Source organism: Streptomyces sp. NPDC088746 (genome assembly GCF_044751065.1).
Lineage (GTDB): Bacteria > Actinomycetota > Actinomycetes > Streptomycetales > Streptomycetaceae > Streptomyces.
In genome coordinates, this window is the sequence record NZ_JBIVLA010000001.1 from 223,743 (window position 1) to 281,268 (window position 57,526).

The 57,526-nt window shown below is 70.8% G+C and carries 44 protein-coding genes and 1 tRNA gene (2 of these 45 only partly in view); 21 read left to right on the forward strand and 24 right to left on the reverse strand.

Going from position 1 to position 57,526, the window contains the following annotated elements:
* Positions 1 to 137 carry the end of a hypothetical protein gene (locus ACIP63_RS01075; RefSeq protein WP_401510242.1) on the forward strand. Its footprint begins 172 nt before the window's first position, so only the last 137 of its 309 coding nucleotides appear in the window; its start codon lies off the left edge, out of view; its stop codon occupies positions 135 to 137.
* Between the two features lie 10 nt (positions 138 to 147).
* Here the strand turns inward: ACIP63_RS01075 and ACIP63_RS01080 are convergent, their stop codons facing one another.
* The 3 genes from ACIP63_RS01080 to ACIP63_RS01090 form a co-directional block, all read right to left on the reverse strand.
* Positions 148 to 1,419 (reverse strand): SWIM zinc finger family protein, encoded by a 1,272-nt coding sequence (locus tag ACIP63_RS01080; RefSeq protein ID WP_401510244.1) that lies wholly within the window; start codon positions 1,417 to 1,419, stop codon positions 148 to 150.
* The gene (locus tag ACIP63_RS01085; protein ID WP_401510246.1) at positions 1,416 to 4,322 is read right to left on the reverse strand and encodes an SNF2-related protein; all 2,907 of its coding nucleotides are present in this window, start codon (positions 4,320 to 4,322) and stop codon (positions 1,416 to 1,418) included. Before ACIP63_RS01085 ends, ACIP63_RS01080 begins: the two co-directional genes overlap by 4 nt.
* 122 nt (positions 4,323 to 4,444) lie before the next feature.
* Positions 4,445 to 5,464: an SPFH domain-containing protein gene (locus ACIP63_RS01090; protein ID WP_401510248.1), complete on the reverse strand. Its 1,020-nt coding sequence runs from the start codon at positions 5,462 to 5,464 to the stop codon at positions 4,445 to 4,447.
* 218 nt (positions 5,465 to 5,682) lie between these two features.
* Between ACIP63_RS01090 and ACIP63_RS01095 the strand changes: the two genes are divergently transcribed.
* Positions 5,683 to 6,039 carry a hypothetical protein gene (locus ACIP63_RS01095; protein ID WP_401510250.1) on the forward strand — a complete coding sequence of 119 codons (357 nt, stop codon included), beginning with the start codon at positions 5,683 to 5,685 and terminating at the stop codon, positions 6,037 to 6,039.
* Here the strand turns inward: ACIP63_RS01095 and ACIP63_RS01100 are convergent.
* Complete coding sequence (locus tag ACIP63_RS01100) at positions 6,021 to 6,494, reverse strand: DoxX family protein (RefSeq protein WP_401510252.1); 474 nt, start codon at positions 6,492 to 6,494, stop codon at positions 6,021 to 6,023. The genes ACIP63_RS01095 and ACIP63_RS01100 overlap by 19 nt on opposite strands.
* Before the next feature lie 147 nt (positions 6,495 to 6,641).
* A complete protein-coding gene (locus tag ACIP63_RS01105; protein WP_401510254.1) occupies positions 6,642 to 7,346 on the reverse strand; it encodes a class I SAM-dependent methyltransferase in 705 nt (234 codons plus the stop codon).
* 114 nt (positions 7,347 to 7,460) lie between these two features.
* Between ACIP63_RS01105 and ACIP63_RS01110 the strand changes: the two genes are divergently transcribed.
* Entirely contained in the window at positions 7,461 to 7,739 is a 279-nt protein-coding gene (locus tag ACIP63_RS01110) for a DUF6343 family protein (protein ID WP_401510255.1), read from the forward strand.
* 17 nt (positions 7,740 to 7,756) lie between these two features.
* On the opposite strand, the gene ACIP63_RS01115 is transcribed toward ACIP63_RS01110, so the two are convergent.
* From ACIP63_RS01115 to ACIP63_RS01130, 4 genes are all read right to left on the reverse strand, one after another.
* Positions 7,757 to 8,125 (reverse strand): tetratricopeptide repeat protein, encoded by a 369-nt coding sequence (locus ACIP63_RS01115; protein WP_362938786.1) that lies wholly within the window; start codon positions 8,123 to 8,125, stop codon positions 7,757 to 7,759.
* A 71-nt stretch (positions 8,126 to 8,196) separates the two neighbouring features.
* On the reverse strand, positions 8,197 to 8,799 hold the full coding sequence (coaE, locus tag ACIP63_RS01120; RefSeq protein ID WP_401510257.1) for a dephospho-CoA kinase: 603 nt from the start codon (positions 8,797 to 8,799) through the stop codon (positions 8,197 to 8,199).
* 42 nt (positions 8,800 to 8,841) lie between these two features.
* Positions 8,842 to 9,780 (reverse strand): PAC2 family protein, encoded by a 939-nt coding sequence (locus ACIP63_RS01125; RefSeq protein WP_401510259.1) that lies wholly within the window; start codon positions 9,778 to 9,780, stop codon positions 8,842 to 8,844.
* Between the two features lie 81 nt (positions 9,781 to 9,861).
* The gene (locus ACIP63_RS01130; RefSeq protein ID WP_401512221.1) at positions 9,862 to 11,385 is read right to left on the reverse strand and encodes a flavin monoamine oxidase family protein; all 1,524 of its coding nucleotides are present in this window, start codon (positions 11,383 to 11,385) and stop codon (positions 9,862 to 9,864) included.
* Positions 11,386 to 11,727: 342 nt separating this feature from the next.
* On the opposite strand from ACIP63_RS01130, the gene ACIP63_RS01135 reads away from it, so the two are divergent.
* Positions 11,728 to 12,690 carry a right-handed parallel beta-helix repeat-containing protein gene (locus ACIP63_RS01135; protein WP_401510261.1) on the forward strand — a complete coding sequence of 321 codons (963 nt, stop codon included), beginning with the start codon at positions 11,728 to 11,730 and terminating at the stop codon, positions 12,688 to 12,690.
* A gap of 124 nt (positions 12,691 to 12,814) precedes the next feature.
* Here the strand turns inward: ACIP63_RS01135 and rpsA are convergent, their stop codons facing one another.
* Complete coding sequence (gene rpsA / locus ACIP63_RS01140) at positions 12,815 to 14,329, reverse strand: 30S ribosomal protein S1 (protein ID WP_104789902.1); 1,515 nt, start codon at positions 14,327 to 14,329, stop codon at positions 12,815 to 12,817.
* Between the two features lie 401 nt (positions 14,330 to 14,730).
* Between rpsA and ACIP63_RS01145 the strand changes: the two genes are divergently transcribed.
* Positions 14,731 to 15,558, forward strand: a complete 828-nt coding sequence (locus ACIP63_RS01145) for a class I SAM-dependent methyltransferase (RefSeq protein WP_401510263.1) — start codon at positions 14,731 to 14,733, stop codon at positions 15,556 to 15,558.
* A gap of 45 nt (positions 15,559 to 15,603) precedes the next feature.
* Positions 15,604 to 18,105: an ATP-dependent helicase HrpB gene (gene hrpB / locus ACIP63_RS01150; RefSeq protein WP_401510265.1), complete on the forward strand. Its 2,502-nt coding sequence runs from the start codon at positions 15,604 to 15,606 to the stop codon at positions 18,103 to 18,105.
* 53 nt (positions 18,106 to 18,158) lie between these two features.
* Here the strand turns inward: hrpB and ACIP63_RS01155 are convergent, their stop codons facing one another.
* On the reverse strand, positions 18,159 to 19,844 hold the full coding sequence (locus ACIP63_RS01155) for a lytic transglycosylase domain-containing protein (protein WP_401510267.1): 1,686 nt from the start codon (positions 19,842 to 19,844) through the stop codon (positions 18,159 to 18,161).
* Between the two features lie 185 nt (positions 19,845 to 20,029).
* Between ACIP63_RS01155 and ACIP63_RS01160 the strand changes: the two genes are divergently transcribed.
* The gene (locus ACIP63_RS01160) at positions 20,030 to 20,923 is read left to right on the forward strand and encodes a DUF4184 family protein (RefSeq protein ID WP_401510269.1); all 894 of its coding nucleotides are present in this window, start codon (positions 20,030 to 20,032) and stop codon (positions 20,921 to 20,923) included.
* 21 nt (positions 20,924 to 20,944) lie between these two features.
* Here ACIP63_RS01160 and polA read toward each other — a convergent pair whose 3' ends face one another.
* Positions 20,945 to 23,656 (reverse strand): DNA polymerase I, encoded by a 2,712-nt coding sequence (gene polA, locus ACIP63_RS01165; protein WP_401510272.1) that lies wholly within the window; start codon positions 23,654 to 23,656, stop codon positions 20,945 to 20,947.
* A gap of 252 nt (positions 23,657 to 23,908) precedes the next feature.
* Here polA and ACIP63_RS01170 point away from each other — a divergent pair, with 252 nt between their 5' ends.
* From ACIP63_RS01170 to ACIP63_RS01200, 7 genes are all read left to right on the forward strand, one after another.
* The gene (locus tag ACIP63_RS01170) at positions 23,909 to 26,179 is read left to right on the forward strand and encodes an FdhF/YdeP family oxidoreductase (RefSeq protein WP_401510274.1); all 2,271 of its coding nucleotides are present in this window, start codon (positions 23,909 to 23,911) and stop codon (positions 26,177 to 26,179) included.
* Positions 26,180 to 26,262: 83 nt separating this feature from the next.
* Complete coding sequence (locus ACIP63_RS01175; RefSeq protein ID WP_401510275.1) at positions 26,263 to 26,733, forward strand: PaaI family thioesterase; 471 nt, start codon at positions 26,263 to 26,265, stop codon at positions 26,731 to 26,733.
* A 609-nt stretch (positions 26,734 to 27,342) separates the two neighbouring features.
* A complete protein-coding gene (locus tag ACIP63_RS01180; RefSeq protein ID WP_401512223.1) occupies positions 27,343 to 28,551 on the forward strand; it encodes a branched-chain amino acid ABC transporter substrate-binding protein in 1,209 nt (402 codons plus the stop codon).
* Between the two features lie 182 nt (positions 28,552 to 28,733).
* Entirely contained in the window at positions 28,734 to 29,663 is a 930-nt protein-coding gene (locus ACIP63_RS01185; RefSeq protein ID WP_362941926.1) for a branched-chain amino acid ABC transporter permease, read from the forward strand.
* 5 nt (positions 29,664 to 29,668) lie between these two features.
* Positions 29,669 to 31,462 (forward strand): branched-chain amino acid ABC transporter permease, encoded by a 1,794-nt coding sequence (locus ACIP63_RS01190; RefSeq protein WP_401510277.1) that lies wholly within the window; start codon positions 29,669 to 29,671, stop codon positions 31,460 to 31,462.
* 5 nt (positions 31,463 to 31,467) lie between these two features.
* Positions 31,468 to 32,355 carry an ABC transporter ATP-binding protein gene (locus tag ACIP63_RS01195; protein WP_401510279.1) on the forward strand — a complete coding sequence of 296 codons (888 nt, stop codon included), beginning with the start codon at positions 31,468 to 31,470 and terminating at the stop codon, positions 32,353 to 32,355.
* Complete coding sequence (locus ACIP63_RS01200) at positions 32,352 to 33,068, forward strand: ABC transporter ATP-binding protein (RefSeq protein ID WP_401510281.1); 717 nt, start codon at positions 32,352 to 32,354, stop codon at positions 33,066 to 33,068. Before ACIP63_RS01195 ends, ACIP63_RS01200 begins: the two co-directional genes overlap by 4 nt.
* A gap of 72 nt (positions 33,069 to 33,140) precedes the next feature.
* Here the strand turns inward: ACIP63_RS01200 and ACIP63_RS01205 are convergent, their stop codons facing one another.
* Complete coding sequence (locus tag ACIP63_RS01205; protein WP_104789892.1) at positions 33,141 to 33,797, reverse strand: ANTAR domain-containing response regulator; 657 nt, start codon at positions 33,795 to 33,797, stop codon at positions 33,141 to 33,143.
* 99 nt (positions 33,798 to 33,896) lie between these two features.
* Here ACIP63_RS01205 and ACIP63_RS01210 point away from each other — a divergent pair.
* A tRNA-Leu gene (locus ACIP63_RS01210) sits at positions 33,897 to 33,971 on the forward strand.
* A 109-nt stretch (positions 33,972 to 34,080) separates the two neighbouring features.
* On the forward strand, positions 34,081 to 34,857 hold the full coding sequence (locus ACIP63_RS01215) for a helix-turn-helix domain-containing protein (protein ID WP_401510283.1): 777 nt from the start codon (positions 34,081 to 34,083) through the stop codon (positions 34,855 to 34,857).
* 6 nt (positions 34,858 to 34,863) lie between these two features.
* Here ACIP63_RS01215 and pyk read toward each other — a convergent pair whose 3' ends face one another.
* Entirely contained in the window at positions 34,864 to 36,300 is a 1,437-nt protein-coding gene (gene pyk, locus ACIP63_RS01220; protein ID WP_401510285.1) for a pyruvate kinase, read from the reverse strand.
* Between the two features lie 259 nt (positions 36,301 to 36,559).
* Between pyk and ACIP63_RS01225 the strand changes: the two genes are divergently transcribed.
* On the forward strand, positions 36,560 to 38,371 hold the full coding sequence (locus tag ACIP63_RS01225) for a bifunctional metallophosphatase/5'-nucleotidase (RefSeq protein WP_401510287.1): 1,812 nt from the start codon (positions 36,560 to 36,562) through the stop codon (positions 38,369 to 38,371).
* 60 nt (positions 38,372 to 38,431) lie between these two features.
* On the opposite strand, the gene ACIP63_RS01230 is transcribed toward ACIP63_RS01225, so the two are convergent.
* The 5 genes from ACIP63_RS01230 to ACIP63_RS01250 form a co-directional block, all read right to left on the reverse strand.
* On the reverse strand, positions 38,432 to 39,886 hold the full coding sequence (locus tag ACIP63_RS01230) for a lysine N(6)-hydroxylase/L-ornithine N(5)-oxygenase family protein (RefSeq protein WP_401510289.1): 1,455 nt from the start codon (positions 39,884 to 39,886) through the stop codon (positions 38,432 to 38,434).
* The gene (locus tag ACIP63_RS01235; protein WP_401510291.1) at positions 39,883 to 41,283 is read right to left on the reverse strand and encodes a pyridoxal phosphate-dependent decarboxylase family protein; all 1,401 of its coding nucleotides are present in this window, start codon (positions 41,281 to 41,283) and stop codon (positions 39,883 to 39,885) included. The genes ACIP63_RS01230 and ACIP63_RS01235 overlap by 4 nt, the downstream gene beginning before the upstream one ends.
* A gap of 260 nt (positions 41,284 to 41,543) precedes the next feature.
* Entirely contained in the window at positions 41,544 to 44,153 is a 2,610-nt protein-coding gene (gene pepN, locus ACIP63_RS01240) for an aminopeptidase N (RefSeq protein WP_401510292.1), read from the reverse strand.
* Between the two features lie 283 nt (positions 44,154 to 44,436).
* Positions 44,437 to 44,760 (reverse strand): chorismate mutase, encoded by a 324-nt coding sequence (locus ACIP63_RS01245; protein WP_401510294.1) that lies wholly within the window; start codon positions 44,758 to 44,760, stop codon positions 44,437 to 44,439.
* Positions 44,761 to 44,886: 126 nt separating this feature from the next.
* On the reverse strand, positions 44,887 to 45,663 hold the full coding sequence (locus ACIP63_RS01250) for a S1 family peptidase (protein WP_401510296.1): 777 nt from the start codon (positions 45,661 to 45,663) through the stop codon (positions 44,887 to 44,889).
* A 255-nt stretch (positions 45,664 to 45,918) separates the two neighbouring features.
* Between ACIP63_RS01250 and ACIP63_RS01255 the strand changes: the two genes are divergently transcribed.
* Both ACIP63_RS01255 and ACIP63_RS01260 read left to right on the forward strand, forming a co-directional pair.
* Positions 45,919 to 46,830 (forward strand): hypothetical protein, encoded by a 912-nt coding sequence (locus ACIP63_RS01255; RefSeq protein ID WP_401510298.1) that lies wholly within the window; start codon positions 45,919 to 45,921, stop codon positions 46,828 to 46,830.
* Positions 46,831 to 46,868: 38 nt separating this feature from the next.
* A complete protein-coding gene (locus ACIP63_RS01260) occupies positions 46,869 to 47,939 on the forward strand; it encodes an ankyrin repeat domain-containing protein (protein ID WP_401510300.1) in 1,071 nt (356 codons plus the stop codon).
* A gap of 51 nt (positions 47,940 to 47,990) precedes the next feature.
* Here the strand turns inward: ACIP63_RS01260 and ACIP63_RS01265 are convergent, their stop codons facing one another.
* The 3 genes from ACIP63_RS01265 to ACIP63_RS01275 all read right to left on the reverse strand — a co-directional run bounded on the left by ACIP63_RS01265 (position 47,991) and on the right by ACIP63_RS01275 (position 51,159).
* Positions 47,991 to 49,715, reverse strand: coding sequence for a DEAD/DEAH box helicase (locus ACIP63_RS01265; RefSeq protein WP_401510302.1), 1,725 nt, complete (start codon positions 49,713 to 49,715; stop codon positions 47,991 to 47,993).
* Positions 49,716 to 49,912: 197 nt separating this feature from the next.
* The gene (locus ACIP63_RS01270) at positions 49,913 to 50,116 is read right to left on the reverse strand and encodes a cold-shock protein (protein WP_015607926.1); all 204 of its coding nucleotides are present in this window, start codon (positions 50,114 to 50,116) and stop codon (positions 49,913 to 49,915) included.
* Positions 50,117 to 50,616: 500 nt separating this feature from the next.
* Positions 50,617 to 51,159 (reverse strand): pyridoxamine 5'-phosphate oxidase family protein, encoded by a 543-nt coding sequence (locus tag ACIP63_RS01275; protein WP_401510303.1) that lies wholly within the window; start codon positions 51,157 to 51,159, stop codon positions 50,617 to 50,619.
* A 185-nt stretch (positions 51,160 to 51,344) separates the two neighbouring features.
* On the opposite strand from ACIP63_RS01275, the gene ACIP63_RS01280 reads away from it, so the two are divergent.
* Both ACIP63_RS01280 and ACIP63_RS01285 read left to right on the forward strand, forming a co-directional pair.
* Positions 51,345 to 52,259, forward strand: coding sequence for a rhomboid family intramembrane serine protease (locus ACIP63_RS01280; RefSeq protein WP_401510305.1), 915 nt, complete (start codon positions 51,345 to 51,347; stop codon positions 52,257 to 52,259).
* A 124-nt stretch (positions 52,260 to 52,383) separates the two neighbouring features.
* The gene (locus tag ACIP63_RS01285; RefSeq protein WP_401510307.1) at positions 52,384 to 53,640 is read left to right on the forward strand and encodes an SLC13 family permease; all 1,257 of its coding nucleotides are present in this window, start codon (positions 52,384 to 52,386) and stop codon (positions 53,638 to 53,640) included.
* Positions 53,641 to 53,751: 111 nt separating this feature from the next.
* Here the strand turns inward: ACIP63_RS01285 and ACIP63_RS01290 are convergent, their stop codons facing one another.
* Together ACIP63_RS01290 and gltB are read right to left on the reverse strand one after the other, a co-directional pair.
* A complete protein-coding gene (locus tag ACIP63_RS01290; protein WP_401510309.1) occupies positions 53,752 to 55,212 on the reverse strand; it encodes a glutamate synthase subunit beta in 1,461 nt (486 codons plus the stop codon).
* Positions 55,205 to 57,526, reverse strand: partial view of a glutamate synthase large subunit gene (gltB, locus tag ACIP63_RS01295; protein ID WP_401510311.1) — the 3' portion only. The gene runs 2,238 nt beyond the window's last position; the window shows 2,322 of its 4,560 coding nt (coding positions 2,239–4,560); its start codon lies off the right edge, out of view; it ends in the stop codon at positions 55,205 to 55,207. The genes ACIP63_RS01290 and gltB overlap by 8 nt, the downstream gene beginning before the upstream one ends.

Sequence of the window (57,526 nt, forward strand, 5' to 3'; positions counted from 1 at the left end):
AGCATCTGGCCTCCGCCCACGACGCCTCCCGCGGACGGACCGATCAGGAGAACGAGTCCTTCCGCAAGGCGCGTTGGGTGATGCTTCCGCTGTGCGCGGTCCTGATCATCGTGCTGCTGGTGTTCCTGCAGAGCTGACGGCCCCGCATCAGCCGCGCAGGGCCGTGAGGGCGGCGACCGGGTCGGGGTCCGGCGTCGCGCGGGGCCACCAGTCGTCCTCGCCCGGCTCGGATTCGTAGCCGTACCAGCGGCTGTCGTGGCCGAAGCGGAGCTGGAGGGTGCCGCCGGCGTTGGTCAGGTGGTTGCGCCAGGGCTGGAAGCGCGGGTGGTCGGCCGCGGCGAGGGCGGGGCGTGCCCGGTCGAACGGGCCGGCCGGCGGGTCCCACGGGGTCTCCAGGACCTCCAGCCCCTCCGCGCCGCCCTGCCGCCACGCGGCGACGGCCCGTGCCAGGTCCGTCGTGCTGCGGCCGGTGGCGAAGGCCAGCTCGCGATAGAGGGCCCGGGTCGTGGCGGTGAGCCCGGCGGTGGGGCGGGAGGCGGCGATCCGGACGGCGTCCTGCCAGGTGCTGAGCCCGGCGAGCGGGTCCTCCCCGGTGGTGAGCATCGTATGGGCGCGGGCCGCCGCGTCCGTGGCGAGGTGATCGAGGCCGAGCGGGTCAGGCGCGCCGGGCAGCTCCGGGTAGGACGGCGGCTCACCGGGGTGGGGCGGCACGGGCAGGGGTGCGGGCAGCGGCGGCAGGAAGCGGTCGGCGAGGGCTTCCTCGGCCGCGACCGAGGGCATGGCGGGGGTCTCGGGCCGTTCGCGCGCGGAGTGCTCGGCGTTGCGCCGGCCCAGCTCTTCGAGGAGCTCGCGCTCCCCCCTCCCGCGCATCAGCAGGAGGACGAACGGGTCGCTGTCCAGCAGCCGTGCCGTCTGGAAGCAGAGCGCCGCCACGTGCTTGCAGGGCCAGCCGCGGTCAGGGCACGAGCAGTCCGGGTCGAGATCACCGGCGGCGGGCAGCAGCCGGATACCGGTCTCGCCCGCCGTGTCGACCAGGGAGTGCGGCATCTCCTTGTCCAGGAGCGCGGACAGATGTCCGGGCCGGGCCGCGACGGCGTCCAGGAAGGTGTCCCAGTCGGACGCCGAGAGCGTACGCAGGCGGAGCTCCGCGCGGTAGGGGCGGGGGCGGCTGCCGTGGACATAGGCGATGACCCGGCCCGGGGTGACGGTGACCGCGGCGACGTGGCCTCCGTCGGCGTACGCACGGCCGCGGGCGAGCCGGCCCTCGTCCATCGACAGGGACTGCAGGGCGTCCACCCAGGCGCGGCCCCACCAGCTGTCCGCGAAGGACCCTTCGGAGGCGCGGGCGGGCACCGCTTCGAAGGTGCGCCGCAGATCGTCGGGGCCCGGGCGGGCCGCGGGGCTCCCACCGGGGCTCATGACGTCCTCCGGAGCGAGACGAGGTCGGCCAGGTCACGGTCGCTGAGCTCGGTGAGGGCGGCCTCGCCGGAGCCGAGCACCGCGTCGGCGAGGGCCCGCTTGGACTCCAGCAGCTCGCTGATGCGGTCCTCGACCGTGCCCTCGGCGATCAGCCGGTGCACCTGCACGGGCTGGGTCTGGCCGATGCGGTACGCGCGGTCGGTGGCCTGCTCCTCGACCGCCGGGTTCCACCAGCGGTCGTAGTGGATGACGTGGGCGGCCCGGGTGAGGTTGAGTCCGGTGCCCGCCGCCTTGAGGGAGAGCAGGAAGACGGGGACCTCGCCGGACTGGAAGCTGTCCACCATCCGCTCCCGCTCCGGCACCGGTGTGCCGCCGTGCAGCAGCTGGGAGGGGATCGCGCGGGATGCCAGGTGGGCGGCGAGGAGCCTGGCCATCGACACGTACTGGGTGAAGATCAGGACGGAACCGTCCTCGGAGAGGATGGTGTCGAGGAGCTCGTCGAGCAGGGCGAGCTTGCCGGAGCGCCCTGTGAGCCGGGTCGGCTCCTCCTTCAGATACTGCGCGGGGTGGTTGCAGATCTGCTTGAGCGAGCCCAGGAGCTTCATGATCAGGCCGCGGCGGGCAATGCCCTCCGACTGCTCGATGAACGCCATCGTCTCGCGGACGGCCGCCTCGTAGAGCGTGGCCTGTTCCCGGGTGAGGAAGACGGGGTGGTCGGTCTCGGTCTTGGGCGGAAGCTCGGGCGCGATGCCCGGGTCGGACTTCTTGCGGCGCAGCAGGAAGGGCCGGACCAGTCGGGAGAGCCGCTCGACGGCCTCGTCGTTGCCCAGGCCGGCGGCGGTGCCGGTGTTCTCGACGATCCTGGCGTGCCGGGAGCGGAAGGCCTTGAGCGGGCCGAGCAGGCCCGGGGTGGTCCAGTCGAGCAGCGCCCACAGCTCGGAGAGGTTGTTCTCGACGGGGGTGCCGGTCAGGGCGACACGGGCCGGGGCGGGGATGGTGCGCAGTGCCCTGGCGGTCGAGGAGTGCGGATTCTTCACGTGCTGCGCCTCGTCGGCGACGACCAGCCCCCAGGTGTGCGCGGCGAGCTGCTCCGCGCTGGAGCGCATCGTGCCGTACGTCGTGAGGACGAAGCCGCCGTCGGAGCCGCCGAGGGTGCGGTCGGTGCCGTGGAAGCGGCCCACGGGGACGCCGGGTGCGAAGCGGTTGATCTCACGGTGCCAGTTGCCGAGGAGGGAGGCGGGGCAGACCACCAGCGTGGGCGCGGCATGCGCGCGGTGCAGATGCAGCGCGATGACGGTGATCGTCTTGCCGAGGCCCATGTCGTCGGCGAGACAGCCGCCCAGGCCGAGGGAGGTCATGCGGTCCAGCCAGGCCAGGCCGCGGAGCTGGTAGTCCCGGAGGGTGGCGTCGAGACCGGGCGGCGCCGGGAGGGTGGCGTCCTCGTCCAGGATGCGCGTGCGGAGCGCGGCGAGGGCGCCGGCCGGCACGGCCTCGACCTCTTCGCCGTCGACCTCGGCGGTGCCCGTGAGGGCGACGGCGAGCGCGTCCACCGGGTCCAGGAGACCGAGCTCCCGCTTACGTGCCTTACGGACGAGCGCGGGATCCACGACGACCCATTGGTCGCGCAGCCGCACCACCGGCCGGTGCGCCTCGGCCAGGGTGTCCATCTCGGCCTCGGTGAGCCGGTCATCGCCCAGGGAGAGCTGCCAGTCGAACGCGAAGAGCTGCTCGGCGTCGAAGAAGGAGGTGCCGTCGGTGGCGGACCCCGGCGCGGGGCGGACGACGGCCGCCGCCGTGAGCGAGCGGGCGAGCTCCCGGGGCCAGTGGACCGCCACCCCTGCCGCCGCGAGCCGTGCTCCGGCCGCGCCGATCAGCTCGTGGAGCTCGTCCTCGGTGACGGCGAGGACGTCGGGGACGGGCTGGTCCAGCAGCCTCTCCAGCGGTGGCCAGACGCGGGCGGCGCGGCGCAGCGCGAGCACGGCGTCGATCCGGGCCCGCGGTCCGAAGGGCTCCCCCGCCCCGCCGCTCCACAGCGTGGCCGCGTCGGTGACGTACGTCGGATCGGCCAGGCTGTGCACCTGGGTGATGGCGGCGGCGGCGTGGCGCGTGCCGGCCGGGGTGCGGGGCGTCTCCTCGTCCCCGGCGTCCGCCCGGGCGTCCTCGCCGGAGGAGTCGAAGAGGTCGTACGCGGAGAGGTCGAGCCGGAGCGAGACGCGCACCCCCGCGTCGAGGCCGGCGGCCACCTCGACGGCCCAGGCGCGGGCGTCCGGCAGGTGCTGTCCTCCGGGGGCGGCGAACGGCGCACCCATGGCGTGGGCGGCGGCGGGCGTCCGGGGCAGGGTGTCGGCGACGGAGTCGAGGAAGGCGCCGAGCAGCGCACGGGGCTCGGGGACGCGCGAGGGCGTCCCGTCCAGCGGGACTGCGTGGCCCTCGGGCGGCATCGAGGCGGCGACGGCCCTGAGATGGGCGATGTCCTCCGCGTCGCGCGGTCCTGCCCGCCAGGCGTCGTGGTCGTCGGCGGTCAGTCCGGGCAGGAGCCTGCCGCGCGCCACGAGGGTGAGGGCGTGCAGAGCCGCCGCTCCCCACGCGCGGGTGGCGGGATGGGCCGTGGCGCGGTGCCTGGCGCGCGCGAGCAGGGGCACCGCGTCCCCGACGGGAAGCACGACGGCGGGCACGGTGCGGGTCCGGGCTCCGTCCGTGCCGTGCCGGACGGCGACCGTGAGCTCGGTGACGGCGCACGCGGGCCCGCCGGCGGGCGGCACCGCGTCGGGCTCCGGGAGGCCGACGGCTTCTTCGGGGTCCCAGAAGGCGATCCGGCCGTCGCGGGGCAGCGCTGCCGGCAGGAAGACCGCCGCGCACCGCAGCAGCCGGTCGATGGTGACGTCCTGCGCCTGCCGCGTCATGTCCACCGTCCCCTCCCGCCTCGGTCCGCTCGCACTTCTCCTGTCTTCGCGAGTCTAGGCGGGGGGTGTGACAGCGCCCGCCCCGGCCGTGTCTCCCCAGGTGGGACGGGCGGACAACCGTGTCAGTGACGGGTGAAGGGCCTGGTCCGGGAGCGGCCGGGCGGCTCCTCCGGATCGAGCTCCGGGAGCGCCTCCGGGTCGAACTCCGGCACCCCGTCCGGCTCCGCGGCCCCGTCGGTGAGGGGGGCGTCCGGGAGCGGCCGGTCCGTGAACGTCTGCTCCGTGACCGAAGGATCCATGACGGGCGCCTTCGCGGTGGACGGCTCCTCGGGCTGTTCCGGGTCCGGCTGCCCGGCACCCACGGGCGGCCGCGGCTCCTGCCCCTGCTGTGCCCGTTCCAGGAAGCGGAGGAGCTCCACCGGGAAGGGCAGGACCAGCGTGGAGTTCTTCTCGGCCGCGACCGCGACCACCGTCTGCAGCAGCCGCAGTTGCAGAGCCGCCGGCTGGGTCGACATCTGCTGCGCCGCCTGGGCGAGCTTCTTCGAGGCCTGCAGCTCCGCGTCGGCGTTGATGACCCTCGCGCGCCGCTCACGGTCGGCCTCGGCCTGCCGGGCCATGGACCGCTTCATCGTCTCGGGCAGCGACACGTCCTTGATCTCGACCCGGTCGATCTGCACACCCCAGCCCACCGCGGGGCTGTCGATCATCAGTTCAAGACCCTGGTTCAGCTTCTCGCGGTCGGACAGCAGATCGTCCAGGTCGCTCTTACCGATGATCGACCGGAGGGAGGTCTGCGCCATCTGGGAGACCGCGAACCGGTAGTCCTCCACCTGGATCACCGCGCTCGCCGGGTCCACGACCTTGAAGTAGATGACCGCGTCCACCCGCACCGTGACGTTGTCGCGCGTGATCCCGTCCTGGGCGGGCACGGGCATCGTCACGATCTGCATGTTCACCTTACGGAGCCGGTCGACGCCCGGGACGATCATGGTGAAGCCCGGAGGGCGCACCGCGTCGTGGAGCCGGCCGAGCCGGAGCACGACACCCCGTTCGTACTGCTTGACCACCCGGGCCGCGGCCATGCCGTAGAGCAGGCCGCCCGCGAGCACGGCCACCAGTACGACCAACAGAACCTGGACCATCACGGCCCCCTGACTCCGGGATGCGTCACCGCACCCACCCATCACGCCCTATTAACACGATATGCCCGGTACGCACACTTTCGAACCCCCGTCCGGGTGCCAGTGGCCCCGGCCGGCCGCGCACCGGATGCCGGCGCCCCGGGGACCGGGCAGGGTGGCAGCGCCAGCACGTCTCTGTGACGTACCGATGAGCCGGACGAGCAGACGAGGATTCGCCCATGTCCGTCACCGCGCCCCCCACCGTTCTCCGCCGACGTACCGGCATCGCCGCCGGTGCGGTCCTGATCGCCCTGGCCGCCACGGGCTGTTCCGGCCTCGGGCGCACGGCGGTGGGGCCGGTGTCCTACACCACCGAGAAGGACGAGGTCGTCACCGTGCACAGCCCTTCGGTGAAGGGCTGTCACACGATGGACCCGGCCGGTTCGGGGAAGGTCGACAACCGGACCATGGTCGACATGGTTCTCTACACCACCCGCGACTGCTCCGGCCGGGGGACCGCCTACGTGGCCACCACGTTCTCCGACACCAACGCCGCGCGCGCCCTGCCCTGGCGCAGCTACAGCTTCGTCCACTGACCGGCGCGGGCCGTCCGCCCCTGGCCGCGGAGCAGCGCGAACAGCTCCCGGGTCCGCTCCCGGCGGTCCCGGGCGATGAGGACGACCAGGACGATGAGCAGCGCGGGCATGACCGCGTTCGGGGGGTCGAGCAGCGTCAGCTGGACGACGGACGCACCGGCCAGCAGCCCGACGAGGGCGATGGCGGCCACTCCCGCGAGGAGCGGGATCAGCAGGGCCAGCGCGCCCGCCAGCTCCAGACCCCCGATCGCGTACATCGCCCCGCTGCCCCAGCCCATCCTGTCGAAGGACTCGACGGCCGACGCGTGGGCGACGAGCTTGGCCACCGCGCTGAAGCCCAGGAACAGCGCGAGAACGACACGGGCCCCGGTCAGGGCGGCGGAGGCCACGCGGCGGCGCGGCGCGGAGGGGGCATTCGGCGCGGCGAGCGAGGCGGCGGCGACGGCTTCGGGCATGGAGGTCTCCTCGGAGGGCGTGGTGGGTGCGTGACGTGCGCCGGCACGCGGTGCGGCTCCTGCCGCCGTGCTTCCCGGCGCTTACGGAGAGGTAGACCGCACCGGTCTCCGGAACTCATCGCCCCACGGCCCCCGATGTGCCTTCTTTCAGGGCTGCCGGGGCCGCGCCAGCACCCAGACGCCGTCCGGGGTGAGGTAGCGGCCGACGACGAGCCCGGCCTCCTCCAGATGCGCCTCGAACCGCTCCACGGACAGCTCCCGCGACCGGAAGGTCTGCGTCCACCGGGCGTCCTCGAAGACGTACTCCACGCGCACCTCGTGCACCCCGTCGCCGACGGGGTCCGACGAGAGGATCCGGATGGTGCAGCCCGCGGCCCGGTCCTCCCTCTCCCGGGGCACATCGGAGTGGTAGTCGGCGCCTTCCCGCTGGATGAGCACGACGCCGTCGTCCTTCACATACCTGCGACAGGTCCCGAGGAGCCCTTCCCTGACCCGGTCATCGCTCGTGTGCACCAGGAACGACCCGAGCACCACGGCGTCGAACCGTTCCTCGCCGAGGTCGAGCGTCTCGATGGGGCCCTGGACCGTGCGTGCTCCGTGCACGTGCTCCAGCATCTGCGCGGACTCGTCCACCGCTGTCACGTCGAAGCCCAGGGCGACCAGGGGGTGCGTCACCCGGCCGGCCCCGCATCCCAGTTCGAGCACGCTCGCTCCCGGCCGCAGCGCCGAGGCGATCACCTCGGGTTCGCTGCCGACGGACATGCGGGCGTACAGCTCGACCGCACAGCCGTCCGGTGTGATCGCGCCCGGCCCCGTCCCTGTGTGTCCCTCACGTACCAGTTGTCCGCTCATACCCGCCGGAACGTACGGGCGCGGGGCCGCGTTCCCCGTCGCGCGCCGCGGACGGCGGCCGCCGGGCTTCCGTCCGCCGCGCCGCGGGGTCATCCTGGAGAGGAGGCGATGCAGATGCGTACCGGAAGTGAACCGTCCACCGCACGGAGCCCCCTGCGGATGCGGCTCTGGCTGAGTCTCTGGGGCATGATCTGGGCCGCCGGAGGCCTGGCGGCCTTCGTGGCGACGGAACGCGTCGGCTGGGCGACGGCCTGCGGTGTGCTGCTGATGGTGACGGTCACGGACTTCTGCGTCGTCGTCCGCCATATGCGGCAGGGCCCGCACTACCAGCCGGGCAGGGACGTCCCTCCGTACGAACCCGACCGGGGCGGGCGGGGCCGGTACGGCCGCTGAGTCCCGTCCCGGCACCGTCAGGAGGGTTCGTCGAAGCGGGCCGCCCGCAGGTACTCCGGATTCGGGTCGAGCGCGGCGGCCAGCCGGAAGTGGCGGGTGGCCTGTTCGGGCCGGCCGGCGCGCTGGAAGGTGCGGGCCAGGGCGAAGTGCGCGAAGGCGTTGTCCGGCTCACGCTCCAGGACCAGCTCGAACTCCAGCTCGGCCGGGCGCAGTTGCGCGGCGGCGAAGAAGGCCCGGGCGCGCAGCAGCCGGGCAGCGGTGTTCTCCGGGTGGGCCGCTATCACCGAGTCGAGCAGCTTGACCGCACCCCTCGGGTCACGCGCCGCGAGCAGCTGCTCCGCCGCGCGGAAGTCGATCACATGCGTTTCCGGGTTGCTCTCGGGCACGGCCGTATCCTTCCCCTTGCCTGGCGCTCTTCAACATCCGGCGGGGTGCGCGTATTCCGCCGTACGCCGGGTCAGCCGGCGGCGGCCCGTGCGGTGAGCTCCGACCAGACCCCGCGGACCTGGGGTTCCAGATCGTCCAGGGGGCCGTCGTTGTCGACGACGATGTCGGCGACGGCCAGCCGCTCCTCGCGCGTGGCCTGCGCCGCCATGCGGGCGCGGGCGTCGGACTCCGTCATCCCGCGCAGCCGTACGAGCCGGTCGAGCTGGGTGCCGGGCGCGGCGTCGACGACCACGACGAGGTCGTAGACCGGGGCGAGGCCGTTCTCCGTGAGCAGCGGGACGTCGTGGACGACGACCGCGCCGGGCCCGGCGGCCCGTTCCAGCTCGGCGGAGCGGGCCCCGACGAGGGGGTGGACGATGGCGTTGAGCGTGGCCAGGCGTGCGGGGTCGGCGAAGACGATCGACCCGAGCGCCGGCCGGTGCAGGGCTCCGTCGGCGCCGAGGATTCCGGGACCGAAGGCCTCGACGACGGCCGTGAGCCCGGGAGTCCCGGGCTCGACGACCTCGCGGGCGATCCGGTCGGCGTCGATCAGTACGGCTCCGTAGCGTGCGAGCAGCCGTGACACTTCACTCTTGCCGGCGCCGATCCCGCCGGTCAGGCCCACTTTCAGCATGTGCCGACCCTAGCCTCCGGCCGGGGAGCGGCCGGAGGCCCCTCAGGAATCGCCCTCACGTTCCGCGAGGAAGCGTTCGAATTCGCGGCCGATCTCGTCCGCCGACGGGAGGTCGGCCGGCTCCGCGACGAGGTTGCCCCGGGTCTCGGAACCCGCGATCGCGTCGTACTGGTGCTCCAGCCCTTCGACGAGCGTGACGAGCTCCTCGTCACCCTGGCCGACCTGCCGGTCGATCTCCGTCTGGGTGCGGTGCGCCTCCGTGCGCAGCGTGTGCGCGACGCTCGGCAGGACCAGCCCGGTCGCCGCGGTGACCGCTTCCAGGGCGGTGAGCGCGGCGTCCGGGTAGGCGGACCGGGCGACGTAGTGCGGCACATGGGCCGCTACGCCGAGGACGTCGTGCCCGGCCTCCATCAGCCGGTACTCCACGAGCGCCTCGGCGGAGCCGGGTACCTGCGCCTCGTCGAAGGGGCTGCGGTGTCCGGGCATCAGGTCGGTGCGGTTGCCGTGCGGGGTGAGGCCGACGGGGCGGGTGTGCGGAACGCCCATGGGGATGCCGTGGAAGCTGACGGCGAGGCGCACGCCGAGCCGCTCCACGATCTGCTCCACGGCGGCGGCGAACCTCTCCCACTCGACGTCGGGCTCCGGCCCGGAGAGCAGCAGGAACGGGGCGCCCGTGGCGTCCTGGACGACCTTCACGTCCAGGGTGGGTGCCTCGAACGCCGTGTACCGGTCACGCCTGAAGGTCAGCAGCGGGCGGCGTGCCCGGTAGTCGACGAGCCGGTCGTGGTCGAAGCGGGCCACGGTCTGGTGGGGCAGCGTCTCGAGCAGGCCGTCGACGATCTGCTCGCCGGTCTCGCCCGCGTCGATGTAGCCGTCGAAGTGGTAGAGCATGACCAGGCCGGCCGACTCCTGGGCGAGCGCCATGTCGACGACGGCCAGGCCCTTGGGCTCCCATTCGTACAAACTCTGCGGATCAGGCACGGTTACCGCTCCTCCTCGTGTTCCTCGACAAGAACACCCCGCCCGGCCACGGCATTCCCGTCCGCGCCCCCGTCCTCACCGTTACGCGAGGACCCGGCTGTGCAGCGCCGTGACCGCCTTCCGTGCCGAGGTGAACGCCCCGTGCTGCCAGGCGTCGGTGTGGCTGAGGTAGTCACCGGCGAAGTACACGTGCCCGGCGGGGCTGTTGAGCGGCGCGAAGGCGGGAGCGTCGGGCCCGCCGGACAGGGAGTGCCAGGAGGCTTCGAGGTACGGGGTCTGGCGCCAGTGGTGGGAGAACGACGTGGCGAGTTCCGTGCGGTACTTGTCGCCGTGGATCTTCACGCCCTGGGCGACCGCCCGCGCTTCCCTCTCGCGCGGAGCGAGGGCGGCGTAGGCGTCGGCGTTCGCACCGGTGTTGTAGTAGCCGATGATGGTGCCGCGTTCGCCGAGGTGCCCGTAGGACGGGTACCAGATGTGGGAGAGGTCCATGTCCGTCTCGGTGATGCCCCCGAAGATCCGGTGGTCGCTCTCCCACCAGCGGCTCCTGTACTCCAGCCCGATCTTGCCGGCCGAGGACGGCTTGCAGGACTCCAGGGCGCTCTGGACCGCCGGGCCGAGGTTGTGGGACGTCTTGGCCAGGATGTTGGGCGGGAGCGCGGCGATGCAGTAGTCCGCCTCGATGCGGCGAGTGCGGCCCGCCTGGGTGTAGGTGACGGAGACGCCGTGCGCCGTGTCCGTGATGCCGGTGACGGCCGCTCCGGTCCGGACACGCCGCTCGCCCACCGCCCGGGTGAGCGCCGCGGGTATCCGGTCCATGCCGCCCACCGGCTGGAACATCAGCATCGCCTGGTCGTACTCGAATTCGAAGGAGAAGTAGCGCCCGACGCCGCTGGCGAAGACCTCGGACGCGGTGGGGACGGGTCCGAGTTCCTCACCCGGGGTCCCGGCGGCGGCCGGGTCGACGCGGTAGCCGCGCCGGGAGCTGCCGGTGTAGTCGAGCGTGTCGCCGATGTCGCCGAAGTCCTTGAGGAACTCCAGGAGCCGTTCCTGGTCGTCGGCGGTGATCTGCCGGTCGAGGGCGCCCTTGTCTCCGGCCTTGGCGAGGAGTTCGGCGACGTAGCCGTACATGTCGGCCTTGGCGGTGCGGTAGCGCACCGGCCCCTTCATGCCGGCCTTCTCGTTGAAGAGGTAGGCGTTGGCGTTCTCGTTGGTGAACACCTCGACGGGGACGCCGAGTTCCCGGCAGTAGTCGAGGGTGACCATCCACTGCGGGATGCGGCCGGGCCCGGCGTTCATGTACTGGCCGTCGCTGAAGCGGGCGGTCTGCCTGTTGCCGTGGGTGTCGGTCGTCGTGTCGCCGCCCCGGACGGTGAAGTTGCGCCCGCCGGTGCGTCCGCGGGCCTCCAGGACCGTACAGTCGTAGCCGGCTTTGCCCAGCTCGTACGCGGCGGCGAGGCCGGCGATGCCCCCGCCGACGACCACGACCTTGGCGGCGGCCTTCCCCTTCAGCGAGAAGTCGCCCGGGCTCGGTGCCCGGAAGGCGGGTTCGCGGCCCGCCGCGGCCGCGGTGGGCGCGAGTCCGAGAGCGCCCATCGTGGCGAACATGGCACCGGCGCCGCCGGTGAGGCCCACGTTGCGCAGAAAGCTTCGGCGGCTGGCGCCTGCCGCCACGGGAGAGTCCTGCGAGACGCGTGAGGTGCTCGACGTGTGTGTCATTCCCTGGCTCCCCTGGTGATCCGGACGTTGCGCGGATCCTGGCAAGCGCTTGTTACGGCCCGTCAGCTACTCGTGTATCTCACACGTTTCTTCCGCCCCTCAGTATCGGGGGGCATTGGTCCAGACCTTGACATGTCCACACTCCGCCCATACGGTCACGGGCAGTTTCAGCGACCCGCCCGATATTCACGTACGAGAACGCCTGAACCTCCTCGACGGGAAGGCACCCCCATGCGCACCCGCACACCGTTCCCCGCACTGCTGACCGCCGCACACGCCGCGGCCACGCTGCCCCTCGTCGCGGCCGGCCCCGCACGGGCGGCGACGGTCATCGAGGTGAGCACCGCGGCGCAGCTCAAGGCGGCGCTGGCCGCCGCGGCCCCGGGTGACACGATCCGGCTCGCCGACGGCACCTACACAAGGAACTTCAAGGCGACCGTCCCGGCCACCTCCGCGGCGCGGATCACCCTCACCGGATCCCCGGCGGCGGTCCTGACGGCCGGCGGCGGCTACGGGCTGCACCTGAACGGAGCGTCGTACTGGACGGTGTACGGCGTCACCGTCACCGGCGGCCAGAAGGGCATCGTCACCGATGCGGCGAACGGCGTCGTCATCGACTCGGTGACCGTGCACGGCCTCGACATGGAGGGCGTCCACTTCCGCACGTCCAGCCGTGACGGCGTCCTGAAGAACTCCCGGATCCACGACACGGGCCAGAACGGCCGGGGCATGGGCGAGGGCGTGTACGTGGGCTCGGCGGGCGACCTCACCGACCGGAGCGACAACGCGCGGATCATCGGCAACACGATCGGTCCGGGTGTCGGCGGCGAGAACATAGACATCAAGGAAGGCACCACCGGTGCGGAGATCATCGGGAACACCTTCGACGGCAGCGGCCTGACCGGCGCCAACTACGACGACTCGTGGGTCGACGTGAAGGGCAACGACGTGCTGGTCGAGAACAACAAGGGCGTCCGCACCACGAACAACGGCTACGAGACGCACACCCAGCAGAGCGGCTGGGGCTGCGGCACCGTCTTCCGCGGCAACGCCTCGGACCTGACCGGCGCCACCGGCGGCGGGCAGCTCGCCGTCAACGTGACCAATGCGAGCACGAGCTGCCCCACCACCGTGTACGCCTCCAACACGGTCACCGGCGGCAAGGGGCTGACGAACATCGCCGTCACGCCCTGACGCCCGCGGCCGCACACGAGCGAGAACCGCGTCCGGACATGAGTGAGGCCCGCCCCCCGGAGGGGACGGGCCTCACCTACAGCTCTACAGCTACTGCGGCCGATGAGCGGCTGGGGTCAGAGCGTCAGCTCTGGCCGCCGGCCAGCTTCTCGCGCAGGGCGGCCAGGGCCTCGTCCGACGCCAGGGCGCCGGAGTTGTCCGCGGACTCCGAGGAGTACGAGCCGCCGCCACCGCTGCCGCCGGAGGCAGCCGGGGCAGCGCCGGCCGGGGCGGCAGCGCCCTCGGCAGCGGCAGCCTCGTCGGCCTCGCGGGACTTGATGACCTGGGCCTGGTGCTGCTCGAAGCGCTGCTGCGCCTCGGCGTACTGCGTCTCCCAGACCTCGCGCTGCGCCTCGAAGCCCTCGAGCCAGTCGTTGGTCTCGGGGTCGAAGCCCTCGGGGTAGATGTAGTTGCCCTGGTCGTCGTACGACGCGGCCATGCCGTACAGCGTCGGGTCGAACTCGACCGAGGCCGGGTCTCCGCCGAACGCCTCGTTGGCCTGCTTCAGCGAGAGGCTGATGCGACGGCGCTCGAGGTCGATGTCGATGACCTTGACGAAGATCTCGTCGTTGACCTGGACGACCTGCTCCGGGATCTCCACGTGGCGCTCGGCCAGCTCGGAGATGTGGACCAGGCCCTCGATGCCCTCGTCGACGCGCACGAACGCACCGAACGGAACGAGCTTGGTGACCTTACCGGGAACGACCTGCCCGATCTGGTGCGTACGGGCGAACTGCTGCCACGGGTCTTCCTGCGTCGCCTTGAGCGACAGCGACACGCGCTCGCGGTCCATGTCGACGTCGAGAACCTCGACGGTGACTTCCTGGCCGACCTCGACAACCTCGGAGGGGTGGTCGATGTGCTTCCAGGAGAGCTCGGAGACGTGCACGAGACCGTCGACGCCACCCAGGTCCACGAAGGCACCGAAGTTGACGATCGAGGAGACGACGCCGGAGCGGACCTGACCCTTCTGCAGGGTCGTGAGGAACGTCTGGCGGACCTCGGACTGCGTCTGCTCGAGCCAGGCACGGCGGGACAGGACCACGTTGTTGCGGTTCTTGTCCAGCTCGATGATCTTGGCCTCGAGCTCCTTGCCCACGTAGGGCTGGAGGTCGCGGACACGACGCATCTCGACGAGCGACGCCGGGAGGAAGCCACGGAGGCCGATGTCGAGGATGAGACCACCCTTGACGACCTCGATGACGGTACCGGTGACGATGCCGTCTTCTTCCTTGATCTTCTCGATGGTGCCCCAGGCACGCTCGTACTGAGCGCGCTTCTTCGAGAGGATCAGGCGGCCTTCCTTGTCCTCCTTCTGGAGAACCAGGGCCTCGATCTCGTCGCCGACCTTGACGACCTCGTTCGGGTCGACGTCGTGCTTGATCGAGAGCTCGCGGCTCGGGATGACGCCTTCGGTCTTGTAACCGATGTCGAGGAGAACCTCGTCCCGGTCAACCTTGACGATGACACCGTCAACGATGTCGCCGTCGTTGAAGTACTTGATCGTCTCGTCGATCGCCGCGAGGAACGCGTCCGCGTCGCCGATGTCGTTGACCGCAACCTGCGGAGTGGTGGCGGTGGTCTCGGTGCTGCTCGTCATGTGGGAAAGGGCTCCGGTACGGACAGTGAGTCGTAGGTACTGCTACGCCGAGAGCCCGTATCGCCTCTGCAGAAGACCGGACAGCCTGGAAAGCGCCGATCCGTTAACCGGAAGGCGCCTCGACAACCGAGGGGACATGCAACAGACGCGAGCGCGGCCTGCTAGGTCTGAAGCGCGCAGGCTCGCAGCGCAACTTGTAGCATACGGGGGCAGCCGGACAGGGTCAATGCGCGAAGGCGCACACCCGGGGCACAACACCCCAATCCCGGCACAACTCACGTTCACCGAGGCCACATCGGTCGCAGCGGCGTGTCGTGCGCGCAACCAGGCGCACTCACCCCCTGCGGCCCGTGGAGGCACCCGCGCGAGGCGGGTGAAGGCAAACTACAACGACGGGCACGATGAGCCAAGAGATCTACGAGTCCGAACCCGAGGCGACCCGGCGGGAAGCCGGCGAGGCGGAGAGCAGCCGGGCGAGCCGCGGCTGGTGGGACCGGAACGCCGACGAGTACCAGAGCGACCACGGAGCGTTCCTCGGGGACGACCGCTTCGTCTGGGGCCCGGAGGGGCTGGACGAGGCGGAGGCGGCCCTGCTGGGCCCGGCGGAGGACCTGAAGGGCCTGGACGTCCTGGAGATCGGGGCGGGCGCCGCCCAGTGCTCGCGCTGGCTCGCCGCGCGCGGCGCCCGCCCGGTGGCCCTGGACCTCTCCCACCGCCAGCTCCAGCACGCCCTGCGGATCGGCGACGGCGTCCCCCTCGTGGAGGCCGACGCCGGACGGCTCCCCTTCCGCGACGGCTCCTTCGGCCTGGCCTGTTCCGCCTACGGCGCGGTGCCCTTCGTCGCCGACCCCGTGCAGGTGTTCCGCGAGGTGCACCGGGTGCTGCGGCCCGGGGGCCGCTGGGTCTTCTCCGTGACGCACCCGATCCGCTGGGCGTTCCCGGACGAGCCGGGTCCCGAGGGCCTCTCCGTCTCCGCCTCGTACTTCGACCGCGTGCCGTACGTGGAACAGGACGGGAGCGGCGACGCGGTGTACGTGGAGCATCACAGGACGCTGGGCGACCGGGTGCGGGACGTGGTGGCGGGCGGTTTCCGCCTGATCGATCTCGTGGAGCCGGAGTGGCCGGCCTGGAACGACCAGGAGTGGGGCGGCTGGTCCCCGCTGCGCGGCAACCTGATCCCCGGCACCGCGATCTTCGTCTGCGAGCGGGACGACCGGGCCTCCGCCTGAGGGACCACCGGCCCGCCTGAACGCCGGGCGTACGAGACTGGGGGCGTGATCCGTACCGACGCCCTGGACCAGTTGCCCGTACGCACCGCTGTGCCCGCCCTGGAGCGCGCGCTCGACGAGCGGGGTGCCGCGGTGCTGTGCGCGCCGCCCGGTACCGGCAAGACGACCCTCGTGCCCCTGGTCCTCGCCGGGCTGACCGGCGGCGGTCCGGCGCGCCGGGTGCTCGTCGCAGAGCCCCGCAGGATCGCCGCCCGGGCCGCGGCGCGGCGGATGGCGTGGCTGCTCGGGGAGCGGCCCGGGGAACGGGTCGGTTTCACGGTGCGCGGGGAGCGGGTGGTGGGGCGCGGCACGGTGGTGGAGGTCGTGACCACCGGGGTGCTGCTCCAGCGGCTGCAGCGCGACCAGGAGCTGGCCGGCGTCGACGTGGTGATCATCGACGAGTGCCACGAGCGCCACCTGGACGCGGACACGGCCGCGGCGTTCCTCCTCGACGTACGGGGGACGATCCGGCCCGATCTGCGGCTGGTGGCGGCGTCGGCGACGACGGACGCGGCGGGCTGGGCGCGGCTGCTGGGCGACGCGCCGGTGGTCGAGGCGCAGGGGGTGTCCCATCCGGTCGAGGTGGTGTGGGCGCCGCCGGCCGGACCGGTGCGCCCGCCGCACGGCATGAGGGTGGACCCGGCGCTGCTGACGCACGTGGCCGCCGTGGTGCGCCGGGCGCTCGCCGAGCGCGACGGTGACGTCCTGTGCTTCCTGCCCGGTGTCGGAGAGATCGGGCGGGTGGCCGGTCAGCTCGCGGGCGTCGGCGCCGAGGTGCTCCAGGTCCACGGTCGCGCCCCGGCGGCCGTGCAGGACGCGGTGCTGGCGGGGCCGTCGGGCGGGCGCCGGGTGGTGCTGGCGACGTCCGTGGCGGAGTCGTCCCTGACGGTGCCCGGGGTGCGGGTCGTCGTGGATTCAGGCCTCTCCAGGGAGCCGCGTACCGACCACGCGCGGGGGCTGGGCGCCCTGACGACCGTACGGGCGTCGCGTGCGGCGGGACGCCAGCGTGCGGGCCGTGCGGGGCGTGAGGCTCCGGGCGCGGTGTACCGCTGCTGGGAGGAGGCCGAGGACGGGCGCCTGGCCGCGTTCCCCTCCCCCGAGATCAAGGTGGCCGACCTCGCGGCGTTCGCGCTGCAGGCGGCCTGCTGGGGCGATCCGGACGCCTCGGGGCTCGCGCTGCTGGACCCGCCGCCCGCCGGTGCCATGGGCGCGGCCCGGGAGGTGCTGACGGCGGTCGGCGCCGTGGACGCAGAGGGGCGCGCGACGGACCGGGGCGTACGGATGTCCCGGCTCGGCCTGCACCCCCGGCTGGCCCGTGCCCTCCTGGACGGCGCGGACGAGGTCGGCGGGCGCCGCGCCGCGGAGGTGGTGGCTTTGATCGGCGAGGAGCCGCCTCGGGAGTACGGCGACGACCTGGCGCACGCGCTGCGCACGGCACGGCGCGGCGGGGACGGTTACGCGGCGCGCTGGCGGCAGGAGGTGCGGCGGCTCTCGCAGTCCCTCGGCTCCCCGGCGGACGCCGGTACCGGCCCGGACGACGCGGCCGTGGGGCTGGTGGCGGCACTGGCCTTCCCTGAGCGGGTGGCGCGGGCCCGGGGCGAGGGGGCGTTCCTGATGGTGTCGGGCACGGGGGCGGAGCTGCGGGACGGCTCACGGCTGCGCAGCGCGCCGTGGCTCGCGGTCGCGGTCGCGGACCGGCCCGCCCACGCCGCGTCCGCCCGGGTGCGGCTGGCGGCCGTCGTCGACGAGGACACCGCACGGCTGGCCGCGGGGCACCTGCGGTTCTCCGGCGAGGAGGTCCGGTGGGCGGACGGCGACGTGGTGGCCCGCTCCGTCGAACGCCTGGGGGCCGTCGAGCTGTCGGTACGCGCGCTGCGCAGGCCGGCCCCGGAGCTGGTGCGCGGGGCGCTGCTGGAGGGGCTGCGCCGGGAGGGCCCGGGGCTGCTGCGGTGGAACCGGGACAGCGAGCAGCTGCGGCTGCGGCTCGCCTTCCTGCACCGGGTGCTGGGGGCGCCGTGGCCCGACGTGTCGGACGCCGCGCTGCTGGCCCGCGCCGGGGAGTGGCTGGAGCCCGAGCTGTCCCGCGCCGGCCGCCGCGCGGACCTGGCGCGGATCGACGCCGGGCAGGCGGTGCGGCGGCTGCTGCCGTGGGCGACGGGCGAGGCGGCCCGGCTCGACGAGCTCGCCCCGGAGCGGATCGAGGTGCCGAGCGGGTCCCGGATCCGGGTGGAGTACGGCGGGGAGCAGCCCGTGCTCGCGGTGAAGCTCCAGGAGCTCTTCGGGATGGGCGAGACACCCCGGGTGGCGGGGGTCCCCGTCCTGGTCCATCTGCTGTCCCCCGCCGGGCGGCCGGCGGCGGTCACGGCGGACCTGGCGTCGTTCTGGCGGGAGGGCTACCGGGGCGTACGGGCGGAACTGCGCGGCCGTTACCCGAAGCACCCGTGGCCGGAGGACCCGACGACGGTGGAGGCCACGCGCTTCACGTCGGCGCGGCTGCGCCGGGACTAGCGACGGCACGAGAGGCTTCCGGCCGGAGCCGGAAGCCTCTCGTGCCGTGCGGGTCAGGCCGCGGGGGCCTCGACCTTCAGCTCGACGGTCAGCGTGGCGCCGCTCGCGGTGGTGAGCCGCAGCCTGTAGGTGCCCGCCGTGTCGTCGGCGTAGATCTCCGGGAGTTCGAGGAGTCCGTCGGCACCGGTCTTCAGGGTCAGGATGCGGACGGGGGTGCCGAGCGCGTCCTTGAAGTACGGACCCTTGTCGTTCGCGGTGGGCGTCTCCGCGTCGGTGATCATCGTGGCGGTGACGGCGGTGTCCGCCACGCCGGTGCCCTTGTACGCCGCCTTGACCTCGAGCCGGTCGGCGAACTCGGTGCCGGGGGCGGCCGTCAGGACCTTGTCGTCGGTACGGACGAGGGTGTCCGCGACCCGGGCCGTGACGCTCGCGAGGAGGCTGACGGTGCGCGGCGTCGTGCCGCCCGCGACGGCGGTCACCCTGAAGGGGCCCGTCGCCTCACCGGCCGTGAGGACGGGTGCGGTGACGGTGCCGTCGGCCCCGGTGGTCAGGGTCACGGTGCGCTTCCCGCCGGTGAAGCGGGTGTCCGTGTCGCCGACGACGCTGAAGGTGACGGACGTCCTGGCGAGCGGCGCGCCCAGCTTGTTCCTCGCCCGGACCTTGACGCGCTCGGAGAACGCGTCGCCTGCCGTGGCGGTGAGGGTGCCGGTGCCCGCGTTCTCGAGGCTCCCGAAGGTCACGCCGGGCGCCGGGGTGGTGGGCGGCGTGGTCGGCGGAGTCGTCGGACCGGTGGACGGGGGCTTCGTGGCCGGGGGCTTCGTGGCCGGCGGCGTGGTGGCGGGCGGCGTGGTGGCGGGCGGCGTGCTCGGCGACGAGGTGGCCGGCGGAGTGGGCGTGGGTGACGGGGAGGACGTGCCGGTCTCCGTGTCCTTCGGGAGGACGCCCGTGCCGTCCGGGACCTCGTGGGTGCCGCGGTTGTAGTAGTCGAACCAGGAGCGCACCGTGCGCAGGTACTCGGTGGAGTGGTTGTAGCTCAGCACCGCCCGGTCGAGGTCCGTGGCGAGCGACAGGTCGCGGGTGCCGGCGCAGAGGTAGCGGCCGGCGGCCAGCGCCGCGTCGTGGATGTTGTTGGGGTCCTTGCGCCCGTCGCCGTTCCCGTCCTGGCCCCAGGTCGCCCAGGTCGACGGGATGAACTGCATCGGTCCGACCGCGCGGTCGTGGGTCGAGTCCCCGTCGTACGCCCCGCCGTCGGTGTCCTTGATCAGCGCGAAGCCCTGGCCGTTGAGCGCCGGGCCGAGGATCGGGGAGAAGGTGGTGCCGTCGGCGTCGACCTTCCCGCCGCGGGCCTGGCCCGACTCGACCTTGCCGATCGCGGCGAGGAGCTGCCACGGCAGGCGGCACGCGGCGTCGGTGCTCGCGAGGTCCTGCTCGGCCTTCTTGTAGGCGGCCAGGACGGTGGCCGGTATGCCCGCTTCGGCACTGCCGGTCACCGGCAGATTCACGGAACTACCGGGCTTGTTGGGCGTATCGAGCGGCGGGAGGTCGGTGTGGTAGGGCGAGTTGCCCGTGGCCGCGCTGTCGCCGGACGGTGTCGCACCGGCCGCGGTCCGGTCGTCCGCGGCGCTGTCGGGGTGCGGTGCCGCGGGAGCCTGAGAGGCGGAAAGGGCTGCTACGGCGGCGGCGGCCACCGCGGTGGTGGTGGCCCCCCTGCGCAGCCTGCGGCCGAATTGCGCTGCCATACGTGTCGGTTCCTCCCCGTCGACGGCTGTCCGCGCTCCCCGCGCGAGAACTCAGGCGACCCTACGACAACTCCCGCCGCCCGAACACTGGTCCCCGCCCTGTTCTTACCGGTTTCTCAGCTTCAGGGCCGTCAAGTCACCGGGGTGCCCCTGCGGGTGACACGGGCTCACGCATACTTGCCGCCATGCCGTTCACGCTCAGCCACGCCGCAGCCGTGCTCCCGGGAATCCGCAGGTCCGGCACGGGCCGTGGGCCCCTCGTCGCCTCCGCGCTCGTCGCCGGGTCGTTCGCTCCCGACCTCACCTACTACGCGGACACGGTCGTGCCGGGGGCGATGGAGTTCGGCGAGGTGACACACGCCGTGTGGGGAGTGTTCACCGTGGATGTCCTCGTCACCGGCGCCCTGGTGGCGCTCTGGCTGCTGCTGCGCGAACCGCTCGTCGCGCTGCTGCCCGTGGCGGCGCGGGGGCGCGTGCACACCTTCGCGCGGGGGCGCCGCCGTGAACCGGGCCGCCCGGTCCTCACCGAGGCGGTGTGGTTCGTCGTGTCCGCCGTCATCGGCTCGGGGGCCCACGTCGTGTGGGACGCCTTCACGCATCACGACCGCTGGGGCACGGAGCTGGTCCCCGTCCTGGGCCGGAGCGTCGGCGGCCACCCGGTGTTCCAGATCGTCCAGTACGGCAGTTCGGCGGTGGCCCTGGTGCTCCTGGCGTGGTTCACACACACGGGCCTGCGGCGCACCGGTCCGGTCCCGGCCCCGGCGTCCGTGCCGGTGCTGAGCCGGGCCGAACGCGGGTGGGCCGGTGCGCTCCTGGCGCTGTGCGTCCTGCTGGGCACCGTCCACCGGTGTGCCCGCTGGTACGCCTCCTTCGGGCACGTCGACACGCCCCTCGACATCATCCCGACCGCGTGCTTCGGCGCCGGGGCGGGCCTGGCCGCCGGCCTGGTGCTGTACGGGGCGTGGGTGCGGCTGCTGCGGAAACCGGACGGACCCCGCCCCGCGAACGGACCCCGCCCCGCGGACGTGCCCCGTGCGGACACCGCACGGGGCCGCCCGGCCGGCCGGGAGGCCGGCTGAGCACGGCTCCCGGCAGGGACGTCAGTGCGCCGCCGTCTCCCAGTCCTTGCCGACGCCGACCGAGACGTCCAGCGGCGCACGGAGCTCGACCGCCGTGGACATCTCCCGGCGGAGGATCTCCTCGACCTGCTCCCGCTCGCCCTTCGCGATCTCCAGGACGATTTCGTCGTGGACCTGGAGCAACATCCGTGACGTCAGCTCCGCCTCCCTCAGCGCCCGGTCCACGTGCAGCATCGCGACCTTCACGATGTCGGCGGCCGTCCCCTGGATCGGAGCGTTGAGCGCCATCCGCTCGGCGGCCTCGCGCCGCTGCCGGTTGTCGCTGTTCAGGTCCGGGAGGTAGCGGCGGCGGCCGAGGATCGTCTCCGTGTACCCGGTGGACCTGGCCTCCTCCACGACCCGGTGCAGATAGTCACGCACCCCGCCGAACCGCAGGAAGTAGGTGTCCATCAGCCCGCGCGCCTCGCCGGCCTCGATGTTCAGCTGCTGGGAGAGGCCGAAGGCGGAGAGCCCGTAGGCCAGCCCGTACGACATCGCCTTGATCTTGCGGCGCATCTCCGCGTCGACGGCCGACTTCTCGACGCCGAACACCTGCGAGGCGACCGTCGTGTGCAGGTCCTCCCCGGAGGTGAACGCCTCGATCAGACCGGCGTCCTCCGAGAGGTGGGCCATCACCCGCAGCTCGATCTGGCTGTAGTCGGCCGTCATCAGCGTCTCGAAGCCCTCGCCGACCACGAAGCCCCGGCGGATCGCCCGCCCCTCGTCCGTACGCACGGGGATGTTCTGCAGGTTCGGGTCGGTGGACGAGAGCCGGCCCGTCGCCGCGACGGTCTGGTTGAACGTGGTGTGGATACGGCCGTCCCCACCGATCGTCTTGATCAGGCCCTCGACCGTGACCCGCAGCTTCGCCTGCTCCCGGTGGCGCAGCATGATGACCGGCAGCTCGTGCTCGGTCTGCGCGGCCAGCCAGGCCAGGGCGTCCGCGTCGGTCGTGTACCCCGTCTTCGTCTTCTTTGTCTTCGGCAGGGCCAGCTCGCCGAAGAGCACTTCCTGGAGCTGCTTGGGCGAGCCGAGGTTGAACTCACGGCCCACCGCGGCGTGAGCCTCCTTCACCGCCTGCTGCACCGCACCGGCGAACTGCTGCTCCATACCCTCCAGATGCGCCCGGTCGGCGGCGATGCCGTGCCGCTCCAGACGGGCCAGCATGATCGATGTCGGCAGCTCCATGTCGTGCAGCAGCCCGGTGGCGCCGACCTCCTTCAGACGCGTCGTGAACGCGTCCCCCAGGTCCAGCACCGCGCGCGCCTGCGCCATCAGGGCGTCGGCCTCCGCACGGTCGTCCGCGCCGAAGGCCAGCTGCCCGTCGGACGCGGGGGCCGGGGCCAGCTCACGGCCGAGGTACTCCACGGCCAGGGCGTCCAGGGCGAACGAACGGCGGCCGGGCTTGACGAGATAGGCGGCGAGCGCGGTGTCCATGGTGATGCCCTCCAGCCGCCAGCCCTGCTCGGGGAAGACCCGCAGGGCGTTCTTGGCGTTGTGCAGGACCTTGGGCCGCTCCGGGTCCGCGAGCCAGGCGGCGAGGGCCTGCTCGTCGGCCTCGTCGAGCTCGGCCGGGTCCAGCCAGGCGGCGGCCCCGTCGGCGGCGGCGAGCGCGATCTCCGTGACCGTGCCCGACCCCAGCGACCAGGTGTCGACCGTCATCACACCGAGCGGCTGCCCGCCGTGCGCCTCCAGCCACGGAGCGACCTCGCCCGACCCCAGCACCGCACCGTCCAGCTCGATACCCGCCAGCGGCTCCGGCGGACCGGCCTCCTCCGCACCCGGGTCGACGGCGAGCAGCCGCTCACGCAGGCTCGGGTTACGGATCTCCAGGATGTCCAGCACACCCGTGACCGCCGTGCGGTCGTACGGAGCGCGCTCGAGCTCGGCCGGGGCCTTCGGCAGCTCCACGTCACGGACCATCTCGGTCAGCACACGGTTCATCTTCACCGCGTCCAGGTGGTCCCGGAAATTCTGGCCGGCCTTGCCCTTGACCTCGTCGGCCCGCTCGATCAGCTCCGCGAACGAACCGAACTGGTTGATCCACTTCGCCGCCGTCTTCTCACCCACACCAGGGATACCCGGAAGGTTGTCCGAGGGGTCACCCCGCAGCGCCGCGAAGTCCGGATACTGCGACGGCGTGAGCCCGTACTTCTCCTGGACCTTCTCCGGGGTGAAGCGCGTCAGCTCCGAGACGCCCTTCGTCGGGTAGAGCACCGTCACGTTCTCCGTGATCAGCTGGAACGAGTCCCGGTCGCCCGTGACGATCAGCACCTCGAAGCCCGCCGCCTCGGCCTGCGTGGCCAGCGTCGCGATGACGTCGTCGGCCTCGAAACCGTCCACCGCGAACCGGTCCGCGCGCATCGCGTCCAGGAGCTCGCCGATCAGCTCGACCTGCCCCTTGAACTCGTCAGGGGTCTTCGAACGGTTCGCCTTGTACTCGGGGAACTCCTGCGCACGCCACGTCTTGCGGGACACGTCGAACGCCACCGCGAAATGAGTGGGCGCCTCATCACGCAACGTGTTCGCCAGCATCGACATGAAGCCGTACACGGCATTCGTCGGCTGCCCCGTCGCCGTCGTGAAATTCTCCGCGGGCAGGGCGAAGAACGCCCTGTACGCCAGGGAGTGCCCGTCCATCAGGAGCAGGCGCGGTCGGTTGTCTGCCGTCTTCTTCGATGCCGTCTCAGCCACGCCCCCGATCCTGCCACGGACCACTGACAATCCGGACCGGCCGCCGCCCCCGCCCGGGACACCGCTGCCACACCCTCCGGAGCACCTCCACGCCCTCACGCTTCCCGCGGAGGGACCCGGCACGCGTGCATGACAGGATCGAAGGACTGTCAAGGCGTAAGAAGAAGAGACAGGACGCCACGGGCCCGGCCGGACGCGACACACGCGCCCGCACCGCACCCGTAGGCGGCCGAAGGCTCGAAGGGGAGCACCATGGCCACGAAGCCCCCGACCGGTGACCCGGTCCAGGACGCCCCGCGGATCGACGCGGTCCAGCACGCCGCCGCCGGACTGCCCGCCGTCGCCCACACCCTGCGCGTCGCCCAGCAGCAGATGGGCGTCCGGCGCACCGCGCAGACCCTCCTCAAGGTCAACCAGAAGGACGGCTTCGACTGCCCCGGCTGCGCCTGGCCCGAGGGCGACAAGCGCCACACCGCCGAATTCTGCGAGAACGGCGCCAAGGCCGTCGCCGAGGAAGCGACCCTGCGCCGCGTCACCCCCGACTTCTTCGCCGCCCACCCCGTCGCCGACCTCGGCACGCGCAGCGGCTACTGGCTCGGCCAGCAGGGACGCATCACGCACCCCGTGTATCTGCCCGAGGGCGCCGACCGGTACGAAGCCGTGACCTGGGAACGCGCCTTCGAGATCATCGCCGAGGAGCTGACCGCGCTCTCCTCCCCCGACGAGGCGCTCTTCTACACCTCCGGGCGCACCAGCAACGAGGCGGCCTTCCTCCTCCAGCTCTTCGCCCGCGAGTTCGGCACCAACAACCTGCCCGACTGCTCCAACATGTGCCACGAGTCGTCCGGCTCAGCCCTCACCGAGACCATCGGGATCGGCAAGGGGAGCGTCAGCCTGGAGGACCTCCACCAAGCCGACCTGATCATCGTCGCCGGACAGAACCCCGGCACCAACCACCCCCGGATGCTCTCCGCCCTCGAACAGGCCAAGAACGCCGGGGCGAAGATCATCTCCGTGAACCCGCTGCCCGAAGCCGGCCTCGAACGGTTCAAGAACCCCCAGACCGCCCACGGCATGCTCAAGGGCGCCGCCCTCACCGACCTCTTCCTCCAGATCCGCATCGGCGGCGACCAGGCACTCTTCCGCCTCCTCAACAAAATGATCATCGAGGCCGAGGGTGCCGTCGACACCGCCTTCATCGCCGAACACACCCACGGCTACGAGGAATTCGCCCAGGCAGCCCGCGCGGCCGACTGGGACGACACCCTCACCGCCACCGGCCTCGACCGCGACGCCATCGAACAGGCACTCGCCATGATCCTCGCGTCGGAACGCACCATCGTCTGCTGGGCCATGGGCCTCACCCAGCACAAGCACTCCGTGCCGACCATCCGCGAAGTCGTCAACCTCCTCCTCCTGCGCGGCAACATCGGCAGGCCGGGCGCCGGCGTCTGCCCCGTACGCGGCCACTCCAACGTCCAGGGCGACCGCACCATGGGCATCTTCGAACGGCCCTCCACCGCCTTCCTCGACGCCCTCGACCAGGAATTCGGCATCACCTCGCCCCGGCACCACGGCTACGACGTCGTACGGTCCATCGAGGCACTCCGCGACGGCGACGCCAAGGTCTTCTTCGCCATGGGCGGCAACTTCGTCGGCGCCACCCCCGACACCGCCGTCACCGAGGCCGCCATGCGACGCGCACGGCTCACCGTCCACGTCTCGACCAAACTCAACCGCTCGCACGCCGTCACCGGCACCCGCGCCCTGATCCTGCCCACCCTCGGCCGCACCGACAAGGACGTCCAGGCCGACGGGAAGCAGTTCGTCACCGTCGAGGACTCCATGGGCCTGGTCCACTCCTCACGCGGCAACCTCACCCCGGCGAGCCCCCACCTGCTCTCCGAACCCGCGATCGTCGCCCGCCTCGCCCGCGCCGTCCTCGGCCCCGCCTCCACCACACCCTGGGAGGACTTCGAGAAGGACTACGGCACGATCCGCGACCGCATCGCCCGCGTCGTCCCCGGCTTCGAGGACTTCAACGCACGCGTCGCACGGCCCGGCGGCTTCGCCCTGCCCCACGCCCCGCGCGACGAACGCCGCTTCCCCACCGCCACCGGCAAGGCCAACTTCACCGCCGCCCCCGTCGAGTACCCGGAGCTCCCCGAAGGCAGGCTCCTGCTCCAGACCCTGCGCTCCCACGACCAGTACAACACCACGATCTACGGCCTCGACGACCGCTACCGCGGCATCAAGGGCGGCCGCCGCATCGTCATGGTCAACCCCGACGACGCCCAGGCCCTCGGCCTCGCCGACGGCGCCTACACCGACCTCGTCAGCGAATGGAAGGACGGCGTCGAACGCCGCGCCCCCGGCTTCCGCGTCGTCCACTACCCCACCGCCCGCGGCTGCGCCGCCGCGTACTACCCGGAGACCAACGTGCTCGTCCCCCTCGACGCCACCGCGGACACCAGCAACACACCGGCCAGCAAATCGGTCGTCGTCCGGTTCGAAACGGCCTGAGCGCCCCTAAGCGCACGCTCAGCCGTCTGATAAGAACAGTGCACACAGCAACGAACGACCGCACACGATCGGAGCCGGACCCCATGGGCGAGCACACCGCACCCACGTTCCCCCAGGAGATCATCGACGAGTACGCGGCACTCGGCGTCGACCTCCCCGCACTCTTCTCCGCCGGCCACCTCGGCGAGCGCATGGGCGTCACGATCGTCGAGGCCTCTGCCGACCGCGTCGTGGGCACCATGCCCGTCGAGGGCAACACCCAGCCCTACGGACTCCTCCACGGCGGCGCCTCGGCCGTCCTCGCCGAGACCCTCGGCTCCATCGGCTCCATGCTCCACGGCGGTGCCTCCAAGCTCGCCGTCGGCGTCGACCTGAACTGCACCCACCACCGCGGCGTCCGCAACGGCCTCGTCACGGGCGTCGCCACCCCCGTCCACCGCGGCCGCTCCACCGCCACGTACGAGATCGTCATCACCGACGAGCACGACAAGCGGGTCTGCACCGCCCGCCTCACCTGCCTGCTCCGCGACGCACCCGGCACCACCGCCGGCTGACCCCCGCCCCTCAACACCCCCCTGCCCGGCCGGAAAGCGCACCGCTATCCGGACCGGGCAGACCCATATCCGAAGCATGCGCGGGAAGTTGGCGGACACGGAGGGTCAACGCCCTTGACCGCCACTTCCGTTCCATGAGCCACTTCAACAGCACCGCCACCCCCACGACGCATCACACATATCCCACACATGTAACACTGCGTAACATGTGTGCAATACACGAAAAACGTCGCCCGCCCCACCCCCGCGCTCCCCACCGGCATCCCCCATGCCCCTTGCGCCCCGATTCGCGCGACAGCACCAAGATCACCCCAAGCCCCTTAGCAGAGCTGCGGGTTCTCACCATGCGGTCACTTCACCGCCCGGGCAAAAGCCGTACACCTCCACACTGCGGCCAACAAGCCTTCCCCACGGCATAACAAGACAGTCACATCATCACCGGACCCATCCCGCGCCCCCTCACCTGCCCATAGAGTCACGGCCAGTCACCGCGCCGCCGGGCGCGTCTGCTGCACGGCCCTGTATCGACCAGTACGGCCCGGCGATCGTCACGGCACCTCAGCAGAGGAGGCCGCGCCAGGGAAAGGACCTTTCGTGCGACACCGTTCTTTGCTCATACTCACCACAGTGCTCACCACAGGCGCACTGACTCTCACCGCCTGCGGATCGCGCGACGACGACTCCAAGAGCAGCGGCGGCGGCGACACCCAGACCGTCGTCATCGGTGTCGACGCACCCCTGACCGGCGACCTCTCCGCCCTCGGTCTCGGCATCAAGAACTCCGCCGACCTCGCCGTGAAGACCGCCAACGCGGACAAGACCGTCCCCGGCATCAAATTCGAACTCCAGGCACTCGACGACCAGGCCCAGCCCTCCGTCGGCCAGCAGAACGCCCAGAAGTTCATCGGCAACAAAGACCTCCTCGGCGTCGTCGGCCCCCTGAACTCCGGCGTCTCCCAGTCGATGCAGAAGCCGCTCAACGACGCCAACCTCACCCAGGTCTCCCCCGCCAACACCGGCACCGAGCTGACCCAGGGCAACAACTGGAAGACCGGCGACAAGAAGCGCCCCTTCAAGACCTACTTCCGCACCGCCACCACGGACGCCATCCAGGGCGCCTTCGCCGCGAAGTACCTCTACGACAACGCCAAGGTCAAGGACGTCTACCTCATCGACGACCAGAAGCCCTACGGCGCGGGCCTCGCCGCCTCCTTCAAGGCGACCTTCACCGAGCTCGGCGGCAAGATCGTCGGAACCGACCACATCAACCCCGACGACCGCGACTTCAACTCCGTCGTCACCAAGGTCAAGCGCTCCGGCGCCAAGGCCGTCTACTACGGCGGCGAATACCCCGCCGGCGCCCCCCTGAGCCAGCAGCTCAAGGACAGCGTCCAGATCCCCCTCATGGGCGGCGACGGCATGTACAGCGCCGACTTCATCAGCCTCAACAAGAAGGCCGAAGGCGACATCGCGACCTCCGTCGGCAAGCCCGTCGAAGAACTCGACTCCGCCAAGAAGTTCATCGCCGACTACAAGACCGCCGGATACAAGGACGCCTACGAGGCCTACGGCGGCGGCACCTACGACGCCACCTGGTCCATCATCGAGGCCGTCAAGGCCGTCGTCGCCGACAACGACGGCAAGCTCCCCGACGACGCCCGCATCCAGGTCCTCGAAGCCATGAGCCAGGTCAAGTTCGACGGCGTCACCGGCCCCGTCTCCTTCGACGAGTACGGCGACACCACCAACACCATGATGACCGCCTACCAGGTCACCAGCGGCAAGTGGGCCTCCAAGCTCAGCGAGGCCGTCAACTAGGTCTTTCGTTCGGATCAGGCTGGATCAGGCACCAGGGCACGCGAGCCCAGCACGATCCGAACGAGAGGCCCTAGGTCCACCACGGACCCCACGGCCACAGCGCACGCACACAAGACCGCGCGGGAGCGCTACGAGCACTCCCGCGCGGTGCCATATCCGAACCACTCCACGGAGGCCCTGCGGTGCACGAACTGCCGCAACAGCTGGCCAATGGACTCATCCTCGGCGCGATGTACGGTCTCATCGCGATCGGTTACACGATGGTCTACGGAATCATCCAGCTCATCAACTTCGCACACGGCGAGATCTTCATGATCGGGGGCTTCGGAGCCCTCACGGTCTACCTCGGGCTTCCGTCCGGACTCTCCCTGCTCGCTGCGATACCCCTCATGATCGCCGGCGGAGTCATCTGCTCCGTCGCCGTCAGCGTCGCCGCCGAACGCTTCGCCTACCGGCCACTGCGCACGGCACCACGCCTCGCCCCCCTCATCACCGCCATCGGCCTCTCCCTCGCACTCCAGCAGGCCGTATGGATGTGGTACCCCGACGCCACCAAGGACCGCTCCTTCCCCCAGTTCAAGGGCGAAGCGATCGACATCTTCGGCGCCCACATCCAACGCGGCGACCTCTTCGTCCTCATCGCCGCACCCATCTGCATGCTCGCCCTCGGCCTCTTCGTCTCCAAGACACGCGCCGGCCGCGGCATGCAGGCCACCTCCCAGGACCCCGACACCGCCAAGCTCATGGGCATCAACACCGACCGCATCATCGTCATGGCCTTCGCCATCGGTGCCGCGTTCGCCGCCGTCGCCGCCGTCGCCTACGGGCTCAAGAACGGCCAGATCGGCTTCCGCATGGGCTTCATCATGGGCCTCAAAGCCTTCACCGCAGCCGTCCTCGGCGGCATCGGCAACATCTACGGCGCCATGCTCGGCGGAGTCGTCCTCGGCGTCGCCGAAGCACTCGCCACCGGCTACATGAGCGACGTACCCGGCATGGAACTCTTCGGAGGCGGCGCCTGGAAGGACGTATGGGCCTTCGTACTCCTCATCCTCGTCCTCCTCATACGCCCGCAAGGCCTGCTGGGCGAACGCGTCGCGGACAGGGCGTGATACCCATGACCACCAACACCGCCCTGATCCCCCTGCCCACCGCGGCAGCTCGCGCCGCCACCACCACCGGCGCCGCACTCGCCCTCATCGGCACCTTCCTCGCCTGGACCTACACCGACACCTTCCCCGGCGACCTCACCGTCACCGGATACCCCGGCGGACTCCAGGTCCTCACCCTCATCAGCGCAGCACTCACCCTCCTCTTCGCCCTCTCCGGATACGGCATCAAGGGCCTGCGCTGGCTCACCCCCGGCGGCACCAACAGCCCCACCAGGCTCCTCGCCCTCGGCACCCTCCTCACCACCGCCTACACCGTCATCGCCGTCATCGTCACCAAGGACGACAACGGCAACCTCCTCGGACTGATCGAACTCGAACCCGGAGCCTGGGTCAGCCTCGCCGGCGCGATCATCGCCACCCTCGCCGCCCTCGGCCTCCCCAACGACCAGCCCCTCGACGACACCACCACCCCCAGCGCACTCAACCGATTCCTCGGCAGCCTCCGCGCACCGGCACCCACCCGCGCCAAGGCACTCCCCGCCTGGGCCGAAATCCTCATCATCGCCGCCGCCTTCGGCGTCGCCCTCGAGGTCTTCACCTACGGCATCGACACCGAATACGCCGAACTCTTCATCGGCTACGTCATCGCCGTCGCCTTCGGATTCACCGCACTCACCCGGGCCGGACTCATCGCCCGCGTCACCGCGCTGACCTCCAAGCACCGCAACGTCACCCTGTGCGCCGCACTCGTCGCAGCCTTCTGCTTCCCCTTCACCCAGCAGAACGAGGAATACGCCCTCATCGGCGCCAACATCCTCATCTTCGCGACCGTCGCACTCGGCCTCAACGTCGTCGTCGGCCTCGCCGGCCTCCTCGACCTCGGCTACGTCGCCTTCCTCGGCGTCGGCGCCTACGCCGCAGCACTCGTCTCCGGCAGCCCCCTCTCCCCCGTCGGCGTCCAGTTCCCCTTCTGGGCCGCCGTCCTCACCGGAGCCGCGGTCTCACTCGTCTTCGGCGTCGTCATCGGGGCCCCGACACTCCGCCTCCGCGGCGACTACCTCGCCATCGTCACCCTCGGATTCGGAGAGATCTTCCGCCTCACCGTCAACGCCCTCAACGGCGTCAGCGGCCCCGACCTCACCAACGGCTCCCAGGGCATCCCCAGCATCCCCGACCTCAACCTCTTCGGCTTCGACTTCGGACTCAGCCACGACGTCGGCGGCATCACCCTCGGCAGGTCCGCCAACTACTACCTGCTGATGCTCCTCTTCACCGCCGTCGTCGTCCTCGTCTTCCGACGCTCCGGAGAATCCCGCATCGGCCGGGCCTGGGTCGCCATCCGCGAGGACGAAACAGCGGCCACCGCCATGGGCATCAACGCCTTCCGGCTCAAACTGCTCGCCTTCGCCCTCGGCGCCACCCTCGCCGGCCTCGCCGGAACCGTGCAGGCACACGTCTCCTACACGGTCACCCCCGAGCAGTACCAGTTCGCCGGATCCGTACCCCCGAACTCCGTGTTCCTCCTCGCCGCCGTCGTCCTCGGCGGCATGGGAACCCTCAGCGGACCCCTCGTCGGCGCCGCACTGCTCTACCTCATCCCGGCCAAACTGCAGTTCATGCAGGACTACCAGCTCTTCCTCTTCGGACTCGCACTCATCCTCCTGATGCGCTTCCGCCCCGAAGGGCTCGTCGCCGACCGCAGGAAGCAGCTCGAATTCCACGAGACCGGCCAACTCGACGTACCACCGGACACACCACTCACCGACACAGCCGCCGGCACCACGAAGGCGGGGGCGTGACCACCATGACCAAGACAGACGCACCCACCGGCACCACCGTCCTCGACGCCAGCGGCGTCACCATGCGCTTCGGCGGCCTCACCGCCGTACGAGGCGTCGACCTCACCGTCAACGCCGGCGAGATCGTCGGACTCATCGGACCCAACGGCGCCGGCAAGACCACCTTCTTCAACTGCCTCACCGGCCTCTACGTCCCCACCGAAGGCAAGGTCAGCTACAAGGGCACCGTCCTGCCGCCCAAGCCCCACCTCGTCACCCAGGCAGGCATCGCCCGCACCTTCCAGAACATCCGCCTCTTCGCCAACATGACCGTCCTGGAAAACGTCCTCGTCGGACGCCACACCAGGACCAAAGAAGGCCTCTGGTCCGCCCTCCTGCGCCTGCCCGGCTACAAGAAGGCGGAGAACGCCAGCCGCGAACGCTGCATGGAACTCCTCGAGTTCATCGGCCTCGCCGACAAGGCCGACCACCTCGCGCGCAACCTCCCCTACGGAGACCAGCGCAAGCTGGAAATCGCCCGCGCCCTCGCCAGCGACCCCGGCCTCCTCCTCCTGGACGAGCCCACCGCAGGCATGAACCCCCAGGAAACCCGCGTCACCGAAGAATTCATCTTCGCCATCCGGGACCAGGGCATCGCCGTACTCGTCATCGAGCACGACATGCGGTTCATCTTCAACCTCTGCGACCGCGTCGCCGTCCTCGTCCAGGGCGAAAAACTCGTCGAGGGCACCGCCCCCGTCGTCCAGGGCGACGAACGCGTCGTCGCCGCCTACCTCGGCACCCCCTTCGAAGGCGCCCCCGGCGCCGAGGAAGCCGCCGAGGTCGCAGCCGCCGAAGCCACGGCAGCCGGCACAGCCAAGCCCACCACCACCGAGGAGGAGGACACCCGATGACCGCACTGCTCGAGGTCGAAGACCTCCGCGTCGCCTACGGCAAGATCGAAGCCGTCAAGGGGATCTCCTTCAGCGTCGAAGCCGGCCAGGTCGTCACCCTCATCGGCACCAACGGCGCAGGCAAGACCACCACCCTGCGCACCCTCTCCGGACTCCTCAAGCCCGCCGGCGGCCGCATCCTCTTCGAGGGCAAGCCACTGACAGGCATCCCGGCACACAAGATCGTCTCCCTGGGCATCGCCCACTCCCCCGAGGGACGCCACATCTTCCCCCGGCTGACGATCGCCGAGAACCTCCTCCTCGGCGCCTACCTCCGCAACGACAAGGCAGGCATCGAGAAGGACATCCAGCGCGCCTACGACCTCTTCCCCATCCTCGGGGAACGCCGGAAGCAGGCCGCCGGAACACTCTCCGGAGGCGAGCAGCAGATGCTCGCCATGGGACGCGCACTCATGTCCCAGCCCAAGCTGCTCATGCTCGACGAGCCCTCCATGGGCCTCTCCCCGATCATGATGCAGAAGATCATGGAGACCATCGTCGAGCTCAAGGCCTCGGGCACCACGATCCTGCTCGTCGAGCAGAACGCCCAGGCCGCGCTCTCGCTCGCGGACCACGGCCACGTCATGGAGGTCGGCAAGGTCGTCCTCTCCGGCACCGGCGCCGACCTCCTCCACGACGAGTCGGTCCGCAAGGCCTACCTCGGCGAGGACTGAGCACCCCCGCACACGGGAAGGGCCCGCCCCCGGATCATCCGGAGGCGGGCCCTTCCCGTACGTGCTCTGCGACTACTCGGCAGCCTTCTTCTTCTCCTCGGCGTCCTCGATCAGCGCCTCCGCGAGCTGCTGCATCGACATCCGGCGGTCCATCGACGTCTTCTGGATCCAGCGGAACGCCGCCGGCTCGGAGAGCCCGTAATCCGTCTGCAGAATGCTCTTCGCCCGGTCCACCAGCTTCCGGGTCTCCAGCCGCTGCGAGAGGTCCGCGATCTCGCTCTCCAGCGCCTTCAGCTCCGCGAACCGGGACACGGCCATCTCGATGGCCGGGACCACGTCGCTCTTGCTGAACGGCTTCACCAGATACGCCATCGCACCGGCGTCCCGGGCCCGCTCGACCAGATCCCGCTGCGAGAACGCCGTCAGCATCAGGACCGGGGCGATGGACTCCTCGGTGATCTTCTCGGCCGCCGAGATCCCGTCGAGGACCGGCATCTTCACATCGAGGATCACGAGGTCCGGGCGGTGCTCCCGGGCCAGCTCGACGGCCTGCTGCCCGTCCCCGGCCTCGCCGACGACCGAGTAGCCCTCTTCCTCCAGCATCTCTTTGAGGTCGAGGCGGATCAGCGCCTCGTCCTCGGCGATGACGACGCGGGTCGTCAGCGGCGGGACGTGCGACTTGTCGTCGTCGACGGCGTCTACGGGCTGGGGCGACTCGGGGGTGGTCACGGGGGCTCCTTGTTCCAGGGCAAGTACAGCTCCCACGAGCCTACCTAGCTGCGGTATGGTGGCTTGGCAGCGGGTCGGAGTCCACCTTCGATTCCTTGGGCCCCGGTAGCCCAATCGGCAGTAGGCGATGCTCTCAAACAGCATACAGTGTGGGTTCGAGTCCCACCCGGGGCACTTTTCCTTGGATTCCAAGGCTTCAACGGAATGCCGGAAGATCACGTGAACGTGTGAACAACGGCGCTTCTCAGGTCACGGTCGATCTGACCGAACAAAGATCGCCTCTGTGTACGACCTCGACACTCGCAAGCGCGCCCTGGCACTGGTCGCCCAGGGCTTCAGTCAGAACTCCGTCAGTAAGCAGACCGGGATCTCTCGGGCTGCCATCCGTTCCTGGCTGAAGCGAATAGAGCCTCTCGGATATACCCGGGCCGCTGAATGCCCTCGGTGCGCCGACATCCCGAGAACTCCGGATGACCCCGCCGCGTACTCGTACCTGCTCGGCCTCTATCTCGGCGACGGATGCGTCAGTTCCGCCAAGCGGGGCGTGTACTCCCTTCGCATCGCGTGCGCCGACGCGTGGCCAGGGCTGATCGACGCCTGCGTCGAGGCCGTACAGCGTGCGCGGCCGTGCAACAAGGTCTGTCGAGTACAGAGTCAAGGCTGCCAGTACGTCACAAGCTTCAGCAAGCACTGGCCCTGTTTCTTTCCTCAGCACGGTCCAGGGAAGAAGCACAACCGCGCGATCACACTCGAACCGTGGCAACAACAGATCGTCGACGCCCACCCCTGGGAATTCATTCGCGGGCTCATTCACTCGGACGGCTGTCGGATCATCAACTGGACCACCCGCCTGGTCCGTGGCGAGCGGAAGCGCTACGAATACCCCCGGTACTTCTTCACCAACAAGTCCGACGACATCCGCAAGCTGTTCAGTGACACGCTCACTGCAGTCGGCGTGGAGTGGACCACCCTGGCCCGTGGCAGCGACCCGCTCAACATCTCCGTAGCCCGACGGGCGTCCGTCGCCCTCATGGACGCTCACGTCGGGCCGAAGTACTGACGACCGTTACTGCTCCGGGCTGTCGTCCTCGCCGATGTGGTGCACCCGTACCAGGTTCGTCGAGCCGGCGACCCCGGGCGGCGAGCCGGCCGTGATGACCACGATGTCGCCCTTCTGGCAGCGGCCGATCCGCAGCAGTTCCTCGTCCACCTGCGCCACCATCGCGTCCGTCGACTCCACGTGCGGCCCCAGGAACGTCTCGACGCCCCACGTCAGGTTCAACTGCGCGCGGGTGGCCTGGTCCGGGGTGAAGGCGAGGAGCGGGATCGGGGAGCGGTAGCGGGAGAGGCGCTTGACGGTGTCGCCGCTCTGGGTGAAGGCCACCAGGAACTTGGCCCCGAGGAAGTCGCCCATCTCGGCTGCCGCGCGGGCGACCGCGCCGCCCTGGGTGCGGGGCTTGTTCCGGTCGGTGAGGGGCGGGAGGCCCTTTGCGAGGATGTCCTCCTCGGCCGCCTCGACGATGCGGGCCATGGTCCGGACGGTCTCGACGGGGTACTTGCCGACGCTGGTCTCGCCGGAGAGCATCACGGCGTCCGTGCCGTCGATGACGGCGTTGGCGACGTCGGAGGCTTCGGCGCGGGTGGGGCGGGAGTTGTCGATCATCGAGTCGAGCATCTGGGTGGCGACGATGACCGGCTTGGCGTTGCGCTTGGCGAGTTTGACGGCGCGCTTCTGGACGATCGGGACCTGTTCCAGGGGCATTTCGACGCCGAGGTCGCCGCGGGCGACCATGATGCCGTCGAAGGCCGCGACGATGTCGTCGATGTTGTCGACAGCCTGGGGCTTCTCGACCTTGGCGATGACGGGGAGGCGGCGGGCTTCCTCGTCCATGATGCGGTGGACGTCGTCGATGTCACGTCCGCTGCGCACGAAGGAGAGGGCGATGACGTCGGCGCCGGTGCGGAGGGCCCAGCGGAGGTCTTCGATGTCCTTTTCGCTGAGCGCGGGGACGGAGACGGCGACGCCGGGGAGGTTGAGTCCCTTGTGGTCGGAGACCATGCCGCCTTCGATGACGGTGGTGTGGACGCGGGGTCCGTCGACTTCGGTGACTTCGAGGGTGACGCGGCCGTCGTCGATGAGGATGCGTTCGCCGGCGGTGACGTCGGAGGCGAGGCCGTCGTAGGTGGTGCCGCAGGTGGTGCGGTCGCCTTCCATGGGTTCGACGGTGATGGTGAAGTCGTCGCCGCGTTCAAGGAGTACGGGGCCTTCGGCGAAGCGGCCGAGGCGGATCTTCGGGCCTTGAAGGTCGGCGAGGATTCCTACGCTGCGGCCGGTTTCTTCGGAGGCTTTGCGTACGTGGTGGTAGCGCTCTTCGTGTTCGGTGTAGCTGCCGTGGCTGAGGTTGAGGCGGGCGATGTCCATTCCCGCTTCGACAAGTGCCTTGATCTGCTCGTATGTGTCGGTTGCTGGTCCCAGGGTGCAAACGATTTTGGCTCGGCGCATGGTTCGAGCCTAGACCTTACCTGCGGGTAGGTAATTGTCTCCGGATGACTGTTCAACAGCCTTTCGATGAAGGGTTATTGACAAGTGTTGAATTGTGCGGCGGGGTGCTCCGATGAGCGTCTGCGGGGGCGTGCCGGCCGGGTGGCGGGTGTGTGGGCGGAGCCGCTGGTCACCAGATCGAAACCTGTTGGGGGTGTTGCGGAGCGTGGTGCCTGGGCCAGAATCTACGCGCGTTGTTCGCTCGAACGAGGAGTCAAGGATGCCGTTGAACCGTAGGACGTTTCTGGGCCGTTCGGCTGTCGCCGGTGCGGGTGTTGCGCTGGCGGGAGGGGTCGGCGCGGGCCCTGCTGCGGCCTCGGAGTCGAAGGGGCACGGTCACGGGCGTCCGCCGAAGCGGTACTCGTTCACGGTGATGGGGACGACGGACCTGCATGGGAACGTCTTCAACTGGGACTACTTCACGGACAAGGAGTTCGACGACTCGGCGCACAACGATGTCGGGCTGGCGAAGATCTCGACGCTGGTGGATCGGATCCGTGAGGACCGGGGTCGCCGGAACACGTTGTTGATCGATGCGGGTGACACGATCCAGGGCACGCAGTTGTCGTACTACTACGCGAAGATCGATCCGATCACGGCGAAGCGCGGTCCGGTGCATCCGATGGCGCAGGCGATGAACAAGATCGGTTATGACGCGGCGGCGCTCGGGAATCATGAGTTCAACTACGGCATTCCGGTGTTGCGGAAGTTCGAGGAGCAGTGTGATTTTCCGCTGCTGGGTGCGAATGCTCTGGATGCGAAGACGTTGCGGCCGGCGTTCGCTCCGTATGTGATCAAGCGGGTGCGTACGCCGCACGGTCGTGATGTGCGGGTGGCGGTTCTCGGGTTGACGAATCCTGGTATCGCGATCTGGGACAAGGCGAATGTGGGCGGGAAGATGGTGTTCCCGGGTCTTGAGGAGCAGGCGGCGAAGTGGGTGCCGAAGCTTCGTTCGATGGGTGCGGATGTGGTGATCGTTTCGGCGCATTCGGGTTCGTCGGGTACGTCGTCGTACGGGGATCAGTTGCCGTACGTGGAGAATGCGGCCGGTCTGGTGGCGGAGCAGGTGCCGGGGATCGATGCGATTCTGGTGGGTCACGCGCACTCGGAGATTCCTGAGTATTTCGTGACGAACAAGGAGACGGGGAAGAAGGTTGTTCTCTCGGAGCCGTTGAAGTGGGGGCAGCGGTTGACGCTGTTCGATTTCGACCTGGTGTGGGAGAAGGGCCGTTGGGTGGTTGAGAAGGTCGGCGCTTCGGTGCTGAACTCGAACACCGTGCCGGAGGACCCGCGGATCACGTCGTTGCTCGGGGATGAGCACACGAAGGTGGTGGCGTATGTGAACCAGGTGATCGGTACGTCGGTGGCGGCGATGTCGACGGCGGAGGCTCCGTGGAAGGACGAGCCGGTTATCGATCTGATCAATCTGGTGCAGGCGGAGACGGTGAAGGAGGCGCTGGCGGGCGGTGAGTACGCGGGGCTGCCGGTGCTGTCGCAGGCGGCGTGCTTCTCGCGTACGGCGTCGATCCCTGCGGGTGAGGTGACGATCAAGGATGCTGCGGGGCTGTATCCGTTCGAGAACACGCTGGAGGCGCGGCTTCTGACGGGTGCGCAGCTGAAGGATTATCTGGAGTACTCGGTGAGGTATTACGTGCAGACGGCTGCCGGGGCTCCGGTGGATACGTCGAAGTTGACGAATGCGGAGAATATTCCGGATTACAACTATGACGTGGTGTCGGGTGTGACGTATGACGTGGATATCGCGAAGCCGGTGGGTTCGCGGATCGTGGGGTTGTCGTTCGAGGGTGCTGCGGTGGATCCGGCGGCTGAGTTCGTGTTTGCGGTGAACAATTATCGGGCCAGTGGTGGCGGTAATTTCCCGCATGTGCCGGGTGCGAAGCAGTTGTGGGCGAATTCGGATGAGATCCGGAACACGATCATCGGGTGGGTTCGGGCGAAGGGTTCGGTGGATCCGGCGGAGTTCGCGTCGGTGGACTGGCGTCTGACGCGTGATGGTGTGCCGGTGTTCTAGCTGGTGGTGGGTGTGTTGGGGCGGCCGTTCTCCTTGGGGAGGGCGGCCGCTTTCGTGTGGTCAGTGGTCCTGGGTGAGGGGGGTGAGTGTGGTGCCTTGTCCGGGGATGGCGGGGGTGGGGTGGGGGGTGAGGCCGAAGGTGGTGAAGGCGGTGCGTTGTGGGAGGGGGTAGGGGGTGGTGTCGGTGAGGTTGTTGAGGATGGTGGCGCTGCGCCAGGCGGCGAGTCCGAGGTCAGGGGCGCCGACTCCGTGGGTGTGGCGTTCGGCGTTCTGTACGTAGATGTTGCCGGTGATGGTGGGGTCGAGGTCGAGGCGGAAGTCGGTGTGGATGCGGGGGCGTCCTTGGGTGTCGCGGTGGATGTGGGGGGCGATGCCGGTGAGGAGGGTGTCGAGGGGGCGTTCGCGGTAGCCGGTGGCGAGGACGACGGCGTCGGTGGTGAGGCGGCTTCGGGTGGCTTGTTGGGTGTGTTCGAGGTGGAGTTCGATGCGGTTGCCGCTGCCGGAGAGGCGGCCTGCGGTGCGGACGCTGACGCCGGGGGTGAGGGTGGCGTCGGGCCAGCCGCCGTGGAGGGTGCGGCGGTAGAGCTCGTCGTGGATGGCGGCGATGGTGTCGGTGTCGATGCCTTTGTGGAGTTGCCATTGCTGGGGGACGAGGGTGTCGCGTACGTGTTCGGGGAGTGCGTGGAAGTAGTGGGTGTAGTCGGGGGTGAAGTGTTCGAGGCCGAGTTTTGAGTACTCCATGGGGGCGAAGGCCTGGGTGCGGGCGAGCCAGTGGATCTTTTCGATGCCGCGGGGGCGGGCGCGGAGGAGGTCGAGGAAGATTTCGGCGCCTGACTGGCCGGAGCCGATGACGGTGATGTGGTCGGCGCGGAGGAGTTCTTCGCGGTGGTGGAGGTAGTCGGCGGAGTGGATGACGGGGGTGCCGGGGGATTCTGCGAGGGGGCGGAGGGGTTCGGGGATGAAGGGGGCGGTGCCGACGCCGAGGGCGATGTGGCGGGTGTGGGTGCGGCCGAGTGCTTGGGCTTCGCCGTCGGGGCCGAGTTGGGTGTGGTCGACGTCGAAGTGGGAGTGGTCGGTGTTCCAGCGGATGGCGTCGACCTGGTGGTTGAAGTGGATGGTGGGGAGTTGTTCGCTGACCCAGCGGCAGTAGGCGTCGTATTCGGCGCGGTGGATGTGGAATTGCTCGGCGAAGTAGAAGGGGTAGAGGCGGTCGCGGGTGCGGAGGTAGTTGAGGAAGGTCCAGGGGCTGGTGGGGTCGGCGAGGGTGGTGAGGTCGGCGAGGAAGGGGACTTGGAGGGTGGCGCCGTCGATGAGGAGGCCGGGGTGCCAGTGGAAGGCGGGGCGTTGTTCGTAGAAGGCGGTGGTGAGGGGGGTGTGGCCGGGGGTGGTGGGGATGCCGTCGGCGAGGGCGGCGAGGGAGAGGTTGAAGGGGCCGAGGCCGATGCCGAGGAGGTCGTAGGTCCGGTCGCCTTCGGCGGTGGCCCGGTCGCCTGCACGCGTGGTCCGGTCGGTCATCGGGGGGTGCTGCCTTCCGTGGCGGTGCGGGTGTGGGCGTGGGTGACGAGGGTGAGGAGCTGTTGGAGGTCGTCGGGGGTGGTGTGGGGGTTGAGGAGGGTGGCTTTGAGCCAGAGGTGGTCGTCGGCGTGGGCGCGGCCGAGTACGGCGTGGCCTTGGTCGAGGAGGGTGCGGCGGATGGTGGCGACGGTGGTGTCGTCGGTGTGGGTGGGGCGGAAGAGGACGGTGCTGATGGTGGGGCGGTCGTAGAGCTCGAGTGCTGGGTCCTGGTCGATGAGGTCGGCGAGGTGGTGGGCGGTGGCGATGGTGCGGTCGATGAGGTCGGCGAGTCCGTCGCGGCCGAGTGCTTGGAGGGTGACGGCGATCTTGAGGGCGTCGGGCCGGCGGGTGGTGCGGAGGGAGCGGCCGAGGAGGTCGGGGAGGCCTGCTTCGGTGTCGTCGTCGGCGTTGAGGTAGGGGGCGTGGTGGTGGAGGGCGTCGAGGTCGTGGTGGTGGGGGACGGCGAGGATGCCGGCTGATGCGGGTTGCCAGCCGAGTTTGTGCAGGTCGAGGGTGACGCTGTGGGCGCGGTGGAGGCTGCGGAGGGTGTGGCGGTGGGTGGGGCTGAAGAGGAGGGGGCCGCCGTAGGCGGCGTCGATGTGGAGGTCGGCGCCGTGGGTGGTGGTGAGGTCGGCGATGTCGGTGAGGGGGTCGATCTGGCCGGTGTCGGTGGTGCCTGCGGTGGCGGTGACGAGGAGGGGGCCGTCGTTGCGGATGAGGGCGTCGCGGAGTGCTGTGAGGTCCATGACGCCGGTGGGGGCGGGGATGACGACGGGTTGGGGGAGGCCGAGGAGCCAGGCGGCGCGGGTGATGCTGTGGTGGGCGTTGGCGGCGCAGATGGTCTGTACGGGGCCGTGGCGTTCGCGGGCGAGGAGGAGGGCGAGTTGGTTGGCTTCGGTGCCGCCGGTGGTGACGAGGGCGTCGGGGTCGGGGGTGTGGGGGTAGATCTCGGCGGCGAGTGCGGTGGTGAGGGCGGCTTCGAGGGCGGAGGCTGCGGGGGCCTGGTCCCAGGAGTCCATGGAGGGGTTGAGGGCTGATGCGGCGAGGTCGGCTGCTGCGGCGAGTGCGAGGGGTGGGGTGTGGAGGTGGGCGGCGCAGTGGGGGTGTGCGGGGTCGGCGGCGCCTTCGGTGAGTGCGGTGACGAGGGTGCGGAGGGCGTGGTGGGCGCCGGTGCCGTGGTCGGGGATGAGGGGGCCGGTGGTGTGGTGGAGCTTTTCGGTGACGGTGTGGGGGCCGCCGGCGGGGAGGGGGCCGTTGCGGCGGGTGGCGCCGTCGTGGAGTGCGGTGAGGACGGTGTCGATGAGGGGCCGCAGGTGGGCGGGGCCTGCGGTGCCTCCGGCGAGGGGCGGGGTGGGCATGGGTGGTGTGGTCCTTCGGGTGCGCGGGGGCGGTGGTGCCAGCTTGTCCGGATTGCGGAGGGGGCGGCCGAAGAGCCCAACGATCTCAACCCGAAAGGGGTACTGCGGTTCGGTGTGGGGGTGTTGGGGCTTTGGGGGCTGGTATAAGCGTTCGTCGTTCGCATGACTGTGCCCGGCTCCTTCGGTGAGGGGCCGGGCACAGTGGCGGCGGGGGTGCGCCTGGGGCGGCGGGGGTGCGGCGAGGGGTGGCGGGGGTGTGCTCAGGGGGCCGGTGTGGGGCGGTGGGCGTCGCGTACGGCGAGGGCGCGGCGGAGGTCGTCGAGCTGGTCGGTGAGTTTGCGGCGGAGGGCGGGGGTGAGTGCGGGGTTGGTGAGTGCCTGGTCGCCGAGGTGGATGCTGTCGGGGTCGACGGCGTGGGCGGGGAAGGCGTGGCGTCCGGCGGCTTCGGCGATGGCGGGGCCTCGGCGTGCGGCGAGTGCGATGGCGTCGGGGTAGTAGCGGGCGATGTAGGGGTGGGTGAGTTCGCTCTGTTCGGGCTGCCAGAAGCCTTGGGCGGTGGCGGTGAAGAGGTAGTTGGAGAGGTTGTCGTCGGTGAACATGGCGTGCCAGGCGGCTGCTTTGGCCTCGGGGGTGGGGAGGGCGGCGCGGCAGCGGGCGGCGCCTTCCTGTCCGGTGGCGCTGGGGTCCTTGGCGAGTTCGTGTTCGATGGCGGTCTCGTCGGTGGCGCCGAGGATGGCGAGGCGGGTGAGGATGCGCCAGCGGAGTTCGGGGTCGAGTTCGGGCCCGCCGGGGACGGTGCCTTCGCGGAGCCAGTCCTGGATGGCGTCGGGCTGGGTGGCGGCGTCGATGAAGTGGCGTACGGCGGTGAGGCGGAGGCCGGGGTCGGGGTTGCCGGGTGTGGTGGTGCCGGGGCTCCGGTCCCAGTCCTTCGCGGTGAGGCCTTCGGTGCGGCGGAGGAGGTCGCGGCAGAGGGAGGTGAGGGTGGCGAGGGCGGTGGGCCGGTCCTCGGGTGTGAGGTAGCGGTCGGCGATGTGGGTGGCGGCGAAGCCGAGGACGCCGTGGACGAGGGCGAGGTCGGTTTCGTAGGGGAGGTGGGTGCGGGCGGCGGTGAGGTGGACGGTGGGGTGGAGTGTGCCGTCGCGGACCATGTCGCGGGCGGTGTTCCAGATGACGGCGCGGGTGAGGGGGTCGGGGATGCCGGAGAGGTGGGTGAGGGCGGTGTTCCAGGAGTCGGGGTCGAGGCGGATCTTGGCGTAGGTGAGGTCGTGGTCGTTGAGGACGACGAGGTCGGGGCGGTGGCCTGGCTGGGTGGTGGGGGTGCCGTCCTGGGGGATGTCGAGTTCGAAGCGGTTGCGCAGGGTGAGCTGGTCGGTGCCGGTCTGGGTGTCGAGGCTGTGGTCGTAGGTGCCGACGGTGATGCGGTGGGGGCGGGTGCCGGCGTGGTCGACGGTGAGGTTCCAGCTGGTGCCGGTGGTTTCGGTGTGGGCGGTGAGGGTGTCGACGCCGGTGGTGCGGAGCCAGGTGGCGGCCCAGGCGTGGACGTCGCGGTCGGTGGCGGTGGCGAGGTTGTCGATGAAGTCGGCGAGGGTGGCGTTGGCGAATTTATGTCGGGCGAAGTGGGTGTTGATTCCGGCGAGGAAGTCCTTCTCGCCGAGCCAGGCGACGAGTTGGCGGAGTGCGGAGGCGCCCTTGGCGTAGGAGATGCCGTCGAAGTTGAGGAGGGCGGATTCGGTGTCGGGGACGGCGTCGGGGTCGGGGGCGACGGGGTGGGTGGTGGGGCGCTGGTCGGCGTCGTAGCCCCAGCCCTTTCGGGAGACGCCGAATTCGACCCAGGTGTCGGGGAATGGGGTCTCCCCTGCTCGGACGGAGTTGAGAGTGTGGGGAAGGGTGACTTCGGTGAGGGTCTGGTAGCCCATGTATTCGGCGAAGGACTCGTTGAGCCAGATGTCGTCCCACCAGGTGAGGGTGACGAGGTCGCCGAACCACATGTGGGCCATTTCGTGGGCGATGACCATGGCGCGGGTCTGGCGTTCGGTGTCGGTGACGGCGGAGCGGTAGATGAATTCGTCGCGGAAGGTGACGAGTCCGGGGTTCTCCATGGCGCCGGCGTTGAATTCGGGGACGAATGCCTGGTCGTAGGAGTCGAAGGGGTAGGGCTCGTCGAATTTCTCGTGGTAGCGGTCGTAGCAGGCGCGGGTGATGTCGAGGATCTCGTCGGCGTCGGCGTCGAGGTGGGGGGCGAGGGAGCGGCGGCAGTGGATGCCGAAGGGGAGGCCGGCGTGGTGGGTGGTGACCGAGTGCCAGGGGCCTGCGGCGACGGCGACGAGGTAGGTGGAGACGGGTGGGGTGGGGGTGATGGTCCAGCGGCCTTCGGTGGCCTGGGTGGCGGTTCCGTTGCCGAGGACGGTCCAGCCGGTGGGTGCGGTGACGGTGAGGTCGAACACGGATTTGAGGTCGGGCTGGTCGAAGGCGGCGAAGACGCGCTGTACGTCTTCCAGGAAGAGCTGGGTGTAGACGTAGGTCTCGCCGTCGGCGGGGTCGGTGAAGCGGTGCATGCCTTCGCCGGTGCGGGAGTAGCGCATGGTGGCGTCGACGGTGAGTTCGTGGGGGCCTGCGGTGAGGCCGTCCAGGGGGTAGCGGTTCTGGTCGAGGCGCTCGGGGTCCAGGGGCTGTCCGTCGAGGCTGAGGGAGCGCAGGGTTTCCGGCTTGATCTCGACGAAGGTGTCTCCGGCCGTGTGGGCGGTGAACCGGATGGCGGTGCGGGAGCCGAAGGTGTCCTCGCCCGTGGTGAGGTCGAGGTCGACCGTGTACCGGTGTACGTCGAGGAGCTGGGCGCGGGTCTGCGCTTCGTTGCGCGTCAGTACGGACATGGCGCCCATGCTGCCGTACGGGTCCGGGGCTGTGCAGCGGGGTTCTCGCAGGGCTGACGGCGCGCGTGGCGGGGGCTCTGCGCCGCACCGGCGGCGCGGCCCGCGCCGGCCCTGGTGCGGCGCGGGCCGGGTGCGGACCGGGCCCGGATGCGGCGCGGGCCCGGGGGCGGCGCAGGCCCGGGGGCGGCCCGGGCCCGGATGCGGCGCGGGCCCGGATGCGGCGCGGGCCCGGATGCGGCGCGGGCCCGGATGCGGCGCGGGCCCGGGCCTGCCGGCGGTGGGGTCAGGCGGTGGGGCCCGCGGATTCCTCGGCGATGCGCTCGTGGTGGCGGATGACCTCGGCGACGATGAAGTTCAGGAGCTTCTCGGCGAAGGCGGGGTCCAGCTTGGCGCTCTCGGCGAGCTGCCGCAGCCGGGCGATCTGGCGGGCCTCGCGGGCGGGGTCGGCGGGCGGCAGGTGGTGTTCGGCCTTGAGGTGGCCCACCTGCTGGGTGGCCTTGAAGCGCTCGGCGAGCATGTGGACGACCGCGGCGTCGATGTTGTCGATGCTCTCGCGCAGGCGCTTCAGTTCGGTGGTGACGTACTCGTCGATGTTGCTCGTGGTCATGGTGAGCGAGCTTAGACGCACCGGTCGTGGGGTGGTCGACGGCGGGTGGCCGGCGGCTTCGTGGAGCCGGGCCCGGGGGCTCCCGTTGCTGCGGGAGCCCCCGGGGTGGTGCGGAGGCGGGGGGTGTCAGAGGGTCGCGGCGGCCGTGGCGATGGCGGAGGCGAACGTCGACACCTGGGTGTAGACGCCGGGGTAGCCGGGCCGGGCGCAGCCTTCGCCCCAGCTGACGATGCCGACCTGGGTCCAGGCTCCGGCGTTGTCCTTGCGGAACATGGGGCCGCCGGAGTCTCCCTGGCAGGTGTCGACGCCGCCGGTGCTGACGTATCCGGCGCAGATCTCCTCGCTGGGGACGAGGTCGCTGCCGTAGGCCTGCCGGCAGGTGGTGTCGGAGACGTAGGGGACGGTGGCCTTGAGGAGGTAGCGCTGCTGGCCGCCGCCCTCGGTCGCGGCGCCCCAGCCGGCGATGGTGAAGGTGCCGGTGTCGTAGGCGGTGGTGGTGGCGATCTTCAGGGTGGGCTGGTTGATGGGCTGGGCGAGTTTGATCAGTGCCCAGTCCTTGCCGACGCCGTTGTAGCCGGGTGCCTGGAGGACCTTGGTGGAGCGGACCTTGACCGCGGAGGACGACTGGAGGTCGACGGCTCCCGCGGTGGCGGTGATGGAGGTGTTGTTGCCGGATCCGTCGACGCAGTGGGCGGCGGTGAGGACGACGGTCTGGCTGTAGAGGGCGCCGCCGCAGCCCATGGAGAGCCGGACCATGAAGGGGAACTCGCCCTGGGCGGCGCGGGTTCCGCCGACGACGGGTGTGGGGGCGGCGGAGGCGTTGGACGGCTGGAGGCTGAGGGTGGCGAGGGCCACCGCGGCTATGACGGAGCATCTCTTGAGGGTGCGCAGGAGCTGTTTCACGGGAGTGCCTGCTTTCGTGTGGGGGGTGACGGTGGGGGTGCTGGGTGCAGGCGTGCGGGCGTGCGTGTCCTGGTCAGGGGCATGGACCGAGCAATTATCGACATGCCCGCGACAAGAACGATCCGATTATCGGGAAGCGTTCACCGCTGTCACAAGGCGGGGTTTCCGGCCAAGATCATCGGTCGTCCCCGGCCGGATTCCGCCGGACGGGCCTAGAGTGAGGGTCCGTTGGGCGCCATTGATGGGGGTTCGGACGTGAGCGACGGCAGTAACGGCAGCGGCGGCGGTCCCGTCGTCCACGGGTTCCCGCATCTCGACGCCGTCCGGTCCGCGATCACCGCGCTCTACCGGCGGGTCTCCCCCGACGGTGTGCGTGCCTACGCCACGAGCCTCGCCCCGGCCGACGCCGCCTTCTCCGATGTGGACGACCTGCATCTGGGCGCCCAGCGGGTGGCCGGTGCCCTGGTGCAGCACCTGCGTCTCCCGCAGGCCCGCATCGTCGTCGGCTTCCGGCGGATGGAGCACGCCGCGAGCGTCGAACTCACCGCCGGCCCGGAGTACTTCATCGAGCTCAACGACCGTTTCCGTACGCACCGCAGGGACATCGGGGCCGCGCTGGCGCACGAGATCACCCATGTGCTGCTGCACCGGCTGGGGCTGGAGCTTCCCGGCACCCGCGACAACGAGATCCTCACGGACACGGTGACGGCCTATCTCGGCGCGGGGTGGCTCCTGCTGGACGCCTTCCGTCAGGACGCGGTCTCCAGCCAGAAGCTCGGCTATCTCACACCCGAGGAGTTCGGGTACGTACTCGCCAAACGCGCGCTGGCCTTCGACGAGGACCCCTCCGTGTGGTTCACCAGCCCCCAGGCGTACACGGCGTACACCAAGGGGCGGGCCGAGGCCCTGCGCGACCTGCAGCGTCCTCCGCTGACGGCCGCGGGGTGGGCGGGCAGGCGCCGTTACGCCAAGGACCGCCGCCACGCCGGGGAGCACCCTGGCGCCGCCCCCGACCCGTCCGTCCCGTACGCCTTCGAGGGCGGCGCGGACGGGCTGCGGGTCTCGTTCGCCTGCCCCACCTGCCACCAGCGGGTCAGGGTCCCGGTCAGGGGCCGGACGCGCGCCCGGTGCGGCCTGTGCCGCACGGTCCTGGAGTGCGACACCTGAGCAATCGTCCCGGTCCGGGGTGGTCGTAGGGTCGGTGTATGACGAATGGTCCGGTTGGGGGTGCCAGCAGCCTCTTCGAGGCGTTGTACGCCGATGAGGACGCCGTCGTACGGGCGCTCCGTGCGGGCGCGTCCGCCGAGTCGAGCGACGAGGAGGGGACGACCGCGCTCTATCTGGCGTCCGTGCAGGACCTGCCCGGCGCGGTGCGGCTGCTCCTGGCGGCGGGCGCGGACCCGAATCGGGCGAGCGGCCCGGAGGCCGGGGATCTGCCGCTCTGCGGGGCGGCGTGCGGCGGGCACGCGGAGGTCGTCGGGGCGCTCCTGTCGGCCGGGGCCGAGCCGGATCTGAGCGAGGAGTTCGGCTTCACGGCGCTGCGCTGGGCCGCGGGCCTCGGTCACGCCCGGGTCGCGGAGACGCTCCTGGCCCATGGCGCCGACCCGGACGTGCCCGGCCCGCAGGGTGAGACGCCGCTGGTGGTGGCGGCCCGGCGGGGGTCGGCGCACACCGTTCGGGCCCTGCTCCGGCACGGCGCCCGCGACCTGTCCCCCGCGCTGGAGGAGGCCAGGCGCATGCTCACGCTGGACGTCGAGCGGGTGGTGCGGGACGCGCTGCGGCGTATGTACGGGGACGAGGGCCACGAGAGCGTGGTGCGCCGCGCGACGGCGGACGGCGGGGTGACCGTCACGGCCGAACTGCTGCGGGACGGGGAGCTGTTCGCGTCCCAGGACCTGCAGACGGGGCACGGGGCGATCGCGACGCTGCTGGAGAGCGAGCTGGGCCTGCGGGCCCCGTTCGAGGAGCTGGCCGTGCGGGCGCTGCGGGAGGGGGAACCCGGGCTGGACAACTGGCTGGTGGCCGTCGGGGCGTTGTGGCAGCGCGGTGACGAGGAGACGTTTCAGGCGGCGGCGGCGTGGACGGCGAGCGAGGACCCGCTGCGGCAGACCTTCGGTGTGGATGTGCTGGCACGGCTCGGATTCCATGGCGGCGGCAGGCCGTTCGCCGACCGGGCGGTGCCGCTGCTGCGGGAGCTGGCCCGGACCGCGGCCCCGGCGCCGGCCGGGGCGGCGGCGCGGGCGCTCGACGGCTACGAGGCCGCACCCGGGAAGTGAGGCCGCGCGACGGGTGCGGTGACCGGGGGGACCGGTCACCGCACCCTGTGGTCATGCCGCCCTGCGGCCACGGCCGGGAGCGCTGCCGCGCCCGGTGGAGCCGGCCCGGCCGGCACCGCCGCCGCGCGCGGATCCGCCCGCGCCGCCGGCACCACCACGGGCCGCACCGCCGCCGGAGCCGCCACGCGCGCCGCCGCCGCCCGCACCGCCGCCGGAGCCGCCACGCGCGCCGCCGCCGCCCGCACCGCCGCGGGCCGCGCCGCCGGCGCCGCCCTGTGCGGCGCCCGAGCCCGCGCCCGTACCACCGCGTCGGCCGCGTCCGCGGCTGCCCGAGCGGAACGGTCCGCCGGCCGCCGCGCCCGAACCCGAACCGGTGCCGCGCGTACGCGGCTTGGGCTGGGTCGGCTGCGGCACCTCGATGACGATCGCGACGCCGGACGGTTCACGGGCACCCGTGATCCGGCCGAGCTCGTCGTCGCTGGACTTGATCCGGGTGGTGCGCGGCGCGATGCCCGCGTCCTGCATCAGCCGGGTCATCTCGCGCTTCTCCTCGGGCAGCACGAGCGTGACGACGCTGCCGGACTCCCCGGCGCGCGCGGTGCGCCCGCCGCGGTGGAGGTAGTCCTTGTGGTCGGTCGGCGGGTCCACGTTGACGACCAGGTCGAGGTCGTCGATGTGGATGCCACGGGCCGCCACGTTCGTCGCGACGAGCGCGGTGACCTGCCCGTTCTTGAACTGGTCCAGCGTCCGGTTGCGCTGCGGCTGGGACCGGCCGCCGTGCAGGGCCGCGGCCCGCACGCCGCTGGCGAGGAGCCGCTTGGCGAAGCGGTCGGCGGCACGCTTGGTGTCGACGAACATGATCACGCGACCCTCACGGGCGGCGATCTTCGTGGCGACGGCCTTCTTGTCCGTCTCGTCCAGGACGTGGAGCACGTGGTGCTCCATCGTGGTGACCGCACCGGCGGACGGGTCCACGGAGTGCACGACCGGGTCGGTGAGGAACATCTTGACCAGCCGGTCGATGTTCTTGTCGAGGGTCGCGGAGAACAGCATCCGCTGGCCGTCCGGCTCGACCTGCTTGAGCAGCGCGACGACCTGCGGCATGAAGCCCATGTCGGCCATCTGGTCGGCCTCGTCGAGGACGGTGATCGCGACCTCGTCGAGCCGGCAGTCGCCGCGCTCGATGAGGTCCTTGAGCCGTCCCGGAGTGGCGACGAGCACCTCGGCGCCGCGGCGCAGCGCGCCGGACTGCCTGCTGATCGACATGCCGCCGACGACGGTGGCGACGCGCAGGTTGACGGAGGTGGCGTACGGGGTCAGCGCGTCGGTGACCTGCTGGGCGAGCTCGCGGGTCGGGACGAGGACGAGTGCCAGCGGTGCGTGCGGCTCGGAGCGGCGTCCTGCGGTGCGGGCGAGGAGTGCCAGGCCGAAGGCCAGGGTCTTGCCCGAGCCGGTGCGGCCGCGGCCGAGGATGTCCCGGCCGGCCAGCGAGTTCGGCAGGGTGGCGCCCTGGATGGGGAAGGGGTCGGTCACGCCCTGTGCGGCGAGGGTCTTCAGCAGCGCGGCGGGCATGTCCAGGTCGGCGAAGGCGTCGACGGCGGGCAGCGCGGGGGTGAGGGTCTCCGGCAGGGCGAACTCTCCGCCCTGGGCGGACGCGGTCCTGCGGCGGGCCGGTGCCTTGCCGGATCCTCGGGTGTTCGCCTGCGGCCGGTCCGTGCCGCGGCCCCTTATCGGGCGGTTGCGGGCGGGTCGGTCCTGGCGTTCGGAGCGGGTCATACGGAATTGCCCTCCTGGGGGATTCCTGGGGTTACTGCCGACTGCTGTGGACTGCTTGATGTGCGCCCCAGGATGCAAGCACAGAGCAGGTGTCCCGGTTGCGGAACCGAACCGGGAAAGGATGAGTCGGAAACAGCACAAACCGGGGCCCGCACCTTCACGGTGCGGGCCCCGGTCGCGAGGTACGCGTCCGGCGATTAGGCCGGGACGATGTTCTCCGCCTGCGGGCCCTTCTGGCCCTGCGTGACGTCGAAGGAGACCTTCTGGCCCTCCTGGAGCTCACGGAAGCCCTGGGTGGCGATGTTCGAGTAGTGGGCGAAGACGTCGGCGCCGCCGCCGTCCTGCTCGATGAAGCCGAAGCCCTTTTCCGAGTTGAACCACTTCACGGTTCCAGTAGCCATGTCATTCTCCTAAAAGAGGTGCAGTGCCGGAAATCCGCACTTTACGAATTCCAAGTCGCCGCATTGAGCCCCATCCGGAGAAAGCCGGAAAACAATAAAGCGCCTGAGGAGGGTTCCCGTCAGGCGCACATAAAGTTCATGGGTACCAAAACTGCAACTCGGCAACCGTAGCACGTTCTGCCGGTGAGCGGCAGATCCCTCCGCCCCCGGCGCGCCGGAAGGTCTGCTGACCAGCAGGGTGGCGGGGACCGTTCATGACGGGTTCCGGAATCGTTCCCGGATGCTTCCCGCCCTGTTCCCCCTAGGGCCGGGCGCCTTCCGGCGGGCGACGGAGGGCACCGTTCCGCCGGGCGGCCCATGAGGGGCCGGGGCGTCCTCGTCCGGGAGTCGGATTCACCCGGTTGCCGTATCGGCGCGCTCGCGGCCCGCGTGCCGCCCGGCGGCCGGATCCGCGGCAGGGGTTACGCCGAGCGGGTGACCCGCCCCCTGGGTCGGCCGCGTCAGCCCTCTCGTACCGGACTGTCGTCGTTGCCCCTGCGCAGGGTGCGCAAGGGGTGGCCGGGGCGCCAGACCTGTACGACGATGTCGTCGCCGTCGATCGCGGTCCGGACCACCTCGGTGGGTTCGGCGCGGAAGAGGAGGAAGGGCTCCGGCGGGGCCGCCTCCTCGGTGAAGCGTGCCAGTACGGCGGCATCGGTGATCTCCACGGCCCGCCCGGAGATGCGTACGTCCCCGTCGGCCATCTCCGCGTCCGGCCCGGGATTGGCGTGGACGGCGAAGCGCGGGTCCCGTCGCAGGTCCAGTGCCTTGCGGGAGCCGGGCATCATGCCCAGCCACAGGGCGTCCATGCGGAAATCCACCTCCAGGCCGGTGACCCGGGGGGAGCCGTCCGCGCGAAGGGTCGCGAGGACGTGGTGCTTGTACAGCTGGAACCGTTTCCGCACGGTGTCGGCGAAGGCCGGTTCCGCCGTGCGGAAGTCCTGCCACGAAGCGGGTGTCACGTTCGGTGTCATGGGTTCCATCGAACCCCGTAAACCGGACATCCTCTGTCGTGTTTGTTCCCGTGTCACCGGATCGGACGCCGCCCGGCCCGGCTCAGGGCCTGCCGGTGCCCTGAGTTCCGGGCGCCGGTCCCCCGGCCCCAGGTGTGCTCCGCCTCACCCGCGTTCGCTATCTTGAGCGCCGCCGCCCCCCTGCGGCCCTCCGTCCACGAATGAAGGAGCCGGCCATGACGGCCGCCGCCACCACGTGTTATCGCCACCCGTCGCACGAGACGTATGTGCGCTGCACGCGTTGCGACCGGTACATCTGCCCCGACTGCATGCGTGAGGCGTCCGTGGGGCACCACTGCGTGGACTGCGTACAGGAGGGGCAGCGCTCGGTCCGGCAGGCCCGCTCGCTGTTCGGCGGCGCGGTGCCGAGCGCCGCGAAACCGGTCGTGACGTATGTGCTGATGGCCCTGAACATCGTGGCGTACGCCGTCGAGGTACTGCGGTCCGGGACGGTCGACCGGTTCGGGATGCTCGGGGCGGTGCTGGTGGACTCCACCGGCGAGCAGTACTACTACAAGGGTGAGACCTACCCCGGCTTCGAGCTGAGCGGGGTGGCGGACGGTGAGTGGTACCGGCTGCTGACGGGCGCCTTCCTGCATCTGCCGCCCGACGCGTCGTTCGGTGTGATGCACCTGCTCTTCAACATGCTCGCACTGTGGAATCTCGGCAGGGTCGTGGAGGGGCAGCTGGGCCGTGCGCGGTATCTGGCGCTGTATCTGCTGTCCGCGGTGGGCGGTTCGGTGCTGGTGTACCTGGTCTCGCCGGAGACGACGGCGGTCGGTGCGTCGGGGGCGATCTTCGGCCTGGCGGCGTCCTTCTACGTCATCAACCGCCGTCTGGGCCGGGACATGGGGCCGGTCAACCGCTTCATGGCGGGGTTCCTGCTCTGGATGGTGATCTCCGCCGTGTTCACCTCGTGGGAGAGCCACCTGGGCGGGCTGCTGACCGGTGGGCTGGTGACCTACGGGCTCGCGTACGCGCCGGCGAAGCTGCGGACGTCCGCGACGCAGCTGGCCGGCGGCGCGGTCCTGGTCGTGCTGCTGGCGGCGGTCGTCGCCGTCCGGACGGCGGCTCTGACGGGCGCGATCTGACGGGCGCGGTCTGATAGGCGCGGTCTGATGGGCGCGGTTTGACAGGCGCGGTCTGACGGACGCGGTCTGATGGGAGCTCGCCAATCACCGGGGTGAGTCCACTTTCTGGGACCATCGTCCCGTGATGAGAGAGAGGCCGGTGGAACGGCCGGAGGCCGGGAGCGAGGAGCCGGGTGAGGGCCCGGGCAGGCGTGTCCGGCGGCTGCACCCGCTCGACCGGCTCGCGGGCGGTCTGCTGGTCCTGGGGCTGCTCGCGGTGGTGACGGGGCTGCTGCCCCCGGAGCCCGCCGCGGACGAGATGCGGCGTGTCGGCCCGCTGGTGGTGTTCCTGGGCACCGTGATCGTGATGGCCGAGCTGACGGGCCGGGCTCAGGTCTTCGATGTGGTGGCGGCCTGGGTGGCGCGGGCGGGGCGGGGGCGCTATCCGCTGCTCTTCGGGCTGTGCGTGGCATTCGCCTCGCTCACCACCGTCACGCTGAATCTGGACACCACGGCGGTGCTGCTCACCCCGGTGATGCTGGCGCTGGCCGCCCGGGTGGGGATCGCGCCCTTGCCCCTGGCGATGACGACGGTGTGGCTGGCCAACACGGCGAGTCTGCTGCTGCCGGTCTCGAACCTGACGAATCTGCTGGCGGCGGACCGGGTGGCGCTCTCGCCGTCCGGTCTCGCCGCGGTGATGTGGCTGCCCCAGCTCGCGTCGATCGCCGTGACTGCGGCCTGCCTGTGGGTCTTCTACTGGCGGCGTGGCCGGCGCGGCGAGGGCCAGGGCCGCTACACCCCGCCGGAAGCGCCGGTGGCGGGGGATCCCGTCCTGCTGCGGATCTGCGCGGTGGCCTGCGGGGGTTTCCTGCTGGCGATCCTGGTGGCGGACTTTCCGCTCTGGTCGGTGTCGCTGACGGGGATGGTGGTGGTCGTGGTGGCGTTCGCCGTCAGGCGCAGGCAGGAGCTGCGGCTGTCGCTGGTGCCGTGGCGGCTGCTGGTGCTGGTCCCGGGGATGTTCCTGGTGGTGGAGACGGTCGACGCGCACGGCCTGCACGAGCTGCTGGAATCGGCGCTGGGGACCGGCAACGGGTTCGTGGGGATGCTGCGGTCGGCGGCGGTGGGGGCGGGGCTGTCGAACGTCGTGAACAACCTGCCGGCGTATCTGGCGGGCGAGGCGGTCGTCCCGGCGGAGAACCACAGGCAGTTGCTGGCTCTGCTGATCGGCGTCAATGTGGGGCCGCTCGTCACCCCGTGGGCGTCCCTGGCGACGCTGCTGTGGTTCGAGCGGTGCCGCCGGCACGGGACGCGGATCGCCCTGGGCCGTTTCGTGGGGACCGGTCTGCTGCTGTCGGTGACGGGCACGCTGGCCGCCGTGTCCGCGCTGGCGCTGGTCGGCTGAGCCCGGCCGCGTCCGGACGCGCCGCGGCGCCCGCCCTTGTCCGGTCGGGGACGGGGGCGGGCGCCGCGTTCAGTTCCGTACGCCGTTGTACGGGACGTCTGTGTGCCGTGGTCAGACCGTCAGGGAACGGTCCGTCGGGCGGATCGGGGCGTGCAGGGCACTGGTCCCGGTCAGGAAGCGGTCCACGCCGCGCGCCGCGGAGCGGCCCTCGGCGATGGCCCAGACAATGAGGGACTGGCCGCGGCCCGCGTCACCGGCGACGTAGACGCCGTCGACGTTGGTCGCGTAGTCCTCGTCGCGTGCGATGTTGCCGCGCTCGTCGAGGTCGAGGCCGAACTGCTGGACGAGGCCGTTGGCCTGGTCGGTGCCGGTGAAGCCCATGGCCAGGGTGACGAGCTGGGCCGGGATGACGCGCTCGGTGCCGGCCTTCTGCTCCAGCTTGCCGTCCTTGAACTCCACCTCGATGAGGTGGAGGGACTGGACGTTGCCGTCCTCGTCGCCCTCGAAGTGGGTGGTGGAGACGGAGTAGAGCCGCTCGCCGCCCTCCTCGTGCGCGGAGGTGACCTTGTAGAGCATCGGGAAGGTCGGCCAGGGCTGGTTGGCGTTACGCTCCTCGCCCGGCTGCGGCATGATCTCCAGCTGGGTGACGGAGGCCGCGCCCTGCCGGTGGGCGGTGCCGACGCAGTCGGCGCCGGTGTCGCCGCCGCCGATGACGACGACGTGCTTGCCCTGGGCGGTGATCGGGGAGACCGTCAGGTCGCCCTCCTGCACCTTGTTGGCGAGCGGGAGGTACTCCATCGCGAAGTGCACGCCGTTGAGGTCGCGGCCCGGGACGGGCAGGTCGCGGGAGACGGTGGCACCGGCGGCGATGACGACCGAGTCGTAGCGGCGGCGGAGCTTGGCGGCGTCGATGTCCTTGCCGATCTCCACCTCCGTGCGGAACTTGGTGCCTTCCGCACGCATCTGCTCGATGCGGCGGTTGATGTGCGACTTCTCCATCTTGAACTCGGGGATGCCGTAGCGGAGGAGGCCCCCGATGCGGTCGGCGCGCTCGTAGACGACGACCGTGTGGCCGGCCCGGGTGAGCTGCTGGGCGGCGGCGAGACCCGCCGGGCCGGAGCCGATGACGGCGACGGTCTTGCCGGAGAGCCGCTCGGGCGGCTGCGGGGTGACGTCGCCGCTGTCCCACGCCTTGTCGATGATGCTGACTTCGACGTTCTTGATGGTGACGGCCGGCTGGTTGATGCCGAGGACGCACGCCGACTCGCACGGAGCGGGGCACAGGCGGCCCGTGAACTCCGGGAAGTTGTTCGTGGCGTGCAGGCGCTCGGACGCCGCCGACCAGTCCTCGCGGTAGGCGTAGTCGTTCCACTCGGGGATGAGGTTTCCGAGCGGGCAGCCGTTGTGGCAGAACGGGATGCCGCAGTCCATGCAGCGGCCGGCCTGCTTGCTGATGATCGGGAGCAGCGAGCCCGGAACGTAGACCTCGTTCCAGTCCTTGACACGCTCGCCGACGGGGCGGGTCTCGGCGACCTCGCGTCCGGTGGTCAGGAAGCCCTTGGGGTCAGCCATTGGTCGCCGCCTCCATCATCTTCTCGGTGGTCTCCTGCTCGGAGAGACCGGCGAGCTCAGCGGCGTCCTTGGCGGCGAGCACTGCCTTGTAGGTGGACGGGATGATCTTGCTGAAGCGGGTGACCGCGGTGTCCCAGTCGGCCAGCAGCTTCTCGGCGACCGTGGAGCCGGTCTCCTCCTGGTGGCGGCGCACGACATCGTGCAGCCACTGCCTGTCGGTGTCGTCCAGGAGCTCGACGGCGCCGACGTTGCCGGTGTTGACGTTGTCGAGGTCGAGGTCGATGACGTACGCGATGCCGCCGGACATGCCCGCGGCGAAGTTGCGTCCGGTCTCGCCGAGGACGACGGCGTGGCCGCCGGTCATGTACTCGCAGCCGTGGTCGCCCACGCCTTCCGAGACGACCGTGGCACCGGAGTTACGGACGCAGAAGCGCTCGCCGGTACGGCCGCGGAGGAAGAGCTCGCCGCCGGTGGCGCCGTAGCCGATGGTGTTGCCGGCGATGGTGGAGTACTCGGCGAGGTGGTCGGCGCCGCGGTCCGGGCGGACGATGACGCGGCCGCCGGAGAGGCCCTTGCCGACGTAGTCGTTGGCGTCACCCTCCAGCCGCAGCGTCACACCGCGCGGTACGAACGCGCCGAAGGACTGGCCGGCGGACCCGGTGAAGGTGATGTCGATGGTGTCGTCGGGCAGGCCCGCACCGCCGAACTTCTTGGTCACCTCGTGGCCGAGCATGGTGCCGACGGTCCGGTTGATGTTGCGGATCGCGATCTGCGCCCGGACGGGCTGGGCGGCCTCGGCGCTGTCGGCGCCCAGGGCGTCTGCGGCGAGCTTGATCAGCTCGTTGTCGAGGGCCTTGGCCAGGCCGTGGTCCTGCTCGGCGATCTGGTGGCGCACCGCGCCCTCGGGGAGCTCGGGCACGTAGAAGAGGGGCGCGAGGTCGAGGCCCTGTGCCTTCCAGTGGGTGACGGCCCGCTCGGTGTCGAGGAGTTCGGCGTGGCCGACGGCCTCCTCGATCGTGCGGAAGCCGAGCTCGGCGAGGATCTCGCGGACCTCTTCGGCGATGAACTCGAAGAAGTTGACGATGTACTCGGCCTTGCCGGAGAACCGCTCGCGCAGGACGGGGTTCTGGGTGGCGATGCCGACCGGGCAGGTGTCGAGGTGACAGACGCGCATCATGACGCAGCCGGAGACGACGAGCGGCGCGGTCGCGAAACCGAACTCCTCGGCGCCCAGCAGCGCGGCGATGACGACGTCGCGGCCGGTCTTGAGCTGGCCGTCGGTCTGGACGACGATGCGGTCGCGCAGGCCGTTGAGCAGCAGGGTCTGCTGGGTCTCGGCGAGGCCGAGCTCCCAGGGGCCGCCCGCGTGCTTGAGGGAGGTGAGCGGCGAGGCACCCGTGCCGCCGTCGTGGCCGGAGATGAGCACGACGTCCGCGTGGGCCTTGGAGACACCGGCGGCGACCGTGCCGACGCCGACCTCGGAGACCAGCTTCACGTGGACGCGGGCCGCCGGGTTGGCGTTCTTGAGGTCGTGGATCAGCTGAGCCAGGTCCTCGATGGAGTAGATGTCGTGGTGCGGCGGGGGCGAGATCAGGCCGACGCCCGGGGTGGAGTGCCGGGTCTTGGCGACCCACGGGTAGACCTTGTGGCCGGGCAGCTGGCCGCCCTCGCCGGGCTTGGCGCCCTGCGCCATCTTGATCTGGATGTCGTCCGCGTTGACCAGGTACTCGCTGGTGACACCGAAGCGGCCGGAGGCGACCTGCTTGATGGACGAGCGGCGTGCCGGGTCGTAGAGACGCTCGGCGTCCTCGCCGCCCTCACCGGTGTTGGACTTGCCGCCCAGCTGGTTCATGGCGACGGCGAGCGTCTCGTGCGCCTCCTGGGAGATGGAGCCGTACGACATGGCGCCGGTGGAGAAGCGCTTGACGATGTCCGCGGCGGACTCGACCTCGTCGATGGAGATCGGCTCGCGGCCGCTCTTGAAGCCGAAGAGTCCGCGGAGCGTCATGAGGCGCTCGGACTGCTCGTTGACCCGGCCGGTGTACTTCTTGAAGATGTCGTACCGGCGGTTGCGGGTGGCGTGCTGGAGGCGGAAGACCGTCTCCGGGTCGAACAGGTGCGGCTCGCCCTCGCGGCGCCACTGATACTCGCCGCCGATCTCCAGCGCGCGGTGGGACGCGGAGATGCCGGAGGCGGGGTACGCCTTGGTGTGCCGGGCGGCGACCTCCTTGGCGACGACGTCGAGTCCGGCGCCGCCGATCTTGGTGGCGGTGCCGTTGAAGTACTGGGCGACGAAGGCCTCGTCGAGGCCGAC

Coding starts and splice junctions, on each gene's coding strand:
- ACIP63_RS01200 (WP_401510281.1), top strand. CDS start 32,352: ATGACCGCACTGCTCGAGGTCGAAGACCTCCGCGTCGCCTACGGCAAG.
- ACIP63_RS01145 (WP_401510263.1), top strand. CDS start 14,731: ATGAGCCAAGAGATCTACGAGTCCGAACCCGAGGCGACCCGGCGGGAA.
- ACIP63_RS01110 (WP_401510255.1), top strand. CDS start 7,461: ATGCGTACCGGAAGTGAACCGTCCACCGCACGGAGCCCCCTGCGGATG.
- ACIP63_RS01085 (WP_401510246.1), bottom strand. CDS start 4,322: ATGACGCGGCAGGCGCAGGACGTCACCATCGACCGGCTGCTGCGGTGC.
- ACIP63_RS01100 (WP_401510252.1), bottom strand. CDS start 6,494: ATGCCCGAAGCCGTCGCCGCCGCCTCGCTCGCCGCGCCGAATGCCCCC.
- ACIP63_RS01130 (WP_401512221.1), bottom strand. CDS start 11,385: ATGTTCGCCACGATGGGCGCTCTCGGACTCGCGCCCACCGCGGCCGCG.
- ACIP63_RS01280 (WP_401510305.1), top strand. CDS start 51,345: ATGACGGCCGCCGCCACCACGTGTTATCGCCACCCGTCGCACGAGACG.
- ACIP63_RS01090 (WP_401510248.1), bottom strand. CDS start 5,464: ATGGTCCAGGTTCTGTTGGTCGTACTGGTGGCCGTGCTCGCGGGCGGC.
- ACIP63_RS01175 (WP_401510275.1), top strand. CDS start 26,263: ATGGGCGAGCACACCGCACCCACGTTCCCCCAGGAGATCATCGACGAG.
- ACIP63_RS01160 (WP_401510269.1), top strand. CDS start 20,030: ATGCCGTTCACGCTCAGCCACGCCGCAGCCGTGCTCCCGGGAATCCGC.
- ACIP63_RS01290 (WP_401510309.1), bottom strand. CDS start 55,212: ATGGCTGACCCCAAGGGCTTCCTGACCACCGGACGCGAGGTCGCCGAG.
- ACIP63_RS01170 (WP_401510274.1), top strand. CDS start 23,909: ATGGCCACGAAGCCCCCGACCGGTGACCCGGTCCAGGACGCCCCGCGG.
- ACIP63_RS01080 (WP_401510244.1), bottom strand. CDS start 1,419: ATGAGCCCCGGTGGGAGCCCCGCGGCCCGCCCGGGCCCCGACGATCTG.
- ACIP63_RS01230 (WP_401510289.1), bottom strand. CDS start 39,886: ATGACCGACCGGACCACGCGTGCAGGCGACCGGGCCACCGCCGAAGGC.
- ACIP63_RS01135 (WP_401510261.1), top strand. CDS start 11,728: ATGCGCACCCGCACACCGTTCCCCGCACTGCTGACCGCCGCACACGCC.
- coaE (WP_401510257.1), bottom strand. CDS start 8,799: ATGCTGAAAGTGGGCCTGACCGGCGGGATCGGCGCCGGCAAGAGTGAA.
- pyk (WP_401510285.1), bottom strand. CDS start 36,300: ATGCGCCGAGCCAAAATCGTTTGCACCCTGGGACCAGCAACCGACACA.
- ACIP63_RS01190 (WP_401510277.1), top strand. CDS start 29,669: ATGACCACCAACACCGCCCTGATCCCCCTGCCCACCGCGGCAGCTCGC.
- ACIP63_RS01275 (WP_401510303.1), bottom strand. CDS start 51,159: ATGTCCGGTTTACGGGGTTCGATGGAACCCATGACACCGAACGTGACA.
- ACIP63_RS01235 (WP_401510291.1), bottom strand. CDS start 41,283: ATGCCCACCCCGCCCCTCGCCGGAGGCACCGCAGGCCCCGCCCACCTG.
- ACIP63_RS01195 (WP_401510279.1), top strand. CDS start 31,468: ATGACCAAGACAGACGCACCCACCGGCACCACCGTCCTCGACGCCAGC.
- ACIP63_RS01285 (WP_401510307.1), top strand. CDS start 52,384: ATGAGAGAGAGGCCGGTGGAACGGCCGGAGGCCGGGAGCGAGGAGCCG.
- ACIP63_RS01225 (WP_401510287.1), top strand. CDS start 36,560: ATGCCGTTGAACCGTAGGACGTTTCTGGGCCGTTCGGCTGTCGCCGGT.
- ACIP63_RS01245 (WP_401510294.1), bottom strand. CDS start 44,760: ATGACCACGAGCAACATCGACGAGTACGTCACCACCGAACTGAAGCGC.
- pepN (WP_401510292.1), bottom strand. CDS start 44,153: ATGTCCGTACTGACGCGCAACGAAGCGCAGACCCGCGCCCAGCTCCTC.
- ACIP63_RS01260 (WP_401510300.1), top strand. CDS start 46,869: ATGACGAATGGTCCGGTTGGGGGTGCCAGCAGCCTCTTCGAGGCGTTG.
- ACIP63_RS01155 (WP_401510267.1), bottom strand. CDS start 19,844: ATGGCAGCGCAATTCGGCCGCAGGCTGCGCAGGGGGGCCACCACCACC.
- rpsA (WP_104789902.1), bottom strand. CDS start 14,329: ATGACGAGCAGCACCGAGACCACCGCCACCACTCCGCAGGTTGCGGTC.
- ACIP63_RS01270 (WP_015607926.1), bottom strand. CDS start 50,116: ATGGCTACTGGAACCGTGAAGTGGTTCAACTCGGAAAAGGGCTTCGGC.
- ACIP63_RS01105 (WP_401510254.1), bottom strand. CDS start 7,346: ATGAGCGGACAACTGGTACGTGAGGGACACACAGGGACGGGGCCGGGC.
- ACIP63_RS01265 (WP_401510302.1), bottom strand. CDS start 49,715: ATGACCCGCTCCGAACGCCAGGACCGACCCGCCCGCAACCGCCCGATA.
- ACIP63_RS01095 (WP_401510250.1), top strand. CDS start 5,683: ATGTCCGTCACCGCGCCCCCCACCGTTCTCCGCCGACGTACCGGCATC.